The organism is Pseudoalteromonas sp. MMG024 (assembly GCF_021654175.1).
GTDB lineage: Bacteria > Pseudomonadota > Gammaproteobacteria > Enterobacterales > Alteromonadaceae > Pseudoalteromonas.
Genome location: NZ_JAKFZO010000011.1, coordinates 115,343 through 173,013 on the forward strand (window position 1 = coordinate 115,343; position 57,671 = coordinate 173,013).

The 57,671-nt window shown below is 41.4% G+C and carries 48 protein-coding genes (2 of these 48 running past the window's edge); 18 read left to right on the plus strand and 30 right to left on the minus strand.

Annotated features, from left to right (window positions below; genetic code table 11):
• A protein-coding gene (gene yjjG, locus L1068_RS12415; protein ID WP_237130531.1) for a pyrimidine 5'-nucleotidase crosses the window boundary here: on the plus strand, nt 1–110 show its 3' portion. Its footprint begins 583 nt before the window's first position; 110 of the gene's 693 nt are visible here — the last part of the coding sequence; the start codon falls outside the window, past its left edge; the stop codon is at nt 108–110.
• 22 nt (nt 111–132) lie between these two features.
• On the opposite strand, the gene L1068_RS12420 is transcribed toward yjjG, so the two are convergent.
• The 3 genes from L1068_RS12420 to L1068_RS12430 all read right to left on the minus strand — a co-directional run bounded on the left by L1068_RS12420 (nt 133) and on the right by L1068_RS12430 (nt 5,834).
• Nucleotides 133–1,761 (minus strand): methyl-accepting chemotaxis protein, encoded by a 1,629-nt coding sequence (locus L1068_RS12420; protein ID WP_237130532.1) that lies wholly within the window; start codon nt 1,759–1,761, stop codon nt 133–135.
• Between the two features lie 231 nt (nt 1,762–1,992).
• A complete protein-coding gene (gene rsuA / locus L1068_RS12425) occupies nt 1,993–2,700 on the minus strand; it encodes a 16S rRNA pseudouridine(516) synthase RsuA (protein ID WP_237130575.1) in 708 nt (235 codons plus the stop codon).
• A 122-nt stretch (nt 2,701–2,822) separates the two neighbouring features.
• Entirely contained in the window at nt 2,823–5,834 is a 3,012-nt protein-coding gene (locus L1068_RS12430) for a TonB-dependent receptor (RefSeq protein ID WP_237130533.1), read from the minus strand.
• Nucleotides 5,835–6,249: 415 nt separating this feature from the next.
• Here L1068_RS12430 and L1068_RS12435 point away from each other — a divergent pair, with 415 nt between their 5' ends.
• A complete protein-coding gene (locus tag L1068_RS12435) occupies nt 6,250–8,301 on the plus strand; it encodes a winged helix-turn-helix domain-containing protein (protein ID WP_237130534.1) in 2,052 nt (683 codons plus the stop codon).
• Between the two features lie 35 nt (nt 8,302–8,336).
• On the opposite strand, the gene L1068_RS12440 is transcribed toward L1068_RS12435, so the two are convergent.
• Entirely contained in the window at nt 8,337–8,924 is a 588-nt protein-coding gene (locus tag L1068_RS12440; protein WP_237130535.1) for a hypothetical protein, read from the minus strand.
• A 143-nt stretch (nt 8,925–9,067) separates the two neighbouring features.
• Between L1068_RS12440 and L1068_RS12445 the strand changes: the two genes are divergently transcribed.
• The 6 genes from L1068_RS12445 (at nt 9,068) to L1068_RS12470 (ending at nt 16,255) form a co-directional block, all read left to right on the plus strand.
• Nucleotides 9,068–9,871, plus strand: a complete 804-nt coding sequence (locus L1068_RS12445) for a hypothetical protein (RefSeq protein WP_237130536.1) — start codon at nt 9,068–9,070, stop codon at nt 9,869–9,871.
• On the plus strand, nt 9,868–10,491 hold the full coding sequence (locus tag L1068_RS12450; protein WP_054979101.1) for a LysE family transporter: 624 nt from the start codon (nt 9,868–9,870) through the stop codon (nt 10,489–10,491). Before L1068_RS12445 ends, L1068_RS12450 begins: the two co-directional genes overlap by 4 nt.
• A complete protein-coding gene (locus L1068_RS12455) occupies nt 10,488–10,979 on the plus strand; it encodes a gamma-glutamylcyclotransferase family protein (protein ID WP_237130537.1) in 492 nt (163 codons plus the stop codon). The genes L1068_RS12450 and L1068_RS12455 overlap by 4 nt, the downstream gene beginning before the upstream one ends.
• A 7-nt stretch (nt 10,980–10,986) precedes the next feature.
• Nucleotides 10,987–12,546, plus strand: coding sequence for a serine hydrolase (locus L1068_RS12460; RefSeq protein ID WP_237130538.1), 1,560 nt, complete (start codon nt 10,987–10,989; stop codon nt 12,544–12,546).
• 73 nt (nt 12,547–12,619) lie between these two features.
• The gene (locus tag L1068_RS12465) at nt 12,620–13,537 is read left to right on the plus strand and encodes a histone deacetylase family protein (protein WP_105170964.1); all 918 of its coding nucleotides are present in this window, start codon (nt 12,620–12,622) and stop codon (nt 13,535–13,537) included.
• 153 nt (nt 13,538–13,690) lie between these two features.
• Complete coding sequence (locus tag L1068_RS12470) at nt 13,691–16,255, plus strand: EAL domain-containing protein (protein ID WP_237130539.1); 2,565 nt, start codon at nt 13,691–13,693, stop codon at nt 16,253–16,255.
• On the opposite strand, the gene L1068_RS12475 is transcribed toward L1068_RS12470, so the two are convergent.
• The 12 genes from L1068_RS12475 to rpsU all read right to left on the minus strand — a co-directional run bounded on the left by L1068_RS12475 (nt 16,224) and on the right by rpsU (nt 30,853).
• A complete protein-coding gene (locus L1068_RS12475; protein WP_237130576.1) occupies nt 16,224–17,036 on the minus strand; it encodes a DUF2797 domain-containing protein in 813 nt (270 codons plus the stop codon). The genes L1068_RS12470 and L1068_RS12475 overlap by 32 nt on opposite strands.
• A 50-nt stretch (nt 17,037–17,086) precedes the next feature.
• Nucleotides 17,087–19,618: an EAL domain-containing protein gene (locus L1068_RS12480; protein WP_237130540.1), complete on the minus strand. Its 2,532-nt coding sequence runs from the start codon at nt 19,616–19,618 to the stop codon at nt 17,087–17,089.
• Nucleotides 19,619–19,777: 159 nt separating this feature from the next.
• Nucleotides 19,778–21,067, minus strand: a complete 1,290-nt coding sequence (purD, locus tag L1068_RS12485) for a phosphoribosylamine--glycine ligase (protein ID WP_237130541.1) — start codon at nt 21,065–21,067, stop codon at nt 19,778–19,780.
• A 13-nt stretch (nt 21,068–21,080) separates the two neighbouring features.
• On the minus strand, nt 21,081–21,899 hold the full coding sequence (locus tag L1068_RS12490; RefSeq protein WP_237130542.1) for a methyltransferase: 819 nt from the start codon (nt 21,897–21,899) through the stop codon (nt 21,081–21,083).
• Between the two features lie 100 nt (nt 21,900–21,999).
• A complete protein-coding gene (purH, locus tag L1068_RS12495; protein WP_237130543.1) occupies nt 22,000–23,592 on the minus strand; it encodes a bifunctional phosphoribosylaminoimidazolecarboxamide formyltransferase/IMP cyclohydrolase in 1,593 nt (530 codons plus the stop codon).
• A 250-nt stretch (nt 23,593–23,842) separates the two neighbouring features.
• Entirely contained in the window at nt 23,843–24,133 is a 291-nt protein-coding gene (gene fis / locus L1068_RS12500; RefSeq protein ID WP_010561030.1) for a DNA-binding transcriptional regulator Fis, read from the minus strand.
• 18 nt (nt 24,134–24,151) lie between these two features.
• Complete coding sequence (dusB, locus tag L1068_RS12505) at nt 24,152–25,123, minus strand: tRNA dihydrouridine synthase DusB (protein ID WP_038639795.1); 972 nt, start codon at nt 25,121–25,123, stop codon at nt 24,152–24,154.
• Between the two features lie 226 nt (nt 25,124–25,349).
• Nucleotides 25,350–26,228 carry a 50S ribosomal protein L11 methyltransferase gene (prmA, locus tag L1068_RS12510; protein ID WP_237130544.1) on the minus strand — a complete coding sequence of 293 codons (879 nt, stop codon included), beginning with the start codon at nt 26,226–26,228 and terminating at the stop codon, nt 25,350–25,352.
• Between the two features lie 59 nt (nt 26,229–26,287).
• Nucleotides 26,288–28,135, minus strand: a complete 1,848-nt coding sequence (rpoD, locus tag L1068_RS12515; protein ID WP_237130545.1) for an RNA polymerase sigma factor RpoD — start codon at nt 28,133–28,135, stop codon at nt 26,288–26,290.
• 112 nt (nt 28,136–28,247) lie between these two features.
• Nucleotides 28,248–29,993, minus strand: coding sequence for a DNA primase (gene dnaG, locus L1068_RS12520; RefSeq protein WP_237130546.1), 1,746 nt, complete (start codon nt 29,991–29,993; stop codon nt 28,248–28,250).
• A gap of 178 nt (nt 29,994–30,171) precedes the next feature.
• A complete protein-coding gene (locus L1068_RS12525; RefSeq protein WP_010561025.1) occupies nt 30,172–30,618 on the minus strand; it encodes a GatB/YqeY domain-containing protein in 447 nt (148 codons plus the stop codon).
• A gap of 19 nt (nt 30,619–30,637) precedes the next feature.
• On the minus strand, nt 30,638–30,853 hold the full coding sequence (rpsU, locus tag L1068_RS12530; protein WP_010362466.1) for a 30S ribosomal protein S21: 216 nt from the start codon (nt 30,851–30,853) through the stop codon (nt 30,638–30,640).
• 269 nt (nt 30,854–31,122) lie between these two features.
• Here rpsU and tsaD point away from each other — a divergent pair, with 269 nt between their 5' ends.
• A complete protein-coding gene (tsaD, locus tag L1068_RS12535; RefSeq protein ID WP_237130547.1) occupies nt 31,123–32,151 on the plus strand; it encodes a tRNA (adenosine(37)-N6)-threonylcarbamoyltransferase complex transferase subunit TsaD in 1,029 nt (342 codons plus the stop codon).
• A gap of 51 nt (nt 32,152–32,202) precedes the next feature.
• Here tsaD and plsY read toward each other — a convergent pair whose 3' ends face one another.
• Nucleotides 32,203–32,793, minus strand: a complete 591-nt coding sequence (gene plsY / locus L1068_RS12540) for a glycerol-3-phosphate 1-O-acyltransferase PlsY (protein WP_082428515.1) — start codon at nt 32,791–32,793, stop codon at nt 32,203–32,205.
• Between the two features lie 134 nt (nt 32,794–32,927).
• Here plsY and folB point away from each other — a divergent pair, with 134 nt between their 5' ends.
• The 3 genes from folB to L1068_RS12555 are packed head-to-tail and all read left to right on the plus strand — an operon-like array spanning nt 32,928 to nt 34,587.
• The gene (gene folB / locus L1068_RS12545) at nt 32,928–33,287 is read left to right on the plus strand and encodes a dihydroneopterin aldolase (protein WP_237130548.1); all 360 of its coding nucleotides are present in this window, start codon (nt 32,928–32,930) and stop codon (nt 33,285–33,287) included.
• On the plus strand, nt 33,287–33,766 hold the full coding sequence (gene folK / locus L1068_RS12550) for a 2-amino-4-hydroxy-6-hydroxymethyldihydropteridine diphosphokinase (protein WP_237130549.1): 480 nt from the start codon (nt 33,287–33,289) through the stop codon (nt 33,764–33,766). Before folB ends, folK begins: the two co-directional genes overlap by 1 nt.
• A 5-nt stretch (nt 33,767–33,771) precedes the next feature.
• The gene (locus L1068_RS12555) at nt 33,772–34,587 is read left to right on the plus strand and encodes an undecaprenyl-diphosphate phosphatase (RefSeq protein ID WP_237130550.1); all 816 of its coding nucleotides are present in this window, start codon (nt 33,772–33,774) and stop codon (nt 34,585–34,587) included.
• Nucleotides 34,588–34,695: 108 nt separating this feature from the next.
• Here L1068_RS12555 and L1068_RS12560 read toward each other — a convergent pair whose 3' ends face one another.
• The 6 genes from L1068_RS12560 to L1068_RS12585 all read right to left on the minus strand — a co-directional run bounded on the left by L1068_RS12560 (nt 34,696) and on the right by L1068_RS12585 (nt 41,199).
• Entirely contained in the window at nt 34,696–35,022 is a 327-nt protein-coding gene (locus tag L1068_RS12560; RefSeq protein WP_237130551.1) for a hypothetical protein, read from the minus strand.
• 354 nt (nt 35,023–35,376) lie between these two features.
• Nucleotides 35,377–37,551: a peptidase domain-containing ABC transporter gene (locus tag L1068_RS12565; RefSeq protein WP_275419487.1), complete on the minus strand. Its 2,175-nt coding sequence runs from the start codon at nt 37,549–37,551 to the stop codon at nt 35,377–35,379.
• Nucleotides 37,552–37,907: 356 nt separating this feature from the next.
• On the minus strand, nt 37,908–38,072 hold the full coding sequence (locus L1068_RS12570) for a class IIb bacteriocin, lactobin A/cerein 7B family (RefSeq protein ID WP_237130552.1): 165 nt from the start codon (nt 38,070–38,072) through the stop codon (nt 37,908–37,910).
• 11 nt (nt 38,073–38,083) lie between these two features.
• Nucleotides 38,084–38,257: a hypothetical protein gene (locus tag L1068_RS12575; RefSeq protein WP_237130553.1), complete on the minus strand. Its 174-nt coding sequence runs from the start codon at nt 38,255–38,257 to the stop codon at nt 38,084–38,086.
• 210 nt (nt 38,258–38,467) lie between these two features.
• Nucleotides 38,468–39,724 (minus strand): HlyD family efflux transporter periplasmic adaptor subunit, encoded by a 1,257-nt coding sequence (locus tag L1068_RS12580; RefSeq protein WP_237130554.1) that lies wholly within the window; start codon nt 39,722–39,724, stop codon nt 38,468–38,470.
• Between the two features lie 365 nt (nt 39,725–40,089).
• A complete protein-coding gene (locus L1068_RS12585) occupies nt 40,090–41,199 on the minus strand; it encodes a tRNA nucleotidyltransferase (protein WP_237130555.1) in 1,110 nt (369 codons plus the stop codon).
• Between the two features lie 114 nt (nt 41,200–41,313).
• Here L1068_RS12585 and L1068_RS12590 point away from each other — a divergent pair, with 114 nt between their 5' ends.
• Nucleotides 41,314–42,228, plus strand: a complete 915-nt coding sequence (locus L1068_RS12590; protein ID WP_237130556.1) for an AAA family ATPase — start codon at nt 41,314–41,316, stop codon at nt 42,226–42,228.
• An 11-nt stretch (nt 42,229–42,239) separates the two neighbouring features.
• The gene (locus tag L1068_RS12595; protein WP_237130557.1) at nt 42,240–43,070 is read left to right on the plus strand and encodes a general secretion pathway protein GspB; all 831 of its coding nucleotides are present in this window, start codon (nt 42,240–42,242) and stop codon (nt 43,068–43,070) included.
• 8 nt (nt 43,071–43,078) lie between these two features.
• Here the strand turns inward: L1068_RS12595 and L1068_RS12600 are convergent, their stop codons facing one another.
• The 3 genes from L1068_RS12600 to putA all read right to left on the minus strand — a co-directional run bounded on the left by L1068_RS12600 (nt 43,079) and on the right by putA (nt 49,396).
• Nucleotides 43,079–44,248, minus strand: a complete 1,170-nt coding sequence (locus tag L1068_RS12600) for an HD domain-containing phosphohydrolase (RefSeq protein ID WP_237130558.1) — start codon at nt 44,246–44,248, stop codon at nt 43,079–43,081.
• A gap of 5 nt (nt 44,249–44,253) precedes the next feature.
• Nucleotides 44,254–45,453: an HD-GYP domain-containing protein gene (locus tag L1068_RS12605; RefSeq protein WP_237130559.1), complete on the minus strand. Its 1,200-nt coding sequence runs from the start codon at nt 45,451–45,453 to the stop codon at nt 44,254–44,256.
• Nucleotides 45,454–45,595: 142 nt separating this feature from the next.
• Complete coding sequence (putA, locus tag L1068_RS12610; RefSeq protein WP_237130560.1) at nt 45,596–49,396, minus strand: bifunctional proline dehydrogenase/L-glutamate gamma-semialdehyde dehydrogenase PutA; 3,801 nt, start codon at nt 49,394–49,396, stop codon at nt 45,596–45,598.
• 143 nt (nt 49,397–49,539) lie between these two features.
• Here putA and L1068_RS12615 point away from each other — a divergent pair, with 143 nt between their 5' ends.
• The gene (locus L1068_RS12615) at nt 49,540–50,028 is read left to right on the plus strand and encodes a winged helix-turn-helix transcriptional regulator (protein WP_054979122.1); all 489 of its coding nucleotides are present in this window, start codon (nt 49,540–49,542) and stop codon (nt 50,026–50,028) included.
• A 171-nt stretch (nt 50,029–50,199) separates the two neighbouring features.
• On the opposite strand, the gene L1068_RS12620 is transcribed toward L1068_RS12615, so the two are convergent.
• Nucleotides 50,200–50,844, minus strand: a complete 645-nt coding sequence (locus L1068_RS12620; RefSeq protein ID WP_237130561.1) for a TIGR04211 family SH3 domain-containing protein — start codon at nt 50,842–50,844, stop codon at nt 50,200–50,202.
• A gap of 371 nt (nt 50,845–51,215) precedes the next feature.
• On the opposite strand from L1068_RS12620, the gene L1068_RS12625 reads away from it, so the two are divergent.
• A complete protein-coding gene (locus L1068_RS12625) occupies nt 51,216–52,736 on the plus strand; it encodes a CYTH and CHAD domain-containing protein (protein WP_237130562.1) in 1,521 nt (506 codons plus the stop codon).
• Nucleotide 52,737: 1 nt separating this feature from the next.
• Nucleotides 52,738–53,340: an START domain-containing protein gene (locus tag L1068_RS12630; RefSeq protein WP_237130563.1), complete on the plus strand. Its 603-nt coding sequence runs from the start codon at nt 52,738–52,740 to the stop codon at nt 53,338–53,340.
• Between the two features lie 5 nt (nt 53,341–53,345).
• Here L1068_RS12630 and L1068_RS12635 read toward each other — a convergent pair whose 3' ends face one another.
• The 3 genes from L1068_RS12635 to metK all read right to left on the minus strand — a co-directional run bounded on the left by L1068_RS12635 (nt 53,346) and on the right by metK (nt 56,344).
• Complete coding sequence (locus L1068_RS12635) at nt 53,346–54,053, minus strand: hypothetical protein (protein WP_237130564.1); 708 nt, start codon at nt 54,051–54,053, stop codon at nt 53,346–53,348.
• Between the two features lie 47 nt (nt 54,054–54,100).
• Nucleotides 54,101–55,045, minus strand: coding sequence for a hypothetical protein (locus L1068_RS12640; RefSeq protein ID WP_237130565.1), 945 nt, complete (start codon nt 55,043–55,045; stop codon nt 54,101–54,103).
• Between the two features lie 111 nt (nt 55,046–55,156).
• Nucleotides 55,157–56,344 (minus strand): methionine adenosyltransferase, encoded by a 1,188-nt coding sequence (gene metK / locus L1068_RS12645; protein ID WP_237130566.1) that lies wholly within the window; start codon nt 56,342–56,344, stop codon nt 55,157–55,159.
• 339 nt (nt 56,345–56,683) lie between these two features.
• On the opposite strand from metK, the gene tkt reads away from it, so the two are divergent.
• Nucleotides 56,684–57,671, plus strand: partial view of a transketolase gene (gene tkt / locus L1068_RS12650; protein ID WP_237130567.1) — the beginning only. It continues 1,004 nt past the right edge of the window; the window shows 988 of its 1,992 coding nt (coding positions 1–988); it begins with the start codon at nt 56,684–56,686; its stop codon lies beyond the right edge, outside the window.

Genomic DNA, 57,671 nt, shown 5'->3' on the forward strand with positions numbered 1-57,671 from the left:
TTAATCATGCGGGTGATAAAGAATTAGATACGGTAGGTGCTACCTATCAAGTGAACTGCTTAACGGGTTTGTATAATCTGATTACCTCATTACAAGCCGAAAGCAATTAGTGCTTTCGGCTTTGAATTAACGTCATACTTCAAACTTGGCGATTTCTTTTTCCAGATTTTTAGTAAATGATTTAATCTGATCTGTGGCTTTATGCGCATCAAGTGAAACGCGCGCGGTATTTTCAGCGGTATCAGAAATATGCACCACTCGCTGCGCTGTATCTTCACCTGCTTGCAACTGCTCTTTTGCTGCAACTGAGATCTGATGGCTCATTTCCGTAATCGCTGAGAGCGACTGGGCAATACGCGCAAGCTCCTCCGCGGCTTTTTGTGATTTGGTAACGGTTTCTTCACTGGTGCTAATACTTTGCGTAACTGATGACTTAGCATCTTTGGTTGCCGATTGTAGTTTAGCAATCATTTGTTGAATTTCTTCGGTGCTGGCTTGGGTGCGCTGCGCTAGTTGACGTACTTCGTCGGCAACAACCGCAAACCCGCGCCCTTGGTCACCTGCACGGGCTGCCTCAATTGCGGCATTAAGGGCAAGTAAGTTGGTTTGCTCAGCAATGCCTTGGATAACGCTTAACACGCTTTCGATATTGTTTACCTCGTCATCTAAGGTTTGAATATTATCGCCCGCATTTTCAATTTGCTTTTCTAGCAGCTCAATTGTTGTGGCCGCTTCTTTAGTAAGAATATTCGCGCTTTTACCTTGTTCTTCGGCTTCTTTTACTGAATACGCAGCTTGCTCAGCGTGGTCGGCGACCGTTGCGGCTGATGCAGTTAGTTCGGTAATTGCCGAGGCAACTACATGGGTTTCTTTACTCAGTGAATTTGTGAGCTGATCGAGTTCCTGCGAACGTGTTTCAGAAGCGCGTACTTCATCTTGCAGCGCATCAGATACATTTTTGATACCACCAACCACTTCTTGCAAACCGAGTTGCATATAGTTAATTGCGCCGGCGACACTGTTTTTATCTACGCTTTGAAATGCATGGGTGGTTTTTAAGTTACCGCGAGAGGCGCTCATTACGGCGGATTGAACATGGTTAATTTCACCACCCAACGATTTATTTAAATCTAGGCCAAATTTGGCAAGTACGGCTGATAGCACAACAGCTATGAAAATTGACAGTGTAAGTAGCCAACTTGCCGTTTGCCAGTATCGCTCGTCTACTTCTTTGTAGCTAATGCCGGTACCTATGTACCAGCCCCAATCTTTTGTTTTTTGTACTACAGACGTTAAATCCACCACTTCGCCTTCGCGCTCAGAATCCCAATGATAGGTAATGATTTGTCCGGTTTTATTGCCAACTAAACGTTCCACCATAGCGCCAATACTGCCACCGCTGGCATCTTTAAAGTCGTTGAAACTTGTACCATGTAGTTGAGGGTCGTGTGGCGTGGCTACGAAATTGAGTTGGTTGTCTACCACATAAACGTATTCAGAGTCGTGGTATTTGTTTTCTCTGAGCATTTGAGTGGCGAGTTGCTTTGCTTGCTCTTCATTGAGCGTGCCATTTTTGCTGGCGAGTTCAAATTGGTTGACGATATTAACTGTGCTTTTCATCAGCTGGTTAATACGTGCGATATTGTCCATTTCACTGGCTTGTCGTAAGGCTTTTAAACCTAGCCCAGCAAGTGAAATTAGCGAGAGAAATAAAATAACCGTAAAAATGACTATTTTATTCTTTAAGGTTAGTGAATTCATAGGCGTTTCCTCACATCTACCTCTATAGGAGATACATCATAGCGCTGTCGCTAAGCTGCTAGCGCCATCCTGTTGTGGTATGCAAAGTGAGAGAGGAATTGATTAATTTTGTTGAAGTTTAATTTTTATTTAATCAATTCTTAGATACCGTTTGATTAAACACTAACTGCTCGTTAATGTTTAATCAAGTGTTAATCGATGGTTAAATTTCATGTTACCAAAGTGGTGTTACTAACTGGAAATTGTTTCAATTTCGTATTGAGTTAGTGGGCGATATTCACCAGGTGCTAAGTTTGGATCAAGCGCCACAGTGCCAATTTTTTCACGATGAAGCGCCACTACGCGGTTATCAACAGCAGCTAGCATGCGTTTAACTTGGTGATATTTACCTTCATAAATTGAAAGGCGCATAGAGTAATCAGCGATTTTTTCAACGATAGCTGGCTTTGTTGCACTTTTTTCACCATGCAACATCACGCCATCAGTTAGTTGTTCGCACATTTCATCTGTAATTGGCTGTTCTGTTTCAATTAAATACACTTTGTATTTTTGATAGCGCGGTGAAGTGATTTTGTGGCTCCAATCGCCGTCTGATGTAATTAACACAAGCCCTGTCGTATCGATATCGAGTCGCCCAGCAATATGGAGCTTAGCCATCATCGGCTCATCGAGTAGATCAAAGACGGTTTGATGCATTTCATCGCTATTGGCGCAAATAAAGTCTTCGGGTTTATTTAGCATGTAATAGCGCTCACCTACAGCAGTAATTTCGTCACCATACCAAGTCACAGCGTCATCGCGGGTTACTTGCGTATCGGCTTTGATAATCACTTCGCCATTAATTGTTGCGTGTTTTCTTTTAATACCTATCTTTGCTTTTGAGCGCGGCACTTCGGCAAAATGGCTTAAAAATTTATCAAGGCGGCAAGGGAATTTAATCGTCATGGCAGTGCTTATTACGGAACCAAAAATAATAGCGGGAGTATACGCAGAGATATAAAAAAAGCCAGTAAAGCTTAGCTTTACTGGCTTTTAAGCAACAAACATTGGGAAATGTTAAATTAGAAGCTGTATTGTGCACCTAAGTAAACGAAGCGACCGCGACCACCGCCGTATGCGCTGTCGTAATTGCCACGTCCACCTAGAATGTAAGGACCATTTTCATCAAATAGGTTGTTGATACCACCGAATACACGAAGTTCACTACTCTTACCGATATCCATTGTGTAGGATGCCGAGATATTGTGAGTTGTTACTGATGGTAATTCGCTGCCCCATAAAGCTTCTGGAGCTGCAACACATGCATCAGAGCCTTGTGCACAACGTTCGTCGTTAGCGGCCATATCCTCTAACCATGATTCATAGGTTGACTGGCTGCGGCGAATAGCACCTTTGTAGCGTGTACTCCAGCGAACGCGCACATCGTTTTTATACCAAGTAACTGATGCAGATGCTTTATCTTCAAATAAATCGTTTACTAATACACCTTCATAAGTATCACTAAACTGACCATCAGGACCTGTACTTGTTACTGAGTATTCAATTACATGAGTCCAATCAGCCTTGAAGCGCAGGCTGCCATACTCATCTAGGTCATAGAGATATTCAGCTGCAACATCGTAACCCTTGGTACGGATTCCATCTGTATTGATTAAACGTTGTTGTACTTCTTCAATTTGACCTTCGGTGTTACGAGTAATGTCGTTACAGAATTCATTGTTGTCACCAAAAGGTAATGCTGAATCGTAACAGAAGCCGATGATATCTTCGTTTGATAATGAAGTGATCGCATCATCAATTTGAATATCGTAGTAATCAACCGCTAAACGGAAATCTTCGATAAATGATGGAGCAATAGATACGCCTAGTGTAAAGGTATCGGCTGTTTCTTCTTTTAGATTCGAGTTACCAACATTTGGAGAGTAACCGTTGTTGTCATCTTCAAACTCACCATCTGCTGCGATTGTTGCCGCGATACCTGGGTCTTGGCGGCAGTTATCGTGTCCAGCGTCAGTTGATGTAGCTGTTACACCGTCACAGATATCGTTAAATGAATCATAATCACCGCGAGGAGGTGACATTAGGTCAGTGATAGTTGGAGCACGCTGTGCGCGAGCCCAATTTGCACGTACCATGTAGCCATCAACAGGCACATAGATTAGGCCCGTTTTGTAACTTTGGATTAAACCTGTTGAAGACCAAGAATAATCAGCAAAACGTGCAGAAACTTCTAGATCAAGGCTTTGTGCACCTGTAACGTCTTTTAGAAGTGGAATAGCAGCTTCACCGAATGCTTCATATACACTTACGTCGCCTTTGAAGTCAGGAACATAGTTAAATGTAACGCCACCTTCTGGTACGTTTGTTTCAACACTTTGCTCATCTTTGCGGTATTCAAAGCCAAATGCTGATGATACTGCGCCAGCCGGCATATCAAATAAATCACCTGCAACATATCCCATAACTGTTGTTTGTTCGATATTAGAAGTGATTTCGGTGTTAGCACGAATATAGTTTGCCGCTTCAGGGGTAATTGAGCCTTCACCAAACAGGTTTAGTGGTACACAACCTTCAGCGCGTGCATCAGCATCTTTACATTGAATCGTGCCATCAGCGAGTACTTCTGCATTTAAAGCATTGCGAACATTAGCTACAAATAACTCATTTGAACGCTCTTGTTCTTGTTTAAATTTACCGTAGCTTACAGATAAATCCCAATCCCAATCATTCCAAATGGTACCACGTGCACCTGCCCAAGTACGTAGGGTATCACGAGTGTTTTTATTTAAAATTTGGCCTACTTCAATAAAGTTACGGTCCCACTTCACGCCACGAGAGCTCGCTTGTTCACGAATTTCTTCTGGCATATATGGGTTATCGTATGGGATGCGACCAATACAGTCCGAGCCAAATATCCCGGTTGTCGTGTCATGAGTAATAATTGAATCACACTCATCTTCACTTTCTGGTGACTTTAAATTTTCAGAAGTATTACGGCTATATTGAGCTTGGAAATATACTTCGACATCGTCATTTACTTCAAATTCGGTTTTACCGGCAATAGCAAGCGCTTTGTCAGGTACTTTCAACATAGTGTATTGATTGTAATCGATACCATAGCGTTCTTCATGCCAATCATCACGAAGTGTTTGACCGTCATACCAAAAGCCTGCATCTGGACGTGTTGAGCTTTTCTCGTCAAATACACCGCCTGGAATAGAGTCACTTAAACTGCGCCAATCAGCACGCGAAATGTCACGCATACACTGATAACCGGATTCGGTAAGCATCTGGTTACACATTTCATCGTCGTCATACCTCCATGAATCCATTTGTTGAGCACGATCGCGATCCCAGTAACTTAGGCCTTTCTGTTCGTCATAAGTTAAGCTTAAAAAAGCATAGCCTCGCTCATTGCCATAGGTTGTACCGAAGTCTGAATCGATAGTGAATTCTTTTGCGCCGCCTTCAGTGCTTTCACCACCGCGGGCCTTAATACTAAATCCTTCTTTATCTTGTTGAGTAATAATGTTTACTACACCTGCAATCGCATCAGAGCCATAAGCCGCAGATGCACCACCTGTAATAATTTCAACTTTATCTACCATACTGGTTGGAATAGTACTTAGGCTTACATAATTGCCAGAGTATGAGTTTGAAACGACACGGCGGCCATCAATTAGCGTAAGAGTACGGTTAGTACCAAGCTCTCGCAGATCGATGGTAGATAGACCTGTGTTTTGAACACTTGACTGAGAGTTTGAGTTGCTTGAACCTTCAGATACCTGAGGTAGTTCGTTTACTAAAATCTCTGATAATGAGCCAAGGCCAGTGTCATCGATGGCATTGCGATCCATAGTTGCGATAGGTGTTGCAACTGAAAAACTGTCACGTTTAATACGTGAACCGGTAACGGTAATTTTTTCTGGCGCCTCTTTTTTCGCTGCTTGCTGCGATACATTATTTGATTGTGCAACAGCTTGACGCTCTACCTCTGCATCAGCCCATGCATTGCCAGAAATAGCAAATGCAATTGCTGCTGCAACTGAACACTTATTAGTATTAATTCCCACGTTGATTTCCCCTTGAGGATTTGTTCGCCCTGTTTGCCAGAGCAATCATTTTAGTTATTGTAAAGTTTGACTAGTAACAGCATATCGTTGATGTTAACTGTGATGCTGCTGTTACTAGTCAGCTCAAAGCATTTGCGCTACATAAATGATTTGAGTAAGCCAAGGAGGCCTATCATGGTTTTAAAGCAGTGGTTATCTGAGCTCAATACTCAGGCTCTCTATTCTTCCACTTTTTAATGTCTATTTAATATCTATTTAATTATTTTTATTTAATAACAATTGGTTATGAGTTTTTTTGGTGGTGTGTGATCGATTTAGAAACAGACATAGAATATGCAGTTAGACGCAATAATTTTGCAACTAAACAGTATTTTTAGGTAAGCTTGAGTGCATAAAAACGAAGATTAAATCGATAATGAATAGCGCTGCGCCATATTTTTTAGGTCGGGTAGAAGTTAACCCGTTAGAACACACTTTAGTGCGTGATGAACGAACTATTTCATTGCAACCAAAGTTTATAGAGTTACTGTGCTATTTGGCAGAGCAACAGCCAGAGCTTTTGACACGTCAGCAAATAATTGATCATGTGTGGGATGGTAATAATTATGTTGGTGAGAAAGCGCTTACCAATGCGATTTGGCACCTGCGAAAAGCTTTAAAAGAGCTCGATAGCGAACAAGAGTTTATTGAAACAGTGCGAAAGTCAGGTTATCGACTGCTAGTAGCACCAGTATTCGCTGAACAGCAAGATACCGTTTTTCTGCAAATATCTTCACGTAATATTAAACAGCTAGGGCTATTTATCGGTTTTGTACTGAGTATCGTTTTTGCGTGGCTACTTTGGCCAGAACCACACCAAAAAGTGTATCAGCAACCTGAGTTGATAACTCAGTATCCCGGGCGAGAGCTATTTCCTAGCGTATCAAATGATGGTCGTTACTTGGTTTATTCTTGGCGACAAATGGACCGAAAAATAGATCTTTATCGTAAAGACCTACAACAGCCAGATCTTAAACACACAAAAATAACACATACTCCCGGCAGTGAATCTCGCTCCGTATGGGCCCATGATGATTCAAAACTCTATTATTACCGAAGACTAAGCTCACGCTGCGAAGTGCTAAGCGTCAATATGAATGACTTTGCGATTGAAACGCATGGCGAATGTTCAAATTCATCGAATGATGTTGCGGTATCGCCAGATGGTAAATTGCTCGCTTATGTGGGGGTTGATCCTGAAAACACCACGCGTGGTGTGTACATTAAACAACTTGATTTAAATGAGCCCGCAAGACGTATTCGTTGTAACAATTGTGAATCGGGGGAAAGCGAAGCAATTGATTTTAGCCCCGATAGCACGCGATTAGCTATCTCTCGTAATTTGGCAAATGGTAACGAAGATATTTTTATCTACGATCTACAAACTAAAACAGAGCAGCGAGTAGTGACCGGGCTCCCTGATATTCGTGGTTTAGCATGGCAACCTGATGCTGAAAAAATTGTATTTTCAGCCATAATGCATGGCAACCGCCATGGGTTTGAACTGGACTTAAATCGTAAACAAAAAACCAATTTAAATGTTGACGGGTTTAGCTATCCGGCATTTGATAGGGCGGGTAATCTTTATTATCACGATTGGAAAATAGATACCTCTATTATGCGCTTAGAGCTGGATAGTGATGTTGCTGCGTCTCCATTTCCACTAATTCAATCTGAGTTTAACTTTCGTTATCCCGATTACTCTCAAGCTGCAGGCAAGTTAGCGTTTATTTCTAATGAGTCGGGTTTTGATGAAGTGTGGACATCAAGTCTTGATGGTACCCAGCGCAAGCAGCTAACTCAGTTAAAATTTCATGCTCGTAACCCTATTTGGTCACCCGACGGTAAGAAAATCGCATTTACCGCAAATAATGGTCAAGAAAGCCGGTTGTATGTACTTGATGCGCAAACCAGTCAGCTACAGCAAATCAAAACAGATCTTAATTATTATGGTAAAGCACGTTGGTCGCAAGATGGTAGTGCGCTGTATTCGGCATCGGTTGGAGACATCTATCGCATTGAAATTGAATCTGGTATTGCGACACGAATTACTCGCGGGGCGCATGCAATAGAAGTAAAAGAAAATCAATTGATTGTTTACAAAGAAGGTAAAGGGCTTTGGCGGGTATCAATTAATGGCGAATTAATTGACGAACAGTCATTAATTAAGAATTTAAAGTTGGCAAATAGCACAGGTTGGCATGTTACTGAGCAGGGGATTTATTACTTTAAAGTACGTGGCCATGACTATCGTTTGAGTTTTTATGATTTTGCTAATAATCAAGATAAAGACGTATTGCGTGTGCCTGAACGTGCATTCTCGCGCTCGCGCGGCATGAGTTTTGTGCCAAGCAAACAGTGGTTGTTGTTTACGGGTTATGAATCGCCGCAAGTCGATATTAAACGAATGCGCAAAGACTATGATTAAAAGAAAAGGGACCCAAGCCCCTTTTTTATATATTTTTAGAAGCGATACATCACGCCTAAATTAAACTGGAATTGGTTTAGTACCTCACCATCAAAATACCAATCACATTGCGTGCCGTTTGGGTCGATTTGGCACACGGTGGTTGAATCATTTTTTAAAATAGTGGCTAACCAACGGGCTTCTCCTAATGCGATGATGTTGTCGGTAATTTTATACTCTAAGCCGCCATATAAACCGGTGGCAAAAAAACTATCTGAATCGGAAAAGTTAGATGAAATATGATTAACACCTACTTGCGCACCAAGATAGCTTGAAAGCTGTTTATTAACAGGTAAAACAACTGCGCTTTGAAATAATAAATAATTTAGGTCTAGCTCATAGTTAGCTGCATTTCGCTGACTACTCGACATGCGCGAGTAATACAAACCGTATTTAGAAATACCATCATGTTTATCAAGGCTAAAGCCAAAGTTAGCATCGTCTTTAATGTCTATTTTTGTGCCGTTTTCGGTTTCTAATTCTTGGTTTAACGATTGTCCATAGTAACCCGCTATGGCAATGTCGGCGGTGCTCGAAAAACTCAAAGCGAGCAAAATAGTTGCGAGTGAAAGCTTAGCGCGCATCTGATTTCCTATTCCTAAAAATACTCAACGTAATGAAGAGTATACGCTTTTGAATAAAATTTCAGCCTGTTTGTCGTAAAAGGTTTATTTTCGCGGTGGGGCTGGATTAATATGAATAACTAGGTTTTTAAACGTTGTACGCTATGACTTTTGGATTCAAAAATACACTACTCAATATTATTAAAACCCAACCTGTGGTGGATCAGCACAGCGAAGCATGGATCTTGGATACATTTTTATGGGTATATCAAGAATTTGATGGTGATGTACTGTTAAACGATATGCGTTTTGTTTTACCAAATGCTGAGTTTTTCCCCGAGCAGGTCAGTAGTATTGAGCAAATGGCCAGCTATGTTTTTACTCAGGTAAAACAGTATGCTGGCATGCAGGCTTGGCCAATCCAGCTGGTGGCGCCACATCAAATATCAGAACAGAGTTTTCCATATTTAGAGTTTGCCAATGTTAAACGTGGTGAAAGCGCAGAGCTGACTGCTGCGAGTGGTTCTTTGAATATATCTTTCAATCCCAATCAAATAAATCAACCGCAAGATTTAATTGCGTCTTTTTCACAATCGTTAGCGCATATCAATGTGTTGCAAAATCGAAGCTTGCCACCAGGCGGTCAGGAGTTTGTGCCACAAGCGGTTGATTTGTTGTCGTGCTTTATGGGCTTTGGTGTGATGATGGCAAATACGGCGTATCAATTTCGTGGTGGCTGTGGTTCGTGTTACAACCCGTACGCAAATCGCAGTGCGACGTTGAATGAATCTGAGCTAATTTACATTTTGGCTTTATTGTTAAAGGCCAAAAATCTACCGTTATCGCATATTTCAGCGCACTTGAAGCCGCATCTACGTGCCATGCTAAAGCGTGCAAATAAACAATTAGAGAACACTATAAAGCAATCAGCAAACCCAATGCTGATCGCATTAACGGAGGTTAAGTGAACTATCTCGACGAATTTTTATTAATTGCAATTAGCCACTTTTTTGCAGTCGCAAGTCCAGGCCCTGATTTTGCGTTAGTGCTCAAGCAGAGCATTCAAAAGGGACGAAACAATGCGCTTGTAACAAGTGCGGGTATCGCAACAGGGATTTTGGTGCATGTAAGCTATTGTGTGCTCGGTGTGGCGATTGTGATCTCGCAATCACCTACCGTGTTTGCAGCACTTAAATATTTGGCGGCGGCGTATTTAGCGTATATTGGTGTCATGGCGTTACGAGCGAAGCCTACGGACCAGCAAGCGCAGCAAGTGCAAACCAATACAAAGTCTGAATCCATGGTTAAAGCGTTTAGTCGAGGCTTTTTAGTTAATGCGCTTAACCCTAAAGCAACCTTGTTTTTCTTAAGCTTATTTACCTTGGTTATCAGTGTCGAAACACCGATTACAGTACAAGTGGGCTATGGATTATATATGGCTGTTGCAACTTTAGTGTGGTTTAGCTTTTTATCTGTTGTTTTGAGTCGTTCAAAGGTGCGTGCGTTTTTCTTACGTGCCGGACATTGGTTTGATCGCGGCATCGGTGTGGTGTTAATTGGTTTGGCAATTAGAGTGGTGTGGGTATGATTTATTACAACCTAGCGTATGGTTCAAATATGTCGCTGAATCGACTATTAGCAAGGTTGCCTAATGCTACCCGTATTGGTGTATCTACTGTAACAGGGTTTACCTTAACATTTGATAAGCAAGGGTTTGACGGCTCGGGTAAATGTAATGCGCTGAAAACCGATAATCACGATGATGTGTTATACGGTGTGCTCTACAAAATAACCCAAGATGAAAAACACATTTTGGATGAAATAGAAGGGCCGCGTTACGACAACCAGCAAATCGTTGTAACCAATGAATGTGGTAGCCAATTTAATGCATACTGCTATGTTGCTAATACGCTGTGCCAGCAACATTTACCGTATGACTGGTATTTAAAACATGTATTAACCGGAGCCTTAGAAGCAAAACTACCGCAGCAATACATCGACAATATTCGCGCGCAAGCAACACAAACAGATACCGATTCCGCGCGCGCAGAACGTGAATTTTCAATATATAAATAAGAACATTATGAAAAAATTAGTGAGTAAATTAACCCTAGCTCTTAGCGTAATCGCCTCGAGTCAGGTGTATGCAGCAATTGATAGTAAGCAACTTGAACAGACCATTACACAGTCAATGACGCGCTTTGATGTACCGGGTATGGCGGTTGCTATTGTAGAAAATGGTGAAGTGGTATTTTCTAAAGGGTTTGGTGTGAGACACCTAGAGTCAGGTGAAAAAGTAAATAAGCATACGTTATTTGGTATTGCGTCAAATACCAAAGCATTTACCGCAGCAGCACTTGCAATGCTTGTTGACCAAGGCAAATTAAACTGGGATGACAAAGTAATTGACCACCTACCTGAATTTCGCATGTACGACCCATATGCAACACGTGAAGCGACCATTCGCGATTTATTAAGTCACCGTGCCGGACTAGGCTTAGGAACGGGTGATTTAACCATTTGGCCAGATACCGACAAACCTGTTGAAGACGTAATTCATGGCATTCGCTATTTAAAGCCAGTTTCAAGCTTTCGCAGTAAGTATACCTATAACAACTTAATGTTTGTAACTGCGGGTGAAGTTGTTGCACGTATATCGGGAAAATCGTGGCAAGAATTTATTGAGCAAGAGATGCTAACCCCGCTTGGTATGCCGCTTTCAAAAGCGGGCTTTTCACGTATTCCAAAATCTAATAGAAATTGGGCAACCGGTCATATTCCGATGGACGGAAAACTACACCCATTTTTTGTTAATTACCTTGAAGATTTTAGAGGGGCTGGGGCGATTGCATCAAATGTTGATGAAATGGCTAATTGGCTAAAAACACAATTAGCGGGTGGTGAAATGCCATCTGGTAAGGTGCTGTTTACTGAAAAACAGCAAGCACAAATGTGGCATCCGCATATTACAAGCATGGCATCAAAAAATGCGTTTAATGACTATCGTCAACAATTTCGCGGTTACGGCTTGGGTTGGTCAATTGAAGATTATCAAGGCTATAAAAAAGTCGGCCATGGCGGCGGTATTTTAGGTATGGTGTCACAAGTTACGTTAGTACCAGAGGAGCAATTAGGTATCGTTGTGTTGTCGAACCAACAAGCGTTTAGTGCCTTAAGTGCAATTACTCACGAAGTACTAGAAGATGCGCTTGATTTACCAAATAAAGACTGGGTTGAAGATCTCGCTAAAAAGCATTTTGAACGTAAAAAGAAAGCGTACGAAAAAGCCGAAGTAGAACAGCCAAAGCAAATTCAAAAAGCATTACCATTGTCAGCGTATGCCACGAGGTACAACGATAATTGGTATGGCGATATTGTGATTGCAGAGCAAAATGGCAAGCTGACAATCGACTTTACCCATTCAGCACGTTTAAAAGGTACGCTAGAACACTTTAACGGTAATACCTTTATTGTACGTTGGCAGGAAAAACTACTTGAAGCTGATGCATTTATTGAGTTTGAAATGAGCCCAACAAATCAAGTGCGTAGCGCAAAAATGCGCGCTGTAGCACCAAGCGTAACTGACTTCAGTTTTGATTTTCATAATCTGCACCTTACGCCAGTCAAAAGCGATAAGTCTTAACCGACCAAAGTAGCAAAGTCGGGATAACCTGACTTTGCTAAACTGAGCCGCGACATAAGGTTTGGAGACCAGCATGCGCACCGCGATAATTTCACATACAGACTGTCGAAAGCATAAGATGATTGAAGACCACCCAGAGTGTGCTTCACGGCTTGATGCAATCAATGATCGTATTTTAGCTGCTGGTATAGATATCGCTTTAACGCACTTAGATGCACCGCTGGTTGAGCGCCAACAATTATTGATGGCACACAGCGAAAGTCTGATTAAATCTGTAGAAGATAAAATTCCAGAGCAAGGGTTAGTTGACCTTGATGGTGATACTTGGCTCTGCCCTGACAGTTTACTTGCGGCAAAACGAGCAGCAGGCTCTGGTTTGTTAGCCGTTGATAAGATTTTAGCTGGTGAGTTAGATGCGGCATTTTGTGCAGTAAGACCGCCAGGCCATCATGCGACCAAAACCACCTCATCTGGCTTTTGCATCTTTAATAATGTTGCGGTTGCAGTACGTTATGCTCAGCAACAGGGCATTAAGCGCATTGCGATACTTGATATTGATGTACACCACGGCAACGGCACACAAGATATTTTTATCGACGATATGGATGTGTTGTTTTGTTCTATTTTCCAGCACCCATTCTACCCTAATACCGCAATTGACAGTAATGAGCATGTGATTAATACCCCCATGACTGCCGGAATGGCGGGGGATGATTTTGAGCGTGCACTTTTGCATACGTGGTTTCCAAAGTTAAAGCAGTTTGAGCCTGAGCTTATTTTTATCAGTGCAGGGTTTGATGCCCATTACGAAGATGATATGGGCGGCTTACAGCTTGTTGAAAGTGATTACGCTTGGTTTACCGAACAAGTGGTATCCTTATGTAAGCAAGTAAACTGCAAAGGGATTATTTCGATGCTAGAAGGCGGCTACAATAATTCAGCACTCGGGCGTTCTGTTGCCACACATGTTAAGGCGTTGGCTGAACTCTAATCTCTCAATTTATAGACCCTAGTTAGGTACACCTTTCTATTACGCAATCGCTGTATAATTTATAAAATTGGCGTTACTTGTTCTGTATCAAAATTAACCTCAGTAAATCCACGTAAAATCCCATTACCTGACAAAGTTTAATTGGTTTCTACTATGCCCCAATCAAGCAAAAAGCTGCGTGTTGAAGATGTTATGTCAACTGAGCTCCTGGTATGCGACCCCGAGCAAAGTCTCGCCGATTGTGCATGCCGCATGCGAAACGATAATGTAAGCTCTATTTTTGTTAAACAAGATGGCAAGATCATTGGGGTGTGGACCGAAGGGGATTGCGCTAAAGTGGATTTTTCGGATCCAAGCATTTTTCATCAGCCAGTCAAAGCGCATATGACATCGCCGGTTAAAACGGTTGATCATTTAACTCAGTTATCTGAAGTAACAGTTCTGTTCCATAGTTATGGTTTTCGCCATTTATTAGTGATGAAAGGTGGGGGCAGTGAACCTGTAGGTGTTATTAGTTTAAGTGATGTTGTGCGCAGTCAGGGTCTTGAGCATTATCTTCACTTTAAAACCATAGAAAGCAGCTACGTATCAGAAGTACCTATCGCGAAAAGTGATTTACCAATTGCCCAAGTTAGCGAAATTATGCGTCAGCGCCATTCAAATTTTGTTTTACTGGATAATCCTGCGGTAGGTCAAACCGGCATTATAACTGAGCGCGATTTACTTACTATGCTTAGCCGTCAACAAGTTGATCAGCAAGCTTGGCATTACGCGAGCTGGCCTCTTTTAACGGTACATTATCAAACAAGCCTTTATAAGGCTTATCAAATTCTCAAGTTAAAGCAAATACGTCATCTAATTGTCGAAGATGATAATGGCAAAATATTGGGGGTATTAGCACTTCGTAATATTCTCAGCGAGATTGAATCCGCGTATATGCAGGAGCTAGAAACGGTATTGCATCAACGCGATAGAGCGTTGCAAAAGTCACAAAAGAACTTGTACTTAGCCGAGCAAATCATCAATGCATCGCCTGATGGCATTATGATTACGGATTCGCGCAACACCATTTTGCAAGTCAATCCAGCTTTCACCCAACTTACAGGTTACAGCGAGCAGGAAGTGCTCGGCCAAAAGCCGTCAATGTTGAGCTCTGGCCGTCATGACAAAAGCTTTTACGATAAAATGTGGGCACAGTTAAGGCAAAAAGGGGTGTGGCAAGGAGAAATTTACAATCGCAAGCGCAATGGTGAAACCTATTTAGAATGGCTAACAATTATCTGTATTCGCGAAAGCGATGAAGAAGAGGCGCTATACGCGGCAATTTTTAGTGATATTACCGAGCGAAAGCGCAATGAAAAACGTATTAAAACGCTCGCTTATTTTGACGAGTTAACTCACTTACCTAACCGCCGCTTGTTTAACGACCGCTTAGAGATGGCGTTGGCAACGGCACATCGCGATGACACAAAAATAGCGGTGATGTTTCTCGACCTCGATCATTTTAAGCAAGTAAACGATACATTAGGCCACAGCGCCGGTGACTTGTTACTTAAACAAGTGGCAAAACGCTTACAAAGTTGCATGCATGAAGGCGATACGCTGGCGCGCTTAGGTGGTGATGAGTTCACTTTATTACTTACTGAAATTGATGAGGTGAAAAACATCCATCGCTGTGCCGCCAACTTAATTGAAGCATTAAAAGCGCCAATTCAAGTGGGTAATACGGAAATTGTGATCACTACCTCTATTGGTGGGGCGGTGTATCCCGACGATGGTGAAGACGCAGAAACGCTGTTAAAGCACGCTGATATTGCCATGTATCGCTCAAAAGAAATTGGTCGCAACTCATTTCAACTGTATAAACCTGCAATGAATGCGCGCTCGTTAGAGCGCATGGCAATTGAGAGCAAACTAAAACATGCCCTAATTAATAATGAATTCAGTCTGTATTACCAACCTAAAATAGACAGTTTTACTCATCACGTAGTAGGCGCAGAAGCCTTATTGCGTTGGCATGATAACGAGTTAGGGTTTATCTCGCCTGCAAACTTTATCCCTTTAGCGGAAGAGCTAGGTTTAATTGTGGATATTGATATTTGGGTAATTAATGCAGCGTGTAAACAAATTCAAATTTGGCAGAAAAATGGCTTTTTTGATAAACGTATTTCCGTCAACGTATCGGCGCTTCACTTTACGCAAGGTGATTTGGCACAAACAGTGAAAAATGCACTTAGTATCTGGCAGGTAGACGGGCGTTTTCTTGAAATTGAAATAACCGAAAGCAGCTTTATTCGCTCATTAGAAGACGCGAAAAAGGTGCTTAAAGCCCTTAAAAAACTTGGTGTGAGCTTATCGCTAGATGACTTTGGCACAGGTTACTCGGCGCTAAGCTATTTAGCCCGTTTACCGATTGATACGTTAAAAATAGATGCTAGCTTTATTGCCAAAGTACCAGACGAATATGGCAATAGCCAAATAGTGAAAGCGATTGTGGCAATGGCGCATAGCTTAGAATTAAACCTTGTCGCAGAAGGCGTGGAACAAGCCCATCAGCTCGCTTTTTTACAAGAACTAGATTGCCATGCAATTCAGGGGTATTTCTTTAGTAAACCGCTTACGGCACAGCAATTTGAGCTGTTCTGCGAAGTGCATCGTCCAGCAAAACAGCAAATGGATTTGAGTTCTAATAACTCACAGTCACTTCGTACGAGGTAAACTTTCGAATATTAATCACGCCAGTATCGAAAATTAGATATTGGCCTTTAATGCCTTTTAATACGCCTGTTACTTCAGGGTTCTTGTCGAAATTAAACGAGCTAATTTTGCTTGGGAACTCTGATATAGGGAAATCCAGTTCAACTACCTCTTCGTCGAGTTCAGTGATGGCCGTTGCACCAAAGAGTTCGCTTAATTCTGTTAGCTTTGGCCTAATTTGCTCGATAAGCGCAGCGCCTTGGCTTTTTAGGTCAATTGCTTCGCCGTTCCCTTTTAGCATATTGCGCCAATTGGTTTTATCGGCGATAAACTCAGCTAAAGCAACTTCTAATAAACCTGATTGATGACGTGTTGCCACTTTAAAAATAGGTAAAGCTTGAGTTGCACCTTGGTCAATCCAACGCGTTGGGATTTGCGTATGGCGCGTAATACCTACTTTAATTGCGGTCGTATTTGCAAGATACACATAGTGCGGGATCATGCAGTTTTCTTCGCCCCACTCTGGCTCGCGACAGGTGCCTTGGTCGAAGTGGCAGGTTTCTGGCTTCATAATACACATATCGCAACTAGCGAGTTTGCGCATACAAACAAAGCAATGACCTTGTGAATAACTCTTTTTGGTTTTTTTGCCGCAGTTGCTACAAAAGATATTACCGCTGTAGGTCAAGGTGATGGATTTGCCAATTAAAGCGTTTAAGTCAACGGTTTGATCGCCCACCGGTAATTGGTAGCTGATTGGCGAAGTAAGACTGCTTTGCATTTTACGCAAAGTGCCTGTTATTGGTGTTGCTTGCATTTATAGCCCCTAATCAAGCAAAAAAGGCTATCGTATCAAAGCTCGCTGAGATTACCAATGCGAGATTGTTGCGTCAGCAGAAATGAGTTTAAAACTCTAAAGTTCATGGTTGGTGCAAGTAACTCACCTTGCATAAAGTCACATTGACACTGGTTGACAATATCGGCAAATTCTTGGTTATCAACATCGATGGCGGTTACGGTTAAATCTAGCCCTTTGGCAACTTCAACCATTGCGCTAAGTAATAGGGTAAGTTTATGGCCTTGCATATTACCTTTGGTAAATAAGTGGCCAATTCTGACGTCACTAAAGCCAGAGTCTGGCGCTTCGAACAAGCGATCAAGGTCACCGTGGAAATTATCTAAACCGAATTTAAAGCCTAAATCAGTGAGTTTTTGCAGTGTCTCTTTTAGCTGGCTCATTTCGCTGTTGATCGGTTGTTGGGTGTAGATCATGATATTTTCAGTATCAATATGCGTTACCTTTTCAGATAACCAACCCACAAAGCCGCTATGGTTTAGTTGACTGAGTGACAAGGTAAGCGACAACTGACAGTTTAGATGGCTGTCTTTTAATGTTGATATCGCATCAAACAGTTCTGAAAATAACCAGCGATTAAGGTGTACATTTAAACCAGTATCAATCGCGAGTTTTATAATTTCTTGTTGGCTAATTTCGCCAAATTCTTCATGCGGCCAAGCAAATTGGCAACTGACTGACACTAGTTTTTTATTTTTTACGTGATAGACCGGGGTAAAACTTAATGTTAGCTGTTTTTGTTCGATGGCGTTGTGTAACTCTGAGGCAAGATTGAATTGTTGCCCAATATCCGTGCCGCTTTCTTTTTTATAGTGCAATAGTGCAACGCCTTGCTGCTTCGCCTGAAACAGCGTTTGCCATGTTTTACGTAGCAATAAACCGCTACGTTGGTTGCTATAAATACTCGAACACGTGGCAATATGGCTCGATAAATTAAGTAAAATACCATCAATCATAAGCGATGACGGGATATGTGCTTGAATAGTCTGTAAGTGTTTATTTAGCGCTTCTCGATTAGTGCCATGGTTGAGCAGTAGCGCAAATACACCGTCACGTAAGTAAGCGAGCTTTACGGTGTTTAGGCCTTGCTCTTCAATGGTCAAAACACTGGAATGATTTTTTAAAATAGGTTGCAGCGAAGAACACACCTGATTAACTAAATCCTTCTTCGCTTTAGGGGCCATATAAGGAATAAATTGGCCAAAGTTTTTTAGCTCAATGAAGCAGGTAATAAAGTTGTGTTGTTGTTCAATCAACTGGGTGATTTTGTATTTGTATAGGGTTTCATTTGGCAGCTGAGAACTCGAATCGTGAGTGGCTTTAAAGTAACTTTCACGCTGTTGATGTGAAAACTTATCAGCTAATGCCATTGCCATTAACAGTACTTCAAGCAGTACGCCAATTAAGAATGCATGACGAGTTAAGAAGGTGTGTTCGAGCACGCCTACTAAAACAAGAGGCTGCATTGCACCGCTAATAATTAGTGGTAACCAAGAAAAGAAGTAGTACTTCGCCCACACAAAGTCGGTAAGCAAGCGGTTAAACACGATAAGCACGATAGTAATATAAAGCGGTACCATGCAAACAAAAAATACTGGTGCGGCTTGGTATTCAGGTAATACTAAACTGGCTAGTGCGCCAAGACATAAAATAACTAAGGTGACACGGATCAGTGTATTGAGTTTTGTTTTAATTGTGGCATAACGTAAAAATAACGAGCCGAAAATCAACGCGCAGATAGCCACACTAAAATTGCTAGTAACTACGTATTTTTGCAATAGGTATTGCATAGAAGTCGGCCAAATATAATAGCCAAACCCTAACACCGATCCCATCATCATCAAGGTAGAAATGATATAGCCAATATACGCGAGATAAACACTGTCGCGAATACTGATAAACAAAATTAGGTTATACAGCGCAATCATCACGGCTACGCCGATAAACAGGCCCCAGATCAAATAGCTAAACTTTCGTACGCTTTGAAAGTTATCCACTTGATAGATGTAAATGGGCGTTTTGCTAATTCCGCTGGTTTTAATGCGCGCCAATATGCTGGTATTGCTTTTCGCAGCAAGGGAAAATTCAAGGTGTAGGAATGCTTGTTGGTGAATATTTAAGTTGGCAACCGTATCACCCAGTTGCTTATGACTTATAACCCGATTATTTTCATCAAGTTGCCAAACCTCAAGTTGGTCAAGCATTGGATTATCAAAATGTGCAGTGAGGATCTCTGTTGCATCGGTACGATTTGTTACTGCTACTTTTACCCAGTAACTCTGCGTGCCAAATTGCCACGGAATATCGGCAATTTCTGAATTTTGAAACTTTTGTTTTAAAGCATCATCAAACGTGGCGTTGCTTTGCTCATCAATCCAATATGATGAATTTAAATAAATCGCATGGGTGCGTTCAATTGAGTTGGTTGTTGGATCGCCAATATTAAATAGCAATGAGCCTATTACCAAGGATAAAGCCATAAATAGCAAACATGCTATAAATAAAAAAATAGGCTTTAACTGATTCATGGGCTTCCTTGATATTTAAGGGTTTTTAAAGGTTAGATGAATTTTTAATAAATAGGTAGCGAATAATACCAATTTAGTATGGCTGCTGTGTGCGTTTAAGACAAAAAAAATCAACCTACTCAGCGTAGGTTGATTTTTTGAACTGGTTTATAGTGGCTATTAGCTGTTATTTTCGCGAGCAATAGCGCGATAAGCGATATCGGTACGGAACTCAACACCTTGCCAGTTAATTTCATCAACCAGTTTATAAGCGTTTTGCTGCGCTTCAGTTACTGTGTTGCCAAGTGCTGTTGCACATAATACGCGACCACCTGCTGTAACGACATTGTCGCCATCTTGCTTAGTGCCTGCGTGGAATACTTTCGTGCCTTCAGCATAATCAACACGTAAACCAGAGATAGTGTCACCTTTCGGGTAAGAACCAGGGTAACCAGCAGCTGCTAGTACGACACCCACAGCTGCGCGTGAATCAAACTGAATGTCAGTTTTATCAAGCTCTACACGGTTAGCCGCTTCAATTAATTCAACTAGGTCTGATTGTAAGCGAAGCATAATTGGTTGTGTTTCAGGATCGCCAAAACGGCAGTTATATTCAATTACTTTAGGTGTGCCATCAGCAGTAATCATTAAACCTGCGTATAAGAAACCTGTGTAAGGGTGGCCTTCATCACTCATACCTTTAACAGTAGGGTAGATTACATCGTCCATAATACGCTGGTGGATGTCAGCGGTAACAACTGGTGCTGGTGAATATGCACCCATGCCGCCAGTATTTGGGCCTTTGTCTTCGTTGTAAGCGCGTTTGTGATCTTGAGAGGTAGCAAACGGAAGTACGTTTTCACCATCTACCATTACAATAAATGATGCTTCTTCACCTTCTAAGAATTCTTCAATTACTACGCGGCTACCTGCATCGCCAAACGCATTGCCTGCAAGCATATCGCGAATTGCGTCTTCAGCTTCTTGCTCAGTCATGGCAACGATTACACCTTTACCAGCTGCTAAGCCGTCGGCTTTAACAACAATTGGCGCGCCTTTTTCTTTTAGGTAAACAAGTGCTGGCTCGATTTGTTCAAACGTTTGATAATCCGCTGTTGGGATTTTATGGCGTGCTAAGAAATCTTTAGTGAAAGACTTAGAACCTTCAAGTTGTGCAGCTGCGGCTGTTGGGCCGAAGATCGCAAGACCTTCTTCACGGAACTTATCAACCACACCAATTACAAGTGGTGCTTCTGGACCAACAATGGTCAGTTCAACATTGTTCTCTTTAGCAAATGCCACAAGTGCATCAATGTCTTCTACACCAATTGCGATGTTCTCAAGCTTAGGTTCAAGCGCTGTACCTGCGTTACCAGGTGCTACAAATACCGTGTTTACTTTCGCTGACTGCGCTGCTTTAAACGCAAGAGCGTGTTCGCGACCACCACTACCAATTACTAATACGTTCATTGGACTATCCTACCTATTGAGGTTTTCTAAACTTTAATGTCATACGATCACTTTCACCAATGGCTTGGTACTTGGCGATATCTTTTTCACCCAAGGCTAAGCGTGGTGGTAAGGTCCAAACACCTTTTTCGTGATCGGCTGTATCTAATGGATTGGCGTTAACTTCACTTACGGCTTCTAAAACAAATCCTGCTTTTTCGGCATACTCAATAACCCAGCTTTGTTTTACATAACCAGAACGCTTGGCTTTTGCGCTATCGCGGTTTTCTGGTAGGCGATGATCAACAACGCCAAGAATTCCGCCTGGTTTTAATGCGCTATAAAATGCTTTAAAGGCTTCGTTAATGCCTTCAATGTCTTTTTGCATATACCAGTTATGTAAATTGCGAAAGGTTAATACCAGATCAGCGCTTTCTGCAGGCGCAATGTTATGGTGGGTGCCAGGATAAAACTCAGAAAGTGTAACGTTTTCATATACATCATCGCTTGCTAATTTATCTTGGAATTGATTAAGCGAGCGTTGATAGTATTTTACTTCTGAATCGGAAGGAAAATGAGCTGCGAAATATTGACCATTTTGCTGTAATACTGGTGCCAGTATTTCAGTATACCAACCGCCGCCAGGCCATACTTCAACAACGGTCATCTCTGGCTGTAGGCCAAAAAATTTCAGTGTTTCTTTTGGGTGACGGTATTGATCGCGCGCTTTATTATCGTTTGAACGATTTTCAGCAGTCGCAGTTTTGGTAAGCAATGTATCGATATCGGTCGATGCACATCCAGCTAAAGTAAGCGACAGGGCAGTTACTAAGGCTTTTACTGTGAATTTCATTTTCTTCCTAGTTTTTATTTTTATTAAGCAACATTAAGTAAAATTAACAGCTTAGTGCAAGCGAGCAAAGTGCTTGCACTAATAAGTTTGCAAGTAAATATTAATGGCGGAAATGACGCATGCCAGTAAATACCATTGCCATGCCGTGCTCATCTGCAGCAGCGATAACTTCTTCATCGCGCATTGAACCACCAGGCTGAATTACCGCAGTAATGCCCGCTTCAGCAGCCGCGTCGATACCGTCACGGAATGGGAAGAAAGCATCAGATGCCATTACAGAACCTGCTACTTCTAGGTTTTCATCGGCAGCTTTAATGCCTGCAATTTTGGCTGAGTAAACGCGGCTCATTTGGCCAGCGCCTACACCAATTGTCATGCCGTCTTTTGCATAAACAATTGCGTTTGATTTAACAAACTTAGCCACTTTCCAGCAGAACATTAAGTCTTTTAACTCTTGCTCAGTTGGTTGTTTTTTAGAAACTACGCGTAGGTCGCCCATATCAACCATGCCTTGGTCACGGTCTTGCACTAAGATGCCACCGTTGACACGCTTGATGTCAACGCCAGTAGTTTGGGTATTCCACTGACCACACTCAAGTAAACGTACATTTTGTTTCGCTGATACAATTTGTGCTGCTGCGTCAGATACGCTTGGCGCAATAATTACTTCAACAAATTGACGTGAAACAATAGCTTCAGCTGTGTCTGCATCGAGTTCGCGGTTAAATGCAATGATGCCGCCAAACGCTGATGTAGGGTCAGTTTTGAAGGCGCGGTCGTATGCGTCAAGAATGTTGTCACCAATTGACACGCCGCATGGGTTTGCATGTTTAACGATTACACATGCAGGTGCGTCGAATTCTTTAACACACTCAAGCGCTGCGTCAGTGTCTGCAATGTTATTGTACGAAAGGGCTTTGCCTTGTAACTGTTTTGCAGTGGCAACAGACGCTTCTTCAATGTCGTTTTCAACATAGAATGCGGCATCTTGGTGTGAGTTTTCACCGTAGCGCATATCTTGCTTTTTAGTGAATTGGAAATTGATAGTGCGTGGGAACTTAGACTCTTCAGTTTCCGCTGCATTTTCGCTGTAATCTGGTACTTGTGTACCGAAGTAGTTCGCGATCATGCCATCGTACTGTGCAGTATGCTCAAATGCAGCAATTGCTAGGTCAAAACGCGTTTCATACGTTGTTGCGCCATCGTTTGCATTCATTTCAGCAATAACTCGGTCGTAGTCGCCAGCATTTACAATAATGGTTACGTCTTTGTTGTTTTTAGCCGCAGCGCGTACCATTGTTGGGCCGCCGATATCGATGTTTTCAATCGCGTCTTCCAGTGAGCAACCTTCTTTTGCAACGGTTTGTGCGAATGGGTAAAGGTTAACAACTACCATGTCGATTGCAGAAATATTATTTGCTTCCATTACACCTTCGTCAGTACCGCGACGCGCTAAAATGCCGCCGTGAATTTTTGGGTGTAATGTTTTAACACGACCATCCATGATCTCAGGGTGACCTGTGTGGTCTGAAACTTCTGTTACTGCGATGCCGTTGTCTGCAAGTAGCTTACATGTACCGCCAGTTGAAAGAAGTTCAACGCCTTTCTCAGAAAGCGCGCGAGCAAATTCTACAATACCGGTTTTGTCTGAAACGCTTAATAAAGCGCGACGAATTGGACGTAATGTATCCATGGTAGTTTTGATTACCTCAAAATTTGATTGATAGTGCGAGAAAACACTTAATTTAAACGAATATTTTAACTTACTTTTGCTTATAACTCGACGACCATTTGTCGCTTTTATAAACAAGAGCTGTAGCGCTGGTCTTTACCTAAATTAAATTTGAACGTGAATTTAATTTAGTGTGTTTTTCGGGGTTAGAAAAACAAAAAAGCACCCGAGGATTCCCAAGGGTGCTTTTTATTGCACCGTTAGGTGCTAATTAGTTCATACCGTACTTTTTAAGCTTCTTACGAAGAGTACCACGGTTGATACCTAGTAAGATTGCTGCGCGAGTTTGGTTACCGCGAGTATATGTCATTACTTCTTCAAGTAACGGCGCTTCAAGTTCTGAAAGAACTAGCTCGTAAACATCTTGTACATCTTGACCATTAAGTTGCTTTAAGTAGTTGTGCACTGCTTTTTTACAAGCGTCGCGTAATGGTTGTGGTTTCTCTTGAGACTGAACGTGTGCGTTAGTAATAAATGGAGAAGTCACGTTTTGTTCGAACATCGTCTTTCTTACTCTTTGTTAATTATCTGCTAGTGTTTCAAAGTACTTTTCTAACGTATCAATTTGCTCTTGCTGAGCGTCGATAGCGTTAAATACTCGCCTAAATTGACCTTCACGGTCATGAGCCTGCAAATACCATGAGACATGCTTACGCGCTATTCGCACACCCATTACATCACCATAAAATGCGTGAAGATTTACCAAGTGTTCCATAAGAATACTCTGTACCTCGTCCAAAGCTGGCTCCGGTAGTAATTCTCCAGTGGTGAGATAATGGTTTATCTCCCTAAAAATCCAAGGGCGACCTTGTGCTGCACGGCCTATCATCAAAGCATCTGCGCCCGTATATTCCAAAACCTGTTTTGCTTTTTGTGGTGATGTAATATCACCGTTCGCTACGACAGGAATGGAGACTGAACTTTTAATGTCCTTAATTGTTTGATATTCAGCTTCACCCTTGTACATACAAGAGCGTGTGCGGCCATGAACCGCCAATGACTGAATACCATTTTGTTCAGCGATGCGCGCAATCTCTACACCATTTCGATTGTCAGTATCCCATCCTGTCCGGATTTTTAAGGTCACTGGTACATCTACTGCATTAACTACAGCTTTAACGATATCTGTGACCAGTTCGGGGTACTGCAAAAGGGCAGAGCCTGCGAGCTTTTTATTCACTTTTTTTGCTGGACAACCCATATTGATATCCACAATTTGTGCGCCGTTTTTGACATTAAACTGAGCAGCTTCCGCCATCAGTTGTGGGTCAGCGCCGGCAATTTGCACACTGCGAATACCAGACTCACCGGAATGATCCATGCGAGACATTGATTTTTCGGTTTTCCAAACCTTAGGATTGGATGACAACATTTCAGATACAGCAAGGCCAGCTCCGAGTCGACGACAAAGCTGTCTAAACGGTCTATCTGTTACTCCTGCCATAGGAGCAACCATTAGGTTATTTTCTAACTGATAAGGGCCTATCTGCACAATAAATCTGGGTCACCAATCAAGGGGCGCTAAGTTTACGGTTTTTTTTGCAAAAATCAAAGCCTATTATTTATACAAAAGTGTTTTTTTTTAAACTTTTGATATTGACTTTTTGTAACTGGCTATCGAGCGAAAAAAAAGGAAGATTTTTGTTAGCAAAAGTAACAAATCCTTAACTCAAACTGTGTTGAGCTAAGGATTTTAAAGGGGCGTAGCGTGATAGTGCTTAGCGCTTTTTACCTGCTACACGCATCCACTCGCCATCTTGTTGGCTTGTTTCAAGTTCGGCATATTGACGATAAATATCTTCAACAGACGTAACTTGTTCTTCAAGAATACCCGACAACGCAAACTCGCCACCAGTTTTCAGTAAGCCTAAAATAACTTGATGTAATTCACGTAAAGGTTGCGCAAGAATATTGGCAACTAAAATATCGGCTTCAAATTCAGGCTGATCTTCAGGAAGGTAAACCTCTAGTTGGTCGGCCACGCCATTACGCTCGGCGTTATCGCGACTGGCCTCTAACGCTTGTGGGTCAATATCGATACCAATTACACGTTTTGCACCCAATTTAAGTGCGGCAATACCTAAAATGCCAGAGCCACAGCCAAAATCGACCACCGTTTTACCGCTTAAATCTAAACTGTCTAGCCAGCGTAAACACAGCGCTGTCGTGTTATGTGTGCCGGTACCAAAAGCAAGGCCTGGATCAAGTAATACATTTACTGCATTAGGATCGGGAATGTCACGCCAACTCGGGCAAATCCACAATCTTTCACCAAATTGAATCGGGTGGAAATTATCCATCCACTCGCGTTCCCAGTCTTTGTCTTCAAGTTGCTCAACTTTAAAAACGAATTGTTCTTGCAGAGCGGGTAATTTCGCAAGCTGATCAGTAATAGCTTGCATATCAACGCTGGCATCAAATAAACCGATCACGGTCGTGTCTGCCCAAAGGGTTACCTCACCCAGTTTAGGTTCGTAAATTGGGGTGTCTTTTGCATCAACAAAAGTAACTGAAGGGCAGCCTAGTTCCATTAGCTCATCGCTAATGAGTTCAGCATTTTCTTTGGTGCTATTTATGCGGATTTGTACCCACGCCATAGTATTTATCCTATAAGAAAAAAGGCCGCAATGTGCGGCCTTTTAGTGTAACTGGTTACTTAGCCTTTAAAGTCTAAGAAGCTTTTCAGTAAGTCTGAACGAGAAGGGTGACGAAGCTTGCGAAGTGCTTTTGCTTCGATTTGACGAATACGCTCACGGGTTACGTCAAACTGCTTACCTACTTCTTCTAATGTATGGTCAGTATTCATATCGATACCGAAACGCATACGCAGTACTTTTGCTTCACGTGCTGTTAAGCCAGCTAGTACATCATGCGTTGCATTTTTGAGGCTTTCCATTGTTGCTGAATCAACCGGTGATTCAATGGTGCTATCCTCAATAAAATCACCTAAGTGCGAATCTTCATCATCACCAATTGGTGTTTCCATTGAGATTGGCTCTTTTGCAATTTTCAGTACTTTACGGATCTTGTCTTCCGGCATGATCATGCGTTCAGCAAGCTCTTCTGGCGATGGTTCGCGACCCATTTCCTGTAACATTTGACGTGAAATACGATTTAGTTTGTTAATCGTTTCAATCATATGTACTGGAATACGGATAGTACGCGCTTGGTCAGCAATTGAACGTGTAATTGCCTGACGGATCCACCATGTTGCATAAGTTGAGAACTTATAACCACGGCGGTATTCAAACTTATCAACCGCTTTCATTAGACCAATGTTACCTTCCTGGATTAGATCAAGGAATTGTAAGCCACGGTTGGTGTATTTTTTCGCAATTGAAATTACAAGACGTAAGTTCGCTTCAACCATTTCTTTCTTCGCGCGGCGTGCTTTTGCTTCACCGATTGACATGCGACGGTTGATGTCTTTGATACGCTCTAAGTTTAGACCTGTGCTTTCTTCCATTTGGCGTAGTTTGTTAATACAACGCTCAACTTCAAACTTCACTTCTGCAAGTTTGTTTGAGTATAGTTCACCAGATGCGATTTCACGGTCTAACCATGCCGAATCCGTTTCGTTATTTGCGAAGTTTTTAACGAAGGTTTTCTTTGGCATTTTAGCAATTTGAACAACTTGCTTCATGATGATGCGTTCTTGAACGCGAATACGATCCATCATGTCGCGCATGTTTTTAACCATGCGGTCAAATTGCTTAGGCATTAGTTTAAAGGTACGGAAGTGCTCACCGATTTCAGCGATAATAGCTACAGCATCTGGGTGAGAGCGGCCTTTCTCTTCAAAAATACCACGTGCTTGATTATAAAGGTTACGTAGCTTTTCAAAGTTTTCTGCAGCTTCTTCAGGGCACGGACCTGTATCTGCTTCTTCCTCCTCATCATCATCGTCGTCACTTTTCAGATCTGAATCTTCATCATCCAGTTGTTCTTCAGAAAGTTCTGAACCAATGTGAGTTGCAGAGATCATTGTTTCGTCTGCGTCAGGATCGTAGAAGCCGCTGATAATATCGCTTAAGCGTACGTCTTCAGCAAGGTAGTTATCCCATTGCTCAAGTAAGTAATTAATTGCTTCAGGGTATTCTGCAACAGAAACCTGTACTTGGTTGATACCGTCTTCGATACGCTTAGCGATGTCGATTTCGCCTTCACGTGTTAGAAGCTCTACAGTACCCATTTCACGCATGTACATGCGCACTGGATCTGTCGTACGACCGATTTCTTTTTCTACCGTAGCTAGGGCAGCCGCTGCTGCTTCTGCAGCATCTTCATCGGTAGTTGTTTCTTGCATCATAAGTTCATCGGCATCAGGTGCATTTTCTACTACCTGGATACCCATGTCGTTGATCATGCCGATGATGTCTTCAACTTGTTCCGAATCTATGATGTCTTGTGGAAGGTGGTCGTTAACTTCGGCAAATGTAAGGTAACCTTGCTCTTTACCTTTTTGAATGAGGAGTTTTAGCTGTGACTGAGGAGTTTGCTCCATAGAGGTATTCTCTTCCACTCTGATAAGTTGATACAACGGGCGTCTTAAACAACGTGATACAAGACGCAGTGAATAGGGCAGTATAACACGAAAGGTTGAATTTGGCTAGCTGTTATCTGCCTTTTAATGCAAGTGTGAGCATTGAATATTCTTGCTTTTCAGCTTTACTCAAACCTTGCGTTTTCTCTTTTATTAATAGGGACTCTAGGCGCAAATTTAAACACTGATCTTCAATAAAATTAAAAGTACTTTGAAATTCACTGGTTAACGAATCTTGATTTACTTGGTGTTGCCACGCGGCGAGTTTCGCCAATGGCCCATATTCAGGGCTTTCTCTAAATTGTTCAAGTAGCTGCGCTGTGGTATTGGTTTTATCTAAGGCGAGCTTTTGTAATTGAATAAAAAGCTTGATACCCGGAACATCCATCTGCGCTAATTCTGGCTGGAATGGCACTTCACTGGCAAGCTCAGGATGCTGTAATAGCAAACCTATTGCGCGTCGCATTGGTGTTATTTTAAACTTCTTAGCAAGACCCTGTTGCTGTTTTGGTGTGTTAATTTTCTTTTGCAGTTGAGCGCGGGTACGGCCAATTAGACGGGCTAATTTATCGAGTAAATTATCCTGATAGTAGTCGCTCGGAACCTTTTCTATCAGTGGCAAAGCCTGTTGTAAAAGTTTTGATTTGCCTGCGTCAGTAGTCAGATTAATTTCCTGTGCAAGTCTATCAAACAAGTATACCGAGAAATCAGTGGCATCGTCGTAACGTAACTCAAATGCTTCTCGACCTTCTTTTTGTACTAATGAGTCTGGGTCTTCACCATCAGGTAAAAATACAAACTCGAGTGATTTACCATGATTTAAATAGGGCAGAGCATTTTCCAGTGCTCGCCACGCAGCATCGCGCCCTGCACGGTCACCATCGTAACAACAAATAATGCGGTCGGTGGTTCTAAATAGGGTGTGAATATGCTCAGGTGTCGTTGCTGTACCAAGTGCCGCTACGGCATAGTTAATGCCTTTTTCAGCGAGTGCAACCACGTCCATATACCCTTCAACTACCAGTATTTGTTCGAGTTTTTTGTTAGCGTGCTTGGCTTCATACAAGCCGTAAAGTTCAAAGCCTTTATGAAAAATACGGGTTTCTGGTGAGTTTAAATATTTCGGGCCATTGTCGTCGCTATTCATGATGCGTCCACCAAAGGCGATAACGCGTCCGCGTTTATCGCGAATTGGAAACATCAAGCGGTCGCGGAAGAAATCAAATTGACGGCCTGCCGATTTTTCACTGGCAAGTTTTAGTTCGAGTAATTGTTTTTTGCTATCTTGGTTCTTCGCGAATGTTTTACACACGCTATCCCATTCACTGGGGGCGTAACCAATCATAAATTGTTTAGCTGTTTCGCCACTGAGCCCACGCCCTTTGAGATATTCGATTACTTGAGGTGAATTTGCATGGTGCTTTAATTGATGTTGGTAGAACTTTGCAACATGCATCATTAATTCGTAATCGGAGCGTTTTTGCTCAGTACTGACTTGTGGCCCTTGATTTGTGGCATTCTCACGAGGCACATCTAAATTGAGTAAACCTGCGAGTTCTTCTATGGCATCAACAAATTCAAGCTTTTCATATTCCATCATAAATGAAATGGCATTGCCGTGGGCGCCACAACCAAAGCAGTGATAAAACTGCTTATCTTGTGAGACCGTAAACGACGGCGATTTTTCATTATGAAACGGACAACATGCCTGATAATCCTTACCTGCTTTTTTAAGGCCTACTTTGCCATCAATAAGATCTACAATGTCGGTTCTGGCTAATAGGTCATCAATAAAGCTACGAGGAATTTTTCCGGCCATGGTATATCGTTATTCGCGTATGTTGATTGAGAGTAGGGGGCTAGCATACCCAAAAATGAAAAATGACGCTAGACGTTATCATCTTTCAGAAATGAAGAAACCGAGCAAAAGCTCGGTTTCTAAAGCTGTTAAGGCCAGCAGTTATTGACTTGAGAAAGTCAGCCTTTAAAACTCTGAGTTAAGCGCTAAGCTTTTGCTTAATTAAACCTGAAAGTTTGCCCATATCTGCGCGACCTTCAGCTTTAGCTTTAAGCAAGCCCATTACTTTACCCATATCTTGCATGCCAGAAGCACCGCTTGACGCGATACATTCATCAATTAAAGTAAGAATTTCTTCATCAGTAAGCGGTTTTGGTAAAAACGCTTCAAGTACTTTAATTTCATTAGCTTCAACTTCAGCTAAGTCCTCGCGGCCGGCGTCGCGATACTGAGATTCAGAATCTTTACGCTGTTTTACAAGTTTTACTAGAATAGACGTGATTTCAGCGTCACCTAGCGTAACTTGTTCATCGATTTCTTTTTGCTTAATAGCTGCTAAAACCATGCGAATTGCACCAAGACGAACTTTGTCTTTAGCGCGCATTGCATCTTTTTGTGCATCTTTAAGTTGTGCTAAAAGGCTCATTTACAAGACCTAATCTAGATTAGTAAAGTTTTACGCGACGAGCGTTTTCGCGAGAAAGCTTCTTCATGTGACGCTTTACCGCAGCTGCTTTTTTGCGCTTACGCTCAGCTGTTGGCTTTTCATAGTGCTCGCGACGACGAACTTCTGAAAGGATACCTGCTTTTTCACATGAACGCTTAAAACGGCGAAGAGCAACGTCAAACGGCTCGTTTTCTCTAACTTTAATAACTGGCATTAAAAAATCACCTACTTAGTAATATGTTTCTACTTAAATGAGTTTTATTAGCTAAAACTTTAGCTAGTGCCACTCATCTCGGTTAAGATTTAACCGACTAGTTCAAAAATGGTGCGGCATTGTAATCTGAAGCACCACGCAATGTAAAGAATAATTATACCAAAGATGGTAAAAAGCTGACAAAAAATCTTAAAGCTTGTAAAATCGCCGCCTTAACTTAATTGAGCGTGCTTTGATTGGGTATTTAATTGTTATTTTAGGAGAGAAACTTGCGTATTTTGGGTATTGAATCGTCTTGTGATGAAACGGGAATCGCGATTTATGACGATGAAAAAGGTTTGCTGGCTCATCAGTTGTATTCTCAAGTGAAAGTGCATGCAGATTATGGTGGTGTTGTACCAGAACTGGCATCGCGTGATCACGTACGTAAGACTATTCCTTTAATTGAGGCTGCATTTAAACAAGCTGGTTGTGGACCCGAAGATTTAGATGGTGTTGCGTATACTGCAGGACCTGGTTTGGTAGGAGCTCTACTAGTAGGTTCATCTATTGGTCGCTCACTCGCCTATGGCTGGAATGTTCCCGCTGTTGCTGTTCATCATATGGAAGGGCATTTACTTGCACCTATGCTTGATGAGGATGTACCTGAATTTCCATTTATTGCGCTACTTGTATCGGGTGGCCACAGCATGATTGTAAAAGTTGACGGTATCGGTCAATATACGATTCTTGGTGAGTCAATTGATGATGCTGCAGGTGAAGCGTTTGATAAAACGGCTAAATTATTAGGATTGGATTATCCTGGCGGCCCTTTGCTTGCCAAGCTTGCTGAAAAAGGCGAACCTGAAGTGTATCGTTTTCCGCGTCCAATGACCGATAGACCAGGCCTTGATATGAGTTTTAGCGGGTTAAAAACCTTCGCTGCAAATACCATTAATAAAGAAAAAGACGAAGATGGCAATATTTCTGAGCAAGTGAAGGCCAATATCGCTTATGCTTTTCAAACGGCAGTCATTGATACCTTAGTAATTAAATGTAAACGTGCTCTGAAAGAATACGGCATTAAGCGTTTAGTGATTGCCGGCGGCGTGAGTGCTAACGTTTATTTACGTGAAACGCTAGAGAAAGTGATGACAGGTATGCAAGGCCGTGTTTATTACCCGCGCACTGAGTTTTGTACAGACAATGGTGCAATGATTGCTTACGCGGGCATGCAACGCTTGAAAGCAAAGCAGTATGCGCCACTTGATATGCGCGCTAAGCCTCGCTGGCCGCTTGATGAATTGGAATCGATTTAATTTATCGAATTAACCGCTGTTGCAGTTAACCATTATCAAAAAAAGCCGAGATTACTCGGCTTTTTTTGATTTTACTTTTGGCTCAGTGCCTTTAAGCAAGCGTATAACGTTAGCACGATGGCGAAATACAATCAGCGCTGCCAGCATGGTTACAGGCAAAACATAAAGCGGTTTTATAAACCATGTAAATAAAGGCGCTAAACTCACGGTAATGATAGCGGCCAAAGATGAGTATCCAGTCAACCAAATTAAACCAAGCCAGGTTAAAATTAATAAGCCTGCCAAGGTAAAACCTATGGGCAACAAGCTACCAAACGCCGTTGCCACCGCTTTACCGCCTTTAAAGCCAAAAAAAATCGGGTAGATGTGGCCAAGACATGCAGCAATTGCAATAAAACCTAAATAAAGAGGCTCTATCTTAAGAAAGTAAGCACCATATACTGGGATTGTGCCTTTCAGCACATCAAATATCAGTACTAAACTTGCAGGTAGTTTGCCGCCAATACGATAAACATTGGTTGCGCCTGGGTTATTAGAACCCGTTGTTCTGGGATCAGGTAAGCGAAACAGCTTACAGATGAGCACTGCTGAAGAAATTGAGCCAAACAGATAGGCAAAGACAATCATTAAGCTTGCTAACACAGCGTTCCTTATTTTTTCTTTAGCAAATATAGGCTATTATCTGCCGCTGATTCTTTTAAGCGGATTTACCCATAAGAGTACCTATTTTTTTCTCTAATTGGTATCCGACCACAGTATAATCGGGGTGAATACGGGTGCAAGATAAGGTTTTTATTAGTCAATTACAGGTTAATACCATTATTGGCGTGTTTGATTTTGAAAAACAAGCGAAACAACCTTTGTTTTTTGATGTTGAAATGCTGACAAATTTTGCCCAAGCTGCGAAGTCTGACAATGTTGATGATGTGGTTGATTATGCCCAAGTGTCAGCACGCATTATTGCGCACTGTGAATCTACGCAAGTTGAATTACTAGAGACGTTAGCCGAGCAACTTACAACTATTATCTTAAATGAGTTCGCTGTGTCGCAAGTGAAATTGCGAATCTCAAAACCCCAAGCAGTACTTGAAGCGCAAACTGTGGGTATTGAAATCACGCGTAAAAAGCAAAGCTAATGACACAGATTTTTATCAGTATTGGCTCTAATATCAATAAAGAGCACTACATCAAAGCTGCTTTAGCTATTTTACCTCAGCATTTTGATAATGTTATTTACTCAAGTGTTTTTGAAAGTGAATCGGTTGGCTTTGAAGGGAATAACTTTTATAACCTTGTGGCCGCTGCGACAACCAATTTACCGCTTGAAGAAGTATGCGCTCGCCTGAAACAAATTGAACGAGATAATGGTCGCACCCCCGCCGATAAAAAATTTAGCCCGCGTACACTCGATCTGGATTTATTGTTTTTTGACGATGTAATTTGTGACGCGCCAGCGCAATTGCCGCGTGACGAAATTACCAAAAATGCGTTTGTACTCTGGCCTCTTGCCGAAATAGCCGGTGACTTTATCCACCCTACGGTTAACCTGAGCATTGGTGAATTGTGGCAAAATTATAATAAAAATAAGCAAAAATTGTGGAAAGTGGAGATTTAAAATAAATGGGACTGATTGAAATTGTCGTGCTGGCACTTATTCAAGGATTTACTGAATTTTTGCCTATTTCAAGTTCAGGCCACCTTATTTTACCGAGTCAATTACTTGGCTGGCAAGATCAAGGTCAGGCGTTCGATATCGCAGTACACGTCGGTACCTTATTCGCAGTGCTTATTTATTTTCGTAAAGATGTAGTTCAAATACTCTCTGCATGGTTTAAGTCTTGTGCCGGAAAGGGCCACACAGCAGAAAGTAAACTTGGCTGGTATATTATTCTGGCAACTATTCCAGCCGGTTTAGTTGCAGGTCTTGCAAAAGACTTTATAGAAGCTAACACGCGTGGTGCTGCGGTGATTGCAACGACAACCATCGTTTTTGGTATAGCGCTTTGGTATGCCGATATTAAAGCAAAAGAACACAAGAGCATTTTCGATATTAAATGGAAAGCAGCCTTGCTAATTGGTATTGCGCAGGCGGTTGCGTTAATTCCGGGTACTTCACGTTCAGGTATTACTATTACCGCGGGTTTATTGTTAGGGCTTGATAAAAAAAGCGCAGCGCGTTTTTCGTTCTTAATGTCTATTCCCGTTATTGGTGGTTTAGGGTTAGTGATGATTATCAAGCTGATTTTAGACAATACAGCTGTTGATTGGTGTGCATTGATTTTAGGTACAGTGCTGTCGTTTGTTTCAGCTTATACCTGTATTTTTCTATTCTTAAAGTTCATTGAGCGCATGGGCATGTTGCCATTTGTTATTTACCGATTAATTTTAGGGTTCGCTTTGTTCGCACTAATAGGGCTTGGTTATATTAGCGCTTAATGTAAGTATGTAGGATTAAAAAAATAAAAAGGCTAAGCGAGGTGCTTAGCCTTTTTGTATTTTTAGATAGTTTTACCTATTCAGAAGAAGTACCGCTTAAAATAAGCTTTATTCAAATATCCCAGCTATAGCCTGTTCTCTTGCACGCGCTAGCTGTTGTTTTATTTCAGCGCCTTTAAAACCTTGTTTAATAATAGCTTGTACATCAATAGTAATGGCTTTTGTTGCCGCACTTTGTAGTTTTCGAGCTAAAACTGCGTGTTCTTCTCCTAGCAAGGCAAAGGTTTCAATAAATAAGTTTAAACGCTCTGGGCGTCGCCAAACATCTGCCTGATTAAAGAGTGCCAGTACTTGTTCTACAGATGCTTGGGTGTGCTTAAAAATAGGCGCAAAGGTGGTAAATAAGCTCAGTGCATCAACATAGGCATTGGGCATCCGCAAATGCGTTGAAAGTGCATTGACTTGGTTGGGCAGATTATCTTTTAACCATAAGCAAAAACGAATAATTTGTTGCTGTTCACCCGCGGCGAATTAAATCTTCTTCAAGGGTTAGCTCTGGCGTAAAGCCGCAAATAAAGCCTGTGTAGCCTTGTCCTGATTTACGCTCGGTGCGAGCAAGGGCGTATTCGTCTACTATTACACTCTTACTTATATGAATGTAATGAAAAGCATTATAGATCTTGGTCTTTAAAGAAGTTAAATGAGACGCATCATGGTAAAGCTAAAGTTGTGAAAAACTGAGTGATAAACTCAACTTTTCACACCTTAGTACATATATTATTAAATATATTAGCTAGCGGTTTTAGAGCATATATCGTTTAAATTTGTTAGCGACCCATTTTCTAAATGATAGACCTGCTCAGCCATATTAATCGTTTCTTGTCTGTGGGCGATCATAATACGTGTCATCGGTAAATGCTGAATTTGTTCGCTGATTTTAGCTTCGTTATCTTTATCTAAATGGCTGGTAGCTTCATCCATAAATAAGACGCAAGGTGATTGATACAAGGCACGAGCCAGCAGTAACCGTTGTACTTGTCCTCCTGATAAGTTTGATCCCATATCACCAACAAGTGAGTTATAGCCCATAGTCATCTTGGTTATGTCATCATGAATAGCCGCTAAGTGAGCGCATTGTTCTATTTTTAAGTAGTTGGGTTGTGGGTCGAAAAAGCTAATGTTATCGGCAATAGAGCCTGCTAATAATGTATCATCTTGCATTACGGCTGCGATTTGCTTACGGTAGTTTTTCAAGCCAAGTTGAGTAATGTCTTTGCCATCAAGTAGCACTTTACCTGACGTGGGCTGTAATAACCCTAACATGATTTTCATTAATGTGGTTTTACCAGCGCCTGATGCGCCTGTTATTGCAATGGAGTCACCACTATTAAGCGTTAAGTTAACATTATTTAAGATAGGCGCTTGTTCTTCACTGTAACTAAAGCAGATATTTTCTAAAATAAGCTGACCTTTAAATTGATTTTCATCAGATGGGTTGTCACTTGCTAAATATACAGACTCACCTTCTCGGTTAGCTTCCTGCTCAGTGAGCGCAATATCTGAAATACGATCAAGGTGCAGCCGCATCATTTTAAATAGAATTATCTGCTCAATTAAATTAGCAAATCGATTTGTTAATTGGCCTTTATAAGCGATAAACGCCAGTACCATACCCACCGTTAAGCTATTAGCCATTACCATGATAGCGGCAAAATATATTACTAAGACATTTTCTAAACCAAAGAGTAATTTATTAAACGAATCGAAACAGATTCTTAATCGGCCTAATCGAATTTCACTGTTAATAACTTCTGCATAACGATTTTGCCAAATACTTTGGCGTTGTGATTCATTACCAAACAGTTTAATGGTTTGCATACCACGAATATTTTCTAAAAAGTTAGATTGCTCTTTAGCCGATGTTTGGATCATTTCTTCGGTGGCTTGATGAAGCGGACGATATAACGCCAAACGCACTAAGGTATAAAACGCAATTGCAGCAAGCACCACAACGGTAAGTTTTAATGAATAAAGAGCCATCATTACTAACACAGTAATAGCCATTACACCATCAACCAGTGTTTCAACAAACCCCGTAGTTATGCGCTCACGAATTTGCGCTAATGAACCAAAACGCGACACAATATCGCCAACGTGTCGTGATTCAAAATAGTTCATTGGCAAACGTAGTAAATGCCTTAGCAAATTTACGCCCATTTGCATATTAAGTAAGCTTGAAAGGCGCAATATCAGCCAGCTTCTAACTGCATTCGTAACCACTGAAATAATAGCGATTAAGGCAAAACCAATTGCTAATACTGTAAGCAATGGCTTATCAAAGCTGATTAATACCTCGTCAACTACCCATTGCATATAATAGGGCGTCAATAATGCAAATAGTTGAAGCACTAAAGACAAACCGATGAGTTTGACTAACCCTGACTTTAAACCTGACATTGAAGACCACAATTGTGTGAACTTCATTTTTGCTTTTTCTTCTTTTACTTCAAACTTACTGGTTGGCGTAAGTTCTAAACAAATACCAGTAAAGTGTTTGCTAAATTCTTCACAAGTTAACGTGCGTTTACCAACAGCGGGATCATTGATTGCAAACTTGGCTTTAGCGCCTTTGCCCGACACTTTAGTTAACACCACAAAGTGGTTCATATCCCAGTGTAAAATACAGGGCGTTTGCAGTTTGTGTACTTCATCAATAGGACATTGTAACGCGCGACTCGCCAACCTTAAACTATCACCTAGTTCAATTAGCTGTTGCAGGTTCATTCCTTTTAATTCAGCAGAAAGCCGCTTACGCATTGCTGGCATATCAAGCTGATGACCATAATAGCTTGCAATCATAGCCATAGAAGCCAAACCACATTCAGCTATTTCAGATTGAATTATTAGAGGCACAGAATTAACAGTTGAGAAATTTAAGAATTGCTGCTTACTTGATGACGACATGAACTGATTTTCCAAATTATTAAACAGATTTTTTACTAATTCCTTCTAAAAACAAATGCACATAAGAGGTATGACATTGCACAAGCTATAGCGCCAACAATTTCAACTTGAGTGCGTGAAGCTTTCAGTACATCTGAAGAAAAGATAACAATAAGTAAAGTTAAGGAAAGTGTGCAAACGACTTGTAAGGTAATCAATTTTAGCCTCTCGATTACACTCTGAGTTCCTTTACCCTTAATAGATTCATAAATAAAAATTATTAAAATTATGCCGGCAACAATTAAAAGGTATTGAATCATTTTAACATCCTCAAAATTAATGGAGAGGCTTGCAAGCCTCTCCATTATATTAATTACCTAAGCACAGTTTGGGTCGTTTGCACAAGGTACTTGTGCTGGTTGACTTTCCTGATACTTATTATAAAGCTTCTTCGCGAGAGCACCTAATGCTGCACCAGCGAGAAAAGCAGGTAAAATCCCACCATGTACTTGTTTTAATTCATTAATAGTTAGTTCTTTCATTTCAATGTTCCTTACTCAGAAAACCAGCCCGCAACCGCGCCAATAGCACCTGCTACAGCAGTTTGGACTTGCTTATTTTTAGCTAACTTAATAGCTTGCTGACCAACTTTTACAGCTACTATAGCCACAACTACGGGGTTACCACCATTTACTTCCTGCATTTCATTTGAATTTAATTCACGCATTGTTTATTTACCTTTAAATTTCGACTATATTAGTCGAATAGTTAATTAGCTAACTTCGGTTAGCTGTTAATTTGGCTGACTTTAGCTATCTGGCTAAAGTTGACTAAAGTCAGCCGCTTTATTTTCTAACAAAGCTTTTTATAGTTGATGCTTAGTCAGAAAAATTCTTTTAGACCCTGAAATAAATTCAGGGTGACAATCATGTATCAGTTAACTCACTCTTCCTTTTAGGCTATAGATTGGCTCTAGTAACCATTCAATTAAAGTGCGTTGTTCCAACATAATATCAGCTTCGAATAACATGCCGCTTTTCAGTTCAAATGTTTGACCATAGGCTTGCATTTGCTGTTTACTTAATTTTGCTCTCAGGCGATAAACAGGTTCTTGCAAGTTAATAGGTAATTGCACTTCATTTGGGGCAATTAATGCGCGGTCTATTCGGGTGATCTCACTCTCAATAAAACCAAAACGTTGATAAGGAAAAGCGTCAAAACGTAAGCGTGATATTTGACCTTTGGCTATAAAGCCAGCACTGCGGGTCGGTAATAGTAACTCTGCGACTAATTCAGAGCCTTTCGGTAAAATGTGAAGAAGTGGTTTTGATTGAGCCTTTGAAGGAGAAAGCGTTTCACCTTCAACCACTTGAATGCCTGTAACTGTGCCTGCATGACTCGCAGTTATCGTATAGCTATGACTGTTTTGTACTTGTGCTAATTGATTTTCAATGTCTGCTTTTTCACGCAGTAAGCTATTAATGCGCAGTGTATATTGCTGAGGTAAGTTTGCTTGATCAAAAGCGGTTTGGTTAATTTGATTATTTTGTTGAAGCAGTAGACGTGCAATATTTTGTTTTTCTTGCTTTGCTTCTAGTAATGCTTGTTGTTGGTTTTCTTTTTCAAAATTTGAAATAAAACCACTGTCATTTAACTGTTTAACATCTTTTTGTTGTGCCAATAACAATTCAAGCTTTTCATTGGCAAGTGTTAACTGGCTTTCTAGCGCTGATTTCTCGCTCTTTAATGCTGAAGCTTTATTTTCAAGGTTTTGATTTTCTTGTACTTGAATAGATCGGTATTGGCTTATTTCTTCGTCAATTAAAGATAGTTGTGATGTTAATTGCTTTTGTAACTTGCTACTTAAGCTTAATCCATCGGCATTATTTTGATGGATGATCATAATCGCTAGGGTTTGGTCTTTTTCAACAGCATCGCCTTCTTTAACCAATAAACGCTCAATCGTGCCACCTTGAGTAGCAAAGCTTTTAATCACCCCTTTATTGGGCATTAAAAAGCCACGCACTGTTTCTTTGCGAGAATACTCGGCAGTAAATAAAAAAGTGATAATTGCGATAGCAATAAAAACTAATATTAAAACAGTTAGTTTGATAGATAATGGTTGCGCTAAGGTTATTACACCTGTTAAACGCTCACTTTGATGGGAAACAGCTTCCTTCCTAAACAACGACATATAACTTCAGCTTCCTTGCTAAATAACAACATACAACAGGAGCAAACCGCCCCTTTAAATATTCAACGGTGAGGATGCTAATCCACTTAAAACTATTTCGTCAAGCAATTATTTCAACAAAATTTAAACATGCCAAATCTCCCCCCCCCCATTGGATGTTGATTAACTGTTTGTATTTTATTGTTTTATTGTCTGGTGATGTTGCTTTGGTTCTGGGGTGGTTTTGTTTTTCTGGCCTGTTACAGCATTTCTGAGTTTGTTTGGTATGCTTTTAAAAACAGTAATTTGTTTTTAGCCACATCTTGATGAGTAATTAAAACTAGAAAACCACCAACGCTAATATAGTTGGTTATAAATGGTTTTAATCACTCACTATCAAATATTTCTTCCACTACCTTTGCTCTTGCAATATCCAATTGCGCTTTAATTTCAGCGCCTTTAAAACCTTGTTTGATGATGGCTTGTACATCGATAGCGGTCGCTTTTGTTGCCGCACTTTGTAGCTTACGAGCTAAGGCTGCGTGTTCTTCTCCTAGCAAGGCAAAGGTTTCAATAAATAAGTTTAAACGCTCAGGGCGTCGCCAAACATCTGCTTGATTAAAGAGTGCCAGTACCTGCTCTACTGATGCTTGGCTGTGCGTAAAAATAGGCGCAAAGGTGGTAAATAGGCTCAGTGCATCAACATAGGCATTGGGTAAGCGCAAACTCTCAGAAAGTGTTTTAACCTCAGTTGGCTGAATCTCTTTGAGCCATAAACAAAAGGCGATAATGAGTTGGTTTTCGCCAGCTACTTTCGTTAACAAAGTTGCAAGTTCTTGGCTGTAATCAGATGACCAATGGTTTGCCAGTGGCGGCAAAATAATTGGTAGCGCGTTTATTTCTGAAAGCACATCGGTAAATACATTGATTGCGCCATCGGCAAGGGATTTTTCAATTTCCAGCCAAATTCGCTCTTTGGTTAGGGTATTAATTTCACCTTGGGCAACCATTTCTTGCATTAGTAATACTGTCTCTGGCGCGATAGTAAAGCCTAAATAATGATAGCGAGCAGCAAAGCGTGCAACGCGCAAAATGCGCAGTGGATCTTCACAAAAAGCATCGCTTACATGACGAAGACGCTTTTGTTCTAAATCGGCTTGTCCATTGAAAGGGTCGATAATATTGCCGTTTTCATCTTCCGCCATGGCGTTTACGGTTAGGTCGCGGCGAATTAAATCTTCTTCCAGTGTGACATCTGGCGTAAAGTCGCAAATAAAACCAGTGTAGCCTTGTCCTGATTTTCGTTCGGTTCTTACCAGTGCGTATTCGTCTTTTGTTTCTGGGTGTAAAAATACAGGAAAGTCACTGCCAACTTGCTGGTAGCCAAGCGCTAATAATTCATCTGGTGTACTACCAACTACCACATAATCTGACTCTTTGATTGGGCGGTTTAATAGTTTGTCTCTTACTGCGCCGCCAACTAGGTATATTTTCATTGTGTTAGGTTTACACATAATAAATAACGATAATGATTGAAATCCTATCATAATTTGGAATTCGTTGGTGAATTGGTATGATAGGCTGAGTTTTTATTAAGCGTATTGAAGTAAGTGTATTTAGATTATTTTGGCTTAACGGATCAGCCATTTTCCATCGCACCGAATCCTGACTATCTCTTTTTAAGTGAACGTCATAAAGAAGCGTTGGCTCATTTAACTTATGGTTTAGGTGATGCCGGCGGTTTTGTGCTGCTTACGGGCGAGGTCGGAACTGGCAAAACAACGGTAACGCGCTGCATGCTCGAAAGCATAGGTGATGAAACTCAGGTGGCGTTTGTGTTAAATCCATCGTTGTCTGAGTTAGAGTTACTTGCGAGCATTTGTGATGAGTTGCGTATTCGTTATAAAAAGTCAGAGGCGACGCTTAAAAATTTGACCGATAAAATCAAAAATCGACTGTTAAAAAATCATAGCCAAGACAAACGCACTATGCTCGTTATTGACGAAGCTCAGCATTTAAGTGGTGCAGTGCTTGAACAGTTGCGCTTACTTACTAATTTAGAAACTAATCAGCGTAAATTACTGCAAATTATTTTAGTTGGTCAGCCAGAGCTGCAAACTTTGTTAAAACGTAACGAGTTAAGGCAATTAGCTCAGCGTATTACCGCTCGCTACCATTTAATGCCACTTAATGAGTCTGAAGTATTTGCGTATATCAAACATCGTTTACATATCGCAGGCTGCGATACCATGTTATTTGAAAACTCAGCAATTAAAAGTATTCACCAATTAACTGGTGGGATCCCGCGGCTTATCAATTTATTGTGCGAACGAGCCTTAATGGGGGCGTTTGCTAACAGTCGTAAACAGGTTAACAAAACCATGATAGCAACAGCGGCAACTGAAATATTACCGCTTGAGGCGTCAGTAGCGGCTTCATCAGGTGCAAATTATCAGGTGTGGATGTATGCCTGCTTTGCTATAGTCGCTGTATTAACGGGCATTGGTTTGTCGTTTATTTTTTAAAAGAAGTATGTATGTCTTATATTCTTGATGCGTTAAAGCAAAATGAAACTTCGAGCCGAGGTGCTGCGCCAATGCAAGGTGATTATCAACAGGAATACCTGTTAAGTAAAAAATTACGTTTTTACCGTAATTTGGCGTTATTTTTAGGTTTTTTACTGACTCTTACATTGGGTTTCTTTATCGGTAAAGGATTGCAGACTCAGCAAACGAAACCTGCGATTGAAACGGAAGTTGTACACAACAAGGCGACACCAAATAACCAAGCTACAATGCCACTTCAGCCGCAAGTGCCAGCAACGTCAGGCACCCAGCAACAAATTCAATATCAACTGGTTCCTCTGCCAGTTTACACTCAGCCAGTGGCAGCAAACGCGCAACCTGTTGTCGAACCGACACCAAGTGAAAAGTCACAACCCAAAGCAGATGAAAATACGCAAGATGAAGCCGATTTATCTGAATATAAAGTGGTTGGCTATCAGCAAGCAAAAGAACAAAGAGAGCAAACCAACGCCTTAATTGATGCGTTTAGCGAAGCATTTGAGCAGGCGAAAAATGAGCCATTAGAACAACAAGTGATTTCAGGTTCATCGGCTTCGGCACAAGTGTCGCCTATTCAATTATTACCTGAAGCGTTTAGAGCGCGTATTCCCGAAATGCGTTATCAAGCGCATGTATTCGCTTCAGAACCTAGTCGCAGTTGGATTAAGATTAACGACCTAGAACTCAAAGTGGGTGATAATATTAATGGCGTTTACATTATTGATATTGCCGCAGAACAAACCTTAATGCAGTACGACGGTGTGGAGTTTAGTTTAGCTGCAATGGAAGATTGGCAGTTTTAAAACTGCCATTAAATCCCGTCTTCTGAGATCAAATCAGCAATATCTAAATCATAACGCTGGGCGCTTGCCGTGCCTTCAATGCTGTCATCAGATTCCGCCAAATCAATTATGCGCACTGCCAAGTGATGATTAAATTCGGCGTTGTAAAATACTTTCACCCGAGGTTTTGTTAGTTGCTGTTGATTTTCAACAACGAGCGCAATGCGACCTGAGCATAGTTTAACTAATGTTCCCGCAGGATAAACCCCAATAGCTTGAATAAAAGTTTGTAGTAAATCTGGGTCGTAGTGGTTCGGTGAATGCTCCATTAATTCACGATATGCAGCAGCGCTGCCAACGGCTTTAGCATGGTCAAAGCCATAAACTAAACTGTCGTACATAATGGCGATGCTAAAAATGCGCTGCGCTGAATTGAGTTTATCAAAATCTAATTGATTCGGATAACCACTGCCATCGAGTAGCTCATTTTGCTCTGAAATTAAGCGTGAAACATGCTCATCTGGCTGACCACTGACGCGCAATAGTTTTTGTAACTGTGAAATATGCTGCTGCTTTTTAACTCTCAACATTGGTGGGAGTTTGTCGTCGGGAAGGCGTAAATTGTCAGGCAGCATTTGGTATCCAACGCGTGAAAGCAGCCCTGCAAGCACCATGTGCTCGCTTGCTAACGGCTGGTAGTTTTGATGAATACAAAACTGTGCCAAGCTTACCGCCACCCGTAGTAAATGACTGTTGAGCAAAGCGTTAGACATTTTACAGCGTACCACTAAGGCCACTGCTTCTTTATGTTGTCGTGCCAGTGTTAATACTTGCTGCGCTAAAATTTGTAACCCCGAAATATCAATTGGAGTATGGGATTTTGCGCGCTCCAATGTATCATCAATGATCGCATGCGCTCGATCTTGCCAATCAAGTGCCGCTTCTATTTGACTCTCAATTTTGTTTTTTTTAGTAAACGTTGTTGTTTGTTGTTGTATGCTTTTTTTAGAACGACTTGGGTCGACAAGTACTTCTATTACGCCTTTTTTCTTTAGCGCTTGCAGTGCAAAGTAATTTCTTACTAAGCCTGTTTGCACTACTTTGACAGCGCCTAATTGTTTAGTTACTTCTTCAACAAAATCGCCCACCTCTAATTTAGTAATGGGCAATTTTACTTTACCGTCTGGTGTAGTACTCATAGGTCTTAATCAAAAAATGCATTGCGAAAGAATTTAATTAAATCAATGCCAAAGTCCTCTGGTTTAATAGATGATTTAAGCTCGTCGTCAATACGGTTGCTGGCTAAATTGAGGTCTTGTACTTCAGTGTAATGTTGATGTTTTGCACTGTAGAATACTTTTACTGTAGGTTTTAACGGCTGTTCAAAGTTGCTTTGCGATACAATGCCCAGTTTTTGACTTTTTAATTTTACTAACGTGCCCACAGGGTGAATACCAATGCATTGAATAAAGCGTGCGACTAATTCGCTATCAAAACTATTTGGACAGTCACTTCGTATAATTTTAAACGCTTGGATTGGGTTCATCCCGTCTTTGTATACTCGTTTTGCAGTTAGTGCGTCATATACATCGACAATTGAGATCATACGTACGTACTGATTTATCTCATCACCTTTTAAGCCAAATGGGTAGCCTTTACCATCTAAGCGCTCATGGTGAAAACCTGCAACTTGAATGGCGATATCACTGAGTTCTGACTCTTCTAAAATCTCTTTGCTGTAAAGCGCGTGACGTTTTATTTCGTCAAACTCGGCATCGGTTAGTTTGCCTGGTTTATTTAAAATCGCGTCTGGAACTTTAATTTTGCCAATGTCATGTAACAGTGCGCCCGTTGCTAGTTCATGAATAACCTTTCGCTCAAACCCCATGTGCTTGGAAAAAATACTCATTAACACAGACACATTAATTGAGTGCTCTAGCAAATAAGCATCTTTTTCGCGAATGCGGGTCATACAGGCGAGGGCATCTTGGTTGCGAAAAACCGAATCAATAAAACCGCTAGCAACCTGCTTAAAAGGCGCAACGTCAATTTTGCGTCCTGCGCGAATATCGTCAAATGCTTTTGATTGCAGTTGTTTCGCTTCGGTATAAAGCTTTTTTGCTTTGTTTGCTTCGCTTGAGAAACTCGCCGTTGCTTTGGTTGGATCAAACTTAGGTGTTTCGATTGCGTTTTCGCTGGAATTGTTATTTTTTTCTGCGTTTAAATCAATGAATTTATCGGGGTCGACAGACACTTCTAAAATACCTGACTTTGCTAATTTATTGATGGCAGCCTGTGTCCTTACCCAGCCTTCTGACTTAACTTTTACACTACCTTGTTGCTTTACAACCCCTTGCACATACATGCCGGGTTTAAGTTCAGATATTAAAATGGTTTTTAACATTGGCAGTACATCTTTGAATTTTGATTATCTTTAAAATTAGCAAACATTATGCTGAAAATTAAGCGGAAGATAAAAGAAAAGGGCTGAAGTCTACACTTAGCCCTTTTATTTTGCTTAACAAGCCGGTTTCCCGAGCTTTAGATTAATCTTCGTCAGTTAGCGTCATTAGTGATGTGTTACCACCGGATGCTGTGGTATCAATACTGATGGTTTTCTCAGTAACTAAGCGATTGATTAGTGTGTCGTAATACTGTGCACTGATCACTGGTAAAATAGCGCCAGAGCGTGCAGCCAGTTTTTCGTTTACATGTGCTTTACGCTCACAACCACTGCCGATTACAGCACCTGCAACGTGCGGATGAGCAAGTGTTGCATTAAACTCAGACAGTTTAGCCACTTGTAAAACGCCCTCAGCAACACCGCATGCTAATAACTTAGCACGGAAAGCTAATGCTTCTTCGTGGAATAGGTCAGACACCACGGTAATTACAGTATTACCCGCTGCAATCGCCGTTACGATTGATAATACCCAGAAGTTAAATGAGGTATCTTTATCTGCGTAGCAAACAACACAGCCGCGCGGCTCTAGGTAAATTGTGTTTGATTCACCTGTTGGACCTGGTAATACCGTGCCTTTGGCTAAACGTTTTTCAATACGGTCAAGCTGACTACGTGCATCGGCAATTGTTTGCGTTAAATCGTCTGCAAGCTTATCCATGATTTCAACTTGTGCGATTTTAGCCAGCATCTGACGACATACTGAAATGCGGTCGTTTAAGCTGGTTGCGCGCCAAGTTTTTTCATCGCGAATTGAGTTAACCATCATTTGATTAACGCGTTCAACTGCATGGTTGTCATCAACAATTGCTTCGCCATCAAGGTTGATATTGGTAGCTTGAACGTTTTCAGGTGCAGCATTTTCTTTTACTAAACGCGTTAGATAAGTTGGGCCACCTGCTTTAGGGCCAGTACCTGATAGGCCGCGACCACCAAATGGTTGCACACCAACAACGGCACCGATCATATTGCGGTTTACGTAAATGTTACCGGCACGTGATTGTTTCGCTAGGTACTCAGCACGTTCTTCGATACGGGTGTGAATACCCATAGTTAAGCCAAAACCAGTGCTGTTTACTTGGTTGATTACGTTATCAATTTCAGTACCTTTGAAACGAATTACGTGTACACATGGACCAAATACTTCTTTTGTTAATACCGATAAATCACTGATCTCGTATAAACGTGGTGCAAAGAAGAAGTGACCGTTTTCATCTTCAGCCGGAATAGGGCATTCAAAATGCAGTGTCGCTTTATCTTTTAAGTATTCAACGTGTTCATTAAGTGCATCAAGTGCTTTTTGGTCGATAACCGGGCCTACATCTGTTGATAGGTAAGCAGGGTCGCCAACGTGTAGCTCTTTCATCGCGCCTGTAATCATCTTGATTACTTTGTCTGCGATTTCGTCTTGTACGAATAATACGCGCAGTGCAGAACAGCGCTGACCTGCTGACTGGAAGCCAGAAGAAATTACATCGTCAACTACTTGCTCTGGTAGCGCGGTAGAATCAACGATCATACAGTTTTGACCACCCGTTTCAGCAATCAGAGGTACTTGGTCGCCACCACGTTCTGCTAAGGTTTGCGCAATGCGTGTACCTGTTTCAGTTGAACCTGTAAACATGACTGCTTGTACGCGCTCGTCAGGAATAATTACCTGACCTACTTTGCTACCACGAGCAATAACAGGCTGTACTACGTCTTTTGGTAAGCCAACGTCACGCATTAACTCAATTGCACGAAGTGCAATAAGTGATGTTTGCTCTGCTGGTTTTGCAATTACAGAGTTACCTGTTGCGATTGCAGCTGCTACTTGGCCTAAGAAAATCGCAAGTGGGAAGTTCCATGGGCTGATACATAAAATTACACCACGTGGTGAAAAGCGTGGGTCAGCCGCAAGCTCTTCAGCCTTTGCTGCATAGTAACGACAAAAATCAACAGCTTCACGTACCTCGTCAATGCCATCTTGTGCCACTTTACCTGCTTCTTTGATACACAGTGCAATCAGTTCATCGCGGTGACGCTCTAAAATGTCACCTGTGCGACGTAAGATTTCAGCGCGCTCAGCAACTGGCGTTTGAGACCAAGATTGGAAAGCTGATTCAGCTGTATCAACAAGGGCTTGCATTTCAGCTTCGTCTTGGTGACGAATAGAACCAAGCACCTCAGCGTGGTTTGCTGGGTTAATTACCGCTTCGTGACCTTCAGGCACATCGGCATGAGTCATCAGGTTTTCAGCAACCCATTTGTCAATACTCGCTTTGAATGGCGTAATATGGTTAATGTTGGTTAAATCTAAACCTTTAGAGTTTTGACGCTCTTCACCAAATAAGTCTTTTGGTAAAACGATTTGCGGGTTGCGCTTATTGCGAACACGTTGAATTTTTTCAACAGGATCTTCAAGCAGTGATTCTACTGGCTGAGATTCATCAACAATGGCATTTACAAATGATGAGTTAGCGCCGTTTTCCAATAGACGACGCACTAAGTATGCAAGTAAGTCTTCGTGTTGACCTACTGGTGCGTATACACGACATTGAACACGATCTTGCGTTACAACTTGGTCGAATAATGATTCGCCCATACCGTGCAAACGCTGGAATTCAAAGTTTGAATAGTTGCCATCAGCAAGTTCTAAAATAGTGGCTGCTGAGTACGCATTGTGCGTTGCAAACTGCGGGAAAATCATATCACGTGCTTTCATTAGCTTAATTGCACACGCTTTGTAAGACACGTCAGTTGTCGCTTTACGTGTAAATACTGGGTAATCTTCAAGGCCATCTGCTTGTGTAAGCTTTACTTCAGTATCCCAGTAAGCACCTTTTACAAGGCGAACCATCATTTTACGATTTACACGGCGACAAAGTGCTTCTAACCAGTCGATTACAAAAATAGCACGCTTTTGGTAAGCCTGAACCGCTAAACCAAAACCAGCCCAATTGCCAAGAGCATCGTCAGAGAATACCGCTTCAATAACATCTAAAGAGATATCTAAACGGTCAGCTTCTTCGGCATCAACTGTAAAGTTAATGTCATACTGTTTTGCTGTTAGTGCTAGCTCTTTAAGCTTAGGCACAAGTTCTTCCATTACGCGTTCACGGTGTGTGAACTCATAACGAGGGTGAATAGCTGATAGTTTTACAGAAATACCTGGGCTTTTTATAGGGCCGCGACCATTGGCTGCTTTACCGATAGCGTGAATTGCCATTTTATAGCTATTAAAATAACGCTCAGCATCCGCCATAGTGCGGGCGCCTTCACCGAGCATATCGTAAGAGTATGCGTATCCTTTTGCTTCTTTATCTTTAGCGCGCTCTACAGCTTCTTCAATGGTAGTACCCATAACAAACTGCTTACCCATGATCTTCATGGCATATTGCACTGATTTACGAATAGCAGGCTCACCAATACGACCCATAGTGCGCTTTAATAAGCCGAACTGCTCTTCTTTGTTTTTGTCTGCATAGTTAACCATTTTACCTGTTAATAACAGGCCCCAGCTTGATGCATTTACAAACAGAGAGTCGCTGTTACCTAAGTGAGAGCTCCAGTCGCCGTTTGCTAGCTTATCGCGAATAAGGCTATCTTGAGTTTCTTTATCTGGTACACGTAGCAATGCTTCAGCAAGGCACATTAATACCACGCCTTCTTCAGAAGACAGTGAGTATTCGTTAAGTAGTGCATCAACACCACCTTGACCTTCCTGATCGTTACGAATATTTAATACCATTTGGCGTGCACGTTCCCATGCACGGCTACGCGCGCTAACACCAACTTCTGCAAGTGGCAGAATATGGTCAATAACTTGGTCTTCATCAATACGGTAAAAGTCACGGATCTGCTGGCGGATCGGACATTTGGTAGTTAAATCACCATTGTAAAGCATAAAGAAACCCTCAAAATAAAATAGGTTAAATTTATAAAATAGGGGCGTAGTGTAATTTCTTTTCAGCAGAATGTGCTGGCGTATTTTGGCTATATCCGGTAATTTACAGGGAATTGTTCAAAAGATGCCAAATAATATTCTGTATGACTACCTCTATCAGAACACGTGTGCTCGATCGAATCGATTTAGCAATTTTAGATGTTTTACAAAAAAATGGCCGAATTTCTAACGTAAATTTAGCGAAACAAGTTAACTTAAGCCCAAGCCCGTGCCTTGAAAGGGTTAAAAAGCTTGAAGACGACGGTTATATTGAAGGTTATGGTGCACGTTTAAATGCTACCAAGCTGAAACAAAATGTGGTTGCCCACGTTGAAGTTACTTTAAAAGAATCAACCGAAGCCGCATTTGATATTTTCAAACAGCATATTATGCGCATTGGTCAAGTGGTGTCGTGTGATATGGTTGCGGGTGGATACGATTACCTACTAAAAATACGCGTAGGCGATATGATTGAATACCGTGAAGTGCTTGGTAAAATTGTAGATACGCCAGGTGTTGGCACCAACCGTACTTACATGGTGATTGAGCATGTTAAGCAAGATGTAGGGTTAACCGTGCAGGTGGAAGAGTAATCCCGGATTTATTAAAAATTACCTGTTTTATTTCTGAGTGGTTTTGCTCTCGTAGCAAATGACTCACAAATTTATGCAATAGGTATAAGGTTTACTCACACGCTTATTGAGTGCGGGATACCAGATACAAAAAAAGCGCTAGTTAAGCGCTTTTTTTGTATTGCCTAGTTATTACGCCCAACCGTCGTAACGTTTGCGTCGCGATAACACGATTGTGATGATAATCCCCAGTAAAATACCAATAAATGCAATACCGCCGCCATAAATCAATAGCTGCTTTTGCTGTTTTTCACTGGCTTGTTGCTTTTGATTACGTGAGCTTGAAATTTGGGCATTTAGCTTTTCAATTTCATCATTGAGTTCACGGTTTTTAACTTCTAAATCATTGGCAGTTTGACGTAGTACCGGCATATCACGCTGGCTTGAATTTAGCTCTGCTTGTAAATCAGCTAATTGATTTTTTAGCTTAAGGTTTTGTTGTGCTAAACCTGGACGCTTGCTGATATTACGTTTATCAATCCAACCTGTACGACCGCGGCTATCTTTTACTTGGCTATAGCCCGTTTCTTTATTTTCATCGAGCAACTGCAATTCGGTACCAGCTTGCACAGAACCAAGAATGCGATAATTTTTGCCTGGACCTGAGTGCATATAAACAAATAGGTTGTCGGTAATATAAGCAGTTGAAGAAGATGCGCTTTCAGTTGTTTGTACTTCCAGTACTTCAGTTGCTGATTCGCCGTTAGTTGGCGTTTCTGCGTGGATAGCTGTGCTTAAACTCGCTAATAAAAGAAATGCAGCAATCGGTTTAAACATTGAGAGGATCCTGTTTTATTGTTGTTGTCCGATAAATTTACCAAGTCGTTTAAATATGTAACTAACTTATAGCGCTGGATAAATGAGGTACTAACAAGGCGGGATTTGTCTGATGTAGTTATTTTACATCGATCAATTCCAACGCAGTTAGCATGATATTTAGCCCGCTAAAATGACTAGCTATTTAAGTGAATTGGTATTTGAGGCTTCATAGTATGGATTTCACCGCGCAATAGCAAGTCGCGCAGCGCAATCACGCAATAGTTCATAATTTAGTAGTTGTTTGTAAGTCGATGCACAAAAGGTTGCATTTAGCCCGATATTTGGTTTTACTTAGGCTTTGCTAATAAAATAGGTCAACCCTCCAGCTAATGGATACTGAAATTGAGCTGAAATTTTTAGTTTCAGAACAAGTTATTTCTCAACTGCCAGCACTGATTACCCAGTTTTCAAAAAAAGTCAGTAATAAAGCTTCTCGCAACTTACAAAACGCCTACTTTGATACTCCAAGCAGAGAATTAAGAGCGCTAGATATCGGCTTACGCACGCGTTGTGTTGACGGCGAATGTGAGCAAACAATTAAGTTGGCAGGTAAAGTGGTTGGTGGCTTTCATCAACGTCCAGAATACAATGTGCCAATTAATAATTCGCGCCCAAACATTGAGTTATTTGATACCTCAATTTGGCCTGCTGGCATGGAGCCAGGCACTATTAGTGAAAACCTTTTCTCTATTTTTAACACTAACTTTATTCGTCGTACTTGGTTATTAGAAACCGACTTAGGTACTGAAATTGAATTGGTATTGGATAAAGGTGATATTTCTGCTTCAGGCCAGAGTGTGCCGATTTGCGAAGTGGAAATGGAATTGGTAAGTGGTGATCGCAAAGAGTTATTTGAATTAGCAAATAAGTTAATTAACTGTAGTGAAGTACGTTTAGGGCTATACAGTAAAGCCGCACGAGGCTACCGTTTAGCGGACGATGCGCCATTAATGGCTGATACATTCTTAGGCTATGTACAGTTAGATGAAAACGCGACACAAGAAGAAGCGCTTGAAAAGTGCCTTCAATACGGCATTGAGTTTGTGCAAAAACACGAGCAATGCTATATCGATTCGCCAAAATTAAAAACACTAAAACGCATTGTCGATGGGGTTAGCCTTATTCGTCATAGCTTTTGGTTGTTTGAACAAGTTGCTGACAAACAAATTACTAAATCGTTGCGTAAAGAGCTTAAATGGCTATTAGAAACCTTTTCTTGGGTTGAAACGGCGATTCAATTGCGAACGTTTACGTCAAAGAAACATGCGTTTTATAAGCGTATTTCGGCTGCGCCTGAGCTTGAGCAAGTGATTGATAACTTAAAAGCTGAGCAGCCGTCAGGTAACGCGTTAAAGGCAATTTTCCATAGCCCACGCTACAACCAACTTATTCTGGATTTAACGCGCTTTTTAATTGAAAAGCGTTGGCGTGATGACTGGGGACAAGAACAAATTGTTGCTGCTGGTACGCCTGTAAAAGATATTGCGGCACGTCTTTTTGAAAACGATTGGCAAGAAATGCAGTATTTATTACCACACGATGTGGTGAGCGCTGAAAGCTACATCGCAAAACGTCAAAAATTACACCGTAATTTACTCAGCGGTTGTTGCTTAGGGCAGCTTTTTGAAGGACCGCTACGTGATGAATTTAGAGGCCCTTGGCTTGATATTATTCATGGTATGGATGAATTGGCGACATACGACTATTTAAAACAGTTGTGTGAAACGCAACACGAACCCGAACAATTCACCAGTATTTTGGGTTGGTTAAAACAAAAAAATGATGGTTTGCTCGCAGCGATGGAACATAGCCGTCTTGCAAGTCAAAAATTGGAGCCTTACTGGCAATAATATGCGCACTATGCTGTTGCTGCTATTTTTTTGTACTCCGTTGAGTGCATTACAGTGGCAGCAAGTAAAAATTAAACAAGGAGTTGAAGTTTATCAGCAAAAACTGCCCGATGGACTTTTAAAGTTAAAAGCCTACACAGTGACTAGCGGATGCTTAGCAGCATTTGAAGCACTTTTACTTGATACAGACAATGCTGACAAGTGGTTAAGCAATGTGGACAGTGTCGAAGTGCTAAAGTCACCATCACAAAACGAGCATATCGTTTACACTCAATTTAATGCGCCATGGCCGATTAAAAATCGTGATATGGTGACTTACTCACGTATTTTTAGAACGTCAAATACACAAATGCAAATTGGCATTCAAGCGGCGAACAACGAATACGCAAAGCGTGATAGGTTCATTCGTATTGAACATGTAGCTGCTAGTTGGGTAATTACTCAGCGAGACGCAGATACGATTTCTGTTGAGTATCAAGCGATTGCAGATCCCGCAGGAAAAATTCCACATTGGTTAGGTAATTCTGTCGCAAAATCTAACGTATTTAGCACCTTCAAAAAGATGAAAGCGCGTTTGAAGCTTTACCCTTGTAGTGCCATTTAACTAGGCTATTTTGCGATATGCATATTCACAACACCATTAGCCTCTTGTGATTGGCTAGTAGCAAATTTATGTTTGGTAACAAACTCTGATAATTTATGTTGGAACAGGTGTATTGATTCGAAATCATCGGCATACTGATAGTTAATTTGGCAAATACTTTCTCGGCAATCAATTGTTTTTAGTTGCACAAATTCAATAAAATCATGTGTGGTAAAAAAATCTTGAAACACCGCTTCTGTCGTTTCGGCCCAATGATCGTCACGGGTTTGTTGCTCAAACTTCGTTGCTAAATTAAGGGTGTCTACGCCATCACTGAGCAGTAATTCAAGTTGCTGCTGCATTTGTTGCTCAAGCTCCGCTACTTTGTCGCGCAACATGGTTTCAGCATGTTCACTCACTTCTTTAATCAGTTGTTCATGTTTTTGTGTAGCGTGCGTTAATTCGCTTTCTAATCTTTCAACTTCAGCAACCAGCTCAGATTTAGTCAGCGCTGTTTGTGAGTTTTGTATTGATTTACGCGGTGCGGATAGGGTTTCCGTTAGCGGTTCTTTGATGTTATTAATGCTTGATTCTAGCGGCTCAGATAATGTGTGTGCAGAGCTATCTGATGGATGTTCTTTACCGATTAATTGACTATCTGAAGGCATTAATGTCGAAATAAGTGCGACGCTAAGGGCGCCAAGCGCAAATGCAATTACATGTCCTTTGTTCATATTAAATCCTATGTTTTATCTAATAGCGTTTTTCGTTGCTGAGTTGCTTAGCTAATCATACCACCCGCTAGCGGGTAATGTCCGACGTGATGTGTTGCGAGCTCTGAAAAACCAAGTACATTAGCCATTTGTTTTTTATCGCTATTAAAGATAATTACATCTGCACTCATTAGCGGGCGCGACGGGTGGTCTTCCAATACTTTATAAACAACATAATCTTGTGAGTCGATGGCTATCAGTTTCAGTGTATAGGTAAGTTCAGTTTGCGGGTTGGTCACATGGGATAATAATGATAGCTCATGTGGCATGTGTTCAAACTCTACAACCAGTAGTTTTTCGGTAAAATTAATTGCTAATTGATTTGTAGTGACTTTTCGTTTTGCTACTTGGTTAATTTTACTAACTGTGCCATTTATCGAATGTTCTGCAAGTGTGAGGATAACGTGCGTATTTTCCTCGATGACCGCAGGGATGACTTGGTCGTTAAAAATGGCAATTTTAAGTTGGCTTGATGCCAAGTTTTCGTCTTCTAATACACGGATCATCGCTTTTTCTCCATTTTCGCTGAGGCTCAAATAACCAAACTCGAAGGTTTTTATGCGTGCGAAAGTAGGGGCGGTCACGATAAAGGTTTTAGTTACCTGAACGTCTTTCCAATAATTAAATAAAGATGACTGGGCGAGGGCGATATCGGATTGTTCTGATTTTGTTTGGATTTCATCAAGGTGTGTTAAAAACTGCTTACGCTGCCATGTATTAATGCCCGCAAAATGCATGGCTATCAAATAAGTAATAAATAATGCGGCTTTTAAAAGCAAAGGCGATAGTTGTTGCACACTTGGCAGGTTTATTACAACAAGGGCAACCAACATCAAAACATGTGTAATATAAACAATTGCCGGAGTTGTTAAGTAAGGTTTGGCAAGGCGTACGATTCTTGGTTGGTTAGTATTGTTTGCTATTTCAGGGTAATGCTTGATTGAAAGGTACATAACTTCACCGTGTAGTTTCTTTATCACTTGCTAGAGCGGTTATCATAGCAACTTACTGAATTTTAGGCATAAAAAAAGCGCCAATGGCGCTTTTTCTCAATCAGACGGTTATTATAAACCAGCAGCGGCGCGAAGTGCGTCTGCTTTGTCTGTTTTTTCCCAGCTAAATGCTGTGAATGTATCTTCGCCTACCGTCATTTCGAACGGTTCACGACCGAAGTGACCGTATGCTGCAGTCATTTGGTACATTGGGTGAAGTAGGTCAAGCATCTTAGTGATACCGTAAGGACGTAAGTCGAAGTGCTCACGTACTAGCTCTACTAATTTCTCTTCAGAGATTTTGCCTGTGTCGAATGTATCAACTGTGATTGAAGTTGGCTCAGCAACACCGATAGCGTAAGACACTTGGATTTCACACTTATCAGCAAGGCCAGCTGCAACAATGTTCTTAGCAACATAGCGACCCGCGTATGCCGCAGAGCGGTCAACTTTTGATGGATCTTTACCAGAGAAAGCACCACCACCGTGACGTGCCATACCACCGTAAGTATCTACGATAATTTTACGACCTGTAAGACCACAGTCGCCAACAGGGCCACCGATTACGAAACGGCCAGTTGGGTTAATAAAGTATTTAGTGTCTTCAGTCAAAAGCTCAGCTGGAAGCGTGTGCTTAATAATGTTTTCCATTACAGCATCAACTAGTGCATCTTGCTCGATGTCTGGGTTGTGCTGAGTAGATAGTACAACTGCATCAATTGCAACAGGCTTACCGTCTTCATATACAAACGTTACCTGAGATTTTGCATCAGGACGTAACCAAGGAAGAATACCTGACTTACGTGCTTGTGCTTGACGCTCTACAAGTAGGTGCGAGTAATAAAGTGGCGCAGGCATTAATGTTGGTGTTTCGTTAGTTGCGTAACCGAACATTAAACCTTGGTCACCAGCGCCTTGCTCTTCAGGCTTAGTACGGTCAACACCTTGTGCGATTTCAGGTGATTGTTGACCAATAAGGTTCATGATGCCACATGTGTCACCGTCAAAACCTACGTCAGATGATGTGTAACCGATATCTGTGATTACTTTACGTGTGATTGACTCAAGGTCTACCCACGCATCTGTTGAAATTTCACCAGAGATAATTGCAACACCTGTTTTAACCATTGTTTCACAGGCAACACGCGCATGCTTATCTTGTGTGATAATTGCGTCTAAAACCGCATCAGAAATTTGGTCAGCGATTTTATCCGGATGACCCTCAGATACTGACTCAGAAGTAAATAAAGTTCTTGCCATGGTATTTCTACTCACTCACAAAAAATGCGCGTTGCCACAAGGATTTGCGCAGGTTCAATTAAATGGCCGCATATTCTATCGAATATCAACGCTGCAAACAATAACTTTACGCCTAGACGTCTAAAAAAAATTAAAAGTGAAATTTCTTCACCGTTACTAGGCTGTTTTGTGCATAAAGAAGCTAGATTATAGTCGGTTTTCCATTGCTCCGCGTGTGCTTATAGGTAAGAATAGGGCTGCGTGGGTACATTGACCAATAAGTAAGTGCCTTCTGGTTAGTGCTTATTGGCCAATGTATCCAAATTATGACAGCAAACAAATAATGAGGTAGGAAAATCCATGCCGTCACGTAAAGAACTAGCAAATGCTATTCGCGTTCTATCTATGGACGCTGTGCAACAGGCCAAGTCTGGCCACCCAGGTGCCCCTATGGGTATGGCAGACATTGCTGAAGTGCTATGGCGCGACTATTTAAACCATAATCCAGCAAACCCTGATTGGGCTGATCGCGACCGATTTATTCTGTCAAACGGTCACGGCTCAATGCTAATTTATTCTTTACTGCATTTATCTGGCTATGATCTCCCAATTGAGGAAATTAAAAACTTCCGTCAAATGCACTCTAAAACACCGGGTCACCCTGAATACGGTTATGCACCGGGTGTTGAAACAACGACAGGCCCATTAGGTCAAGGTATTACTAACGCGGTTGGTATGGCTGTTGCTGAAAAAGCTCTTGCGCACCAGTTTAACCGTGAAGGTCACGATATTGTTGATCACTTTACTTACTGTTTCCTAGGCGATGGTTGCCTTATGGAAGGTATTTCACACGAAGCGTGTTCACTAGCCGGTACATTAGGCCTAGGTAAATTAGTTGCGTTTTGGGATGATAACGGTATTTCTATCGACGGTGAAGTAGAAGGTTGGTTCACTGACGATACAGCAGCACGTTTTGAATCTTACGGTTGGCATGTTGTGCGTAATGTAGATGGTCACGATAGCGAAGCCATTCGCGCGGCAATCGATGAAGCACGTGCAGAAACGGGCAAACCAACATTAATCTGTTGTAAAACAGTAATCGGTTACGGTTCACCAAACAAATCAGGTAGCCACGACTGTCACGGTGCACCGTTAGGTGATGCTGAAATTCAAGCTGCACGTGAATTTTTAAACTGGGAGCATGGTGCTTTTGATATTCCTGCTGATATTTATGCTGATTGGAATGCAGTTGAAGCGGGTACCGCAAAAGAAGCATCTTGGGCTGAAAAATTTGATGCGTATAAAGCAGCTTTCCCTGAACTAGCAGCAGAGTTTGAACGTCGTCAAA

What these genes read in the sequence shown, in the direction of transcription:
- L1068_RS12420 (WP_237130532.1), bottom strand. Translation starts at nt 1,761, where the DNA reads ATGAATTCACTAACCTTAAAGAATAAAATAGTCATTTTTACGGTTATT.
- L1068_RS12435 (WP_237130534.1), top strand. Translation starts at nt 6,250, where the DNA reads ATGAATAGCGCTGCGCCATATTTTTTAGGTCGGGTAGAAGTTAACCCG.
- L1068_RS12440 (WP_237130535.1), bottom strand. Translation starts at nt 8,924, where the DNA reads ATGCGCGCTAAGCTTTCACTCGCAACTATTTTGCTCGCTTTGAGTTTT.
- L1068_RS12445 (WP_237130536.1), top strand. Translation starts at nt 9,068, where the DNA reads ATGACTTTTGGATTCAAAAATACACTACTCAATATTATTAAAACCCAA.
- L1068_RS12455 (WP_237130537.1), top strand. Translation starts at nt 10,488, where the DNA reads ATGATTTATTACAACCTAGCGTATGGTTCAAATATGTCGCTGAATCGA.
- L1068_RS12460 (WP_237130538.1), top strand. Translation starts at nt 10,987, where the DNA reads ATGAAAAAATTAGTGAGTAAATTAACCCTAGCTCTTAGCGTAATCGCC.
- L1068_RS12465 (WP_105170964.1), top strand. Translation starts at nt 12,620, where the DNA reads ATGCGCACCGCGATAATTTCACATACAGACTGTCGAAAGCATAAGATG.
- L1068_RS12470 (WP_237130539.1), top strand. Translation starts at nt 13,691, where the DNA reads ATGCCCCAATCAAGCAAAAAGCTGCGTGTTGAAGATGTTATGTCAACT.
- L1068_RS12480 (WP_237130540.1), bottom strand. Translation starts at nt 19,618, where the DNA reads ATGAATCAGTTAAAGCCTATTTTTTTATTTATAGCATGTTTGCTATTT.
- purD (WP_237130541.1), bottom strand. Translation starts at nt 21,067, where the DNA reads ATGAACGTATTAGTAATTGGTAGTGGTGGTCGCGAACACGCTCTTGCG.
- L1068_RS12490 (WP_237130542.1), bottom strand. Translation starts at nt 21,899, where the DNA reads ATGAAATTCACAGTAAAAGCCTTAGTAACTGCCCTGTCGCTTACTTTA.
- purH (WP_237130543.1), bottom strand. Translation starts at nt 23,592, where the DNA reads ATGGATACATTACGTCCAATTCGTCGCGCTTTATTAAGCGTTTCAGAC.
- fis (WP_010561030.1), bottom strand. Translation starts at nt 24,133, where the DNA reads ATGTTCGAACAAAACGTGACTTCTCCATTTATTACTAACGCACACGTT.
- prmA (WP_237130544.1), bottom strand. Translation starts at nt 26,228, where the DNA reads ATGGCGTGGGTACAAATCCGCATAAATAGCACCAAAGAAAATGCTGAA.
- rpoD (WP_237130545.1), bottom strand. Translation starts at nt 28,135, where the DNA reads ATGGAGCAAACTCCTCAGTCACAGCTAAAACTCCTCATTCAAAAAGGT.
- dnaG (WP_237130546.1), bottom strand. Translation starts at nt 29,993, where the DNA reads ATGGCCGGAAAAATTCCTCGTAGCTTTATTGATGACCTATTAGCCAGA.
- L1068_RS12525 (WP_010561025.1), bottom strand. Translation starts at nt 30,618, where the DNA reads ATGAGCCTTTTAGCACAACTTAAAGATGCACAAAAAGATGCAATGCGC.
- rpsU (WP_010362466.1), bottom strand. Translation starts at nt 30,853, where the DNA reads ATGCCAGTTATTAAAGTTAGAGAAAACGAGCCGTTTGACGTTGCTCTT.
- folK (WP_237130549.1), top strand. Translation starts at nt 33,287, where the DNA reads ATGACACAGATTTTTATCAGTATTGGCTCTAATATCAATAAAGAGCAC.
- L1068_RS12555 (WP_237130550.1), top strand. Translation starts at nt 33,772, where the DNA reads ATGGGACTGATTGAAATTGTCGTGCTGGCACTTATTCAAGGATTTACT.
- L1068_RS12560 (WP_237130551.1), bottom strand. Translation starts at nt 35,022, where the DNA reads ATGCCCAATGCCTATGTTGATGCACTGAGCTTATTTACCACCTTTGCG.
- L1068_RS12565 (WP_275419487.1), bottom strand. Translation starts at nt 37,551, where the DNA reads ATGTCGTCATCAAGTAAGCAGCAATTCTTAAATTTCTCAACTGTTAAT.
- L1068_RS12570 (WP_237130552.1), bottom strand. Translation starts at nt 38,072, where the DNA reads ATGAAAGAACTAACTATTAATGAATTAAAACAAGTACATGGTGGGATT.
- L1068_RS12575 (WP_237130553.1), bottom strand. Translation starts at nt 38,257, where the DNA reads ATGCGTGAATTAAATTCAAATGAAATGCAGGAAGTAAATGGTGGTAAC.
- L1068_RS12580 (WP_237130554.1), bottom strand. Translation starts at nt 39,724, where the DNA reads ATGTCGTTGTTTAGGAAGGAAGCTGTTTCCCATCAAAGTGAGCGTTTA.
- L1068_RS12585 (WP_237130555.1), bottom strand. Translation starts at nt 41,199, where the DNA reads ATGAAAATATACCTAGTTGGCGGCGCAGTAAGAGACAAACTATTAAAC.
- L1068_RS12595 (WP_237130557.1), top strand. Translation starts at nt 42,240, where the DNA reads ATGTCTTATATTCTTGATGCGTTAAAGCAAAATGAAACTTCGAGCCGA.
- L1068_RS12600 (WP_237130558.1), bottom strand. Translation starts at nt 44,248, where the DNA reads ATGAGTACTACACCAGACGGTAAAGTAAAATTGCCCATTACTAAATTA.
- L1068_RS12605 (WP_237130559.1), bottom strand. Translation starts at nt 45,453, where the DNA reads ATGTTAAAAACCATTTTAATATCTGAACTTAAACCCGGCATGTATGTG.
- putA (WP_237130560.1), bottom strand. Translation starts at nt 49,396, where the DNA reads ATGCTTTACAATGGTGATTTAACTACCAAATGTCCGATCCGCCAGCAG.
- L1068_RS12615 (WP_054979122.1), top strand. Translation starts at nt 49,540, where the DNA reads ATGACTACCTCTATCAGAACACGTGTGCTCGATCGAATCGATTTAGCA.
- L1068_RS12620 (WP_237130561.1), bottom strand. Translation starts at nt 50,844, where the DNA reads ATGTTTAAACCGATTGCTGCATTTCTTTTATTAGCGAGTTTAAGCACA.
- L1068_RS12625 (WP_237130562.1), top strand. Translation starts at nt 51,216, where the DNA reads ATGGATACTGAAATTGAGCTGAAATTTTTAGTTTCAGAACAAGTTATT.
- L1068_RS12630 (WP_237130563.1), top strand. Translation starts at nt 52,738, where the DNA reads ATGCGCACTATGCTGTTGCTGCTATTTTTTTGTACTCCGTTGAGTGCA.
- L1068_RS12635 (WP_237130564.1), bottom strand. Translation starts at nt 54,053, where the DNA reads ATGAACAAAGGACATGTAATTGCATTTGCGCTTGGCGCCCTTAGCGTC.
- L1068_RS12640 (WP_237130565.1), bottom strand. Translation starts at nt 55,045, where the DNA reads ATGTACCTTTCAATCAAGCATTACCCTGAAATAGCAAACAATACTAAC.
- metK (WP_237130566.1), bottom strand. Translation starts at nt 56,344, where the DNA reads ATGGCAAGAACTTTATTTACTTCTGAGTCAGTATCTGAGGGTCATCCG.